The sequence below is a fragment of the Burkholderia gladioli genome (assembly GCF_000959725.1).
GTDB classification, from domain to species: Bacteria; Pseudomonadota; Gammaproteobacteria; order Burkholderiales; family Burkholderiaceae; genus Burkholderia; species Burkholderia gladioli.
The window spans coordinates 453703-509315 of the sequence record NZ_CP009323.1 but is presented as its reverse complement, the minus strand read 5'-3'; the positions used below and the strand labels follow the sequence as shown (position 1 = coordinate 509315).

Genomic DNA, 55613 nt, shown 5'->3' with positions numbered 1-55613 from the left:
GACCGCATCCGCCTCAAGAATCTGTCGTCCTGGCCGCAGCTGATCTACTACGATCGCGGCTTTCCGACCGGCAACGTCTTCATCTGGCCGATCCCGAACAACTCGTTCGAGCTGCACCTCACGCTGATGCAGCAGCTGCAGACCTTCACGAACCCGGCGGAGGCCTTCAACATGCCGCCGATCTACCAGCGCACGATCGAGTACAACCTGACCGTCCTGCTCTATCCGATGTACGGGCTGCCGCCCGACCAGGTAGTGATCGCCACCGCAAAGAAGCTCTTGAACCGGCTGCGCGGCACCAATGCCGAGATCCCGCGCCTGGATATCGGCGGCGGCATTGGCGGCGTGCCGAACATCTACAACCCATACGGCGGCGGTGGCTTCTGATGGCCCGCTCCCGCGTTCCGCTGCTCGTCGGCTCGTACCAGGCACCGAGCCTCATCGCATCCGCGCAGCGGTGCGTGAACCTCTACATGGAGGCCAATCCGAAGGATTCGCCGTTCCCGACCACGCACCACCTCATGCCGGGCCTCACGCTGCTCGCCCAAGTGCCTGAGCAGGGCTGGCGCGGGCAATTCACCTCGTCGAACGGCCGGCTCTTCGGGGTGTGCGGGAACGCCCTCTACAACATCGCTTTCGATGCCAACGGCGTGATCGCCCCGAAGAAGCTGGGCACGATCCTGACCTCGAGCGGCCCCGTCGCGATGAACGACAACAGCGTGACGCTGCTGCTCGTCGACGGCACCGGCAACGGCTACACCGTCGACCTGGCGTCGCTGGCCTTCGCGCAGGTGTCGGATCCCGCGTTCTACGGCGCCAGCCGCGTCGACGTGGTGGACGGGTATTTCATCCTGAACCGGCCTGGCACCGCGCAGTTCTATATCAGCCTGTACCAGCAGGTTTCGTTCGATTCGCTCGACTTCGCCGCGAAGAACGGCTATTCCGACTCGCTGGTGGGCTCGATCGTCGCGAACCGGAATATCTGGCTGTTCGGCGCGCAGACCGCCGAGCTGTGGACCAACACAGGCGCGTCCGATTTCACGTTCTCACGCATGGATGGGGTGTTCATCCAGCACGGGTGCGCCGCGGTCGGCTCGCTCCAGCAGATGGACGGGTCCGTGTTCTTCCTCGCGCGCGATCCGCAGGGCCACGCCATCATCATGCGCACCGTCGCGCTCGAGGCGAAGAAGATTTCGACATTCGCGCTCGATTCCGAGCTGCAGTCCTACCCGACGATCGCCGACGCGACCTCGTATACGTTCCAGGTGTCGGGACACATGTTCTACGTGCTGTCGTTCCCGACGGCAAACAAGACCTGGGCCTACGACCTGTCGAGCGAGCAATGGACGGAATGGATCTACACGGACGCGAACGGCGGCGAGAATCGCCACCGCGTGGCGGCCGCCGCGTTCTGGAACGGGATGCACGTGGGCGGCGACTACGCGAACGGCAAGCTCTATCTGCTCGATCGCGACGCGCTGACCGACAACGGCTCGCCGATCGTGCGGCGGCGCGGCTTCCCGCACTCGGTCGACGTCGGAAACCGGGTGCTCTATCGCGAGCTGATCGCCGACTTCGAGGTGGGGGCCGAGCAGTCGACCTATGCTCAGGGCGACACGGCCGTCTATCTGCGATGGAGCGACACGAAGGGGAAGACGTGGAGCAACCCGATTGCATCCGACCTCGGGCCGCTCGGCGACTACCTGCGCTCGGTGCAGTTCCAGCGGCTCGGGATGGCGCGCGATCGCGTGTTCGAGCTGTTCTGGTCGGCGCCGATCAAAACTGCCCTCAACGGGGCATTCCTCAACGCTCAGCCCGTCAACGAGTGAACCATGGCCGATGACCTTGCCGCGCCGATGCCGCCCTACGGGACGCCTTTCCTCAACGGGGACGGGCGCACGGTCACGGAGGTGTGGTGGCGCTTCCTGCTCAAGCTGCAACGGCGCGGTGGAGGCGGCCAGGGGATCGACCTCACACAGCTGATCCAGCGCGTCGACGACATCGAGGACACCACCGCGGCGGCCGCCCCGTCGCTCACCCTCCTCGCCGCGCTGATCGGGCGGGTGGTGGAGCTGGAGCGTCGTGAGCTGGGATTCGTGCCGGCGCCCGCGCGCGCGCAGCAGGTGCCGAGTGAGGTGGTGGCGCGTCTGCCGCAGGTGGCCGTCGTCGATCACGCGCCCGTCGCGCGCCAGACGCTGGCCGAGCAGCATACCGAGCCGGCCGCCCCGCCGGCGAGCGTGCGGGCGAAGAATGGGCAGCTGAAAGTCGCGTCGTCGCTTCTCGACGGCGCAGCATCGCAGGCGGCGACACTGACGAACGCGCCCCTGGCCGGGAATCCGACGAAGTGGATTCCGATCAACGATAATGGGACGGTTCGTCACGTCCCGGCCTGGTGAAAAATGTCCACGAAATATGTTCAGTTCTGCCAAGCGGTTTTGACGGGCGCGGCCGCGCAGGTGTACGGCCCGATGCCCGGCAACACGACCGGCGCCATCCATGCCGCATCCGCATGGAATCCAGCAGGCGCGGCGGCCCCCGTGGCCGTCGACGTGTTCCTCGTTCCGGCCAGTGGCGCGGCCGGCGATGCGAACCACGTGGCGCGCGTGATGGTCGCGCCTGGCGAGTCCGAAACCCTGATCGACCTCATCAACCAGAAAATCCAGGCGGGGATGTCGATCGAAGCCTCCGGTGCCGGCGTGACGCTGACGGTATCGGGCGTCACCAGCGTCTAACGGAGGCCCTATGGCAACGAAACGCGCATCGCCGGCGCCAACGGTCAGTGCTGATGAGGCGCGCTGGCGCGCGCGTTCGGACGCCGACACGCTGGCCCAGGCGCAGGAAATCATGGCTGATCGCAAGCGGCTGTCGGCCGCCCAGCGCTCGGCGAAGGAACAGGCGACGCGGCTTGATCGTGTCGTGAATTGCGCGCCGAAGGGGCGCGCGCCAGTGAAACGCAAATAGGCGGAGGCCATATGCTGACAGGCAAGGAACGGGTGTATCTCAGTGAGGGCGGCTCGCCCGTCGAGCTCGACGAAATCGCCGATTTCGTGAACAGCGCGGGCGCGCAACCCAGCACCACGGCGCCGGCCGCGCTCGCGTCGGTCGCCGCGGTGGGTACCTCGACCGCTTATGCGCGCGCGGACCACGTTCATGCGATTCCGGGCGTCTCTGCCGGTAGCACGCGCGGGACGGTCCTGATCCAGCCGGCGATCGCCAACCTGACGGCGGCGCCCACGCAAGCCGACTTCAACAATCTGCTGGCCGCGCTTCGCCTGGCCGGCGTGATCTCGTCGTAACCACCAGGAGCACATGATGATGAAAGACCATCCGAAAGACCACGTGGAGCAGAACCGGCGCGAGCAGGATCGCGCTGCGAACCAGCTGGGCGCCGGCTTCGGCTCGGCGCATTCGAAGGGCGGCGGCAAGGGCGCGAAGCTGCCGCCGGTGCCGAGCGACAAGTCGAAGGGCGATTCGAAGAATTGAAATTCCCATGCGATCCGCTTTCACGGGCATGGAGATGTTGCGGGTAGGGCGCGCCTGGTGTAAGCGGATCGGCAATGCCGCTTCGAAAATCGCTTAGAATTGCCAACTAACAGCGCACCGGGCGCTCTCCCGGGGAAGTAAGGCGCATCGGCCTCGCCAGCCATGAACGGGGCTTCCCCATGGCCGGCGTCGATACTTCCATCTATCAGGCTCTTCAGCAGCCGAATCCTGTCCAGGGCACGAGCAATGCCGTGGGCCTGGCCGGGCAGATCACGCAGACCCAGACCGCCCAGCAGCAGCTACAGGCGCGCCAGGGGCTCGCCCAGGCCTATCAGCAGGCCACCGATCCTCAAACCGGACAAGTCGACCGCAGCAAGCTCGCTGCGATCGTCTCGCAGGATCCGCGAACGGCCTGGACCACAGCCGAGACGATGCAGGGCGCCAATGCGGCCGCGCAGGGTGCGCAGACACTCGACCAGAACACGTGGTCGACGGCCGTCCAGAAGGCAAACTACCTGTACGGCCTGGCGTCGTCGCTCGGCCAGCAGACGCCCGACCAAGCGCGGCAGACCTTCCAGTTCGCGAAGGATGCCGGTCTGATCCATCCGATGATGGAGGCGCAAATCAAGGCCGCGATCCCGACCGATCCGTCGCAGATGCCTGCGTTTGCCGCCGACATGCAGCGCCGCTCGATGAGCGGATTGGAGCAGCTGCACGCCTATGGCGTGAACCTCGGATACGTGAACAACGGCCAGGCGAATATCCCGGTCAACATGAACGGCAATTCGCCGACGGCCGGCCAGCCGATCGCTGGCGCCCAGCCGATTCCGAATCAGTTGACGCCTGGCGAGCAGGGCGCGCTGGTGCCTGTCCAGCAGCCCGACGGCCGCACGGTCTACATGCCGGCCGGGGCGGTGCGCGCGGCCTCGGGCGCGCCGACGGCGCAGGGAGGTGCGGGGTACACGGGGCGGCCGCCCCAGCCCATGACGGCCACGAACGCGCCGGCGACGACGATCGGCCAGCAGGCCGGCGCTACGCAGTCGGCGCAGGCATATACGAACGCCGTGACCGCGGGGAACAACTCGCAGACCAATCTCCAGACGCTGGCCGGCGTGCGCCAGGCGATCGAGTCGGGCGCAAACCTCGGCCCGGGCGGCGCGGGTCTCACGCAGATCCAATCCTGGCTGGTCTCGCACGGCATGTCGCAGTCGGACGCCGCGAAGGTGCAGAACAGCGAGGAGGCGTACAAGCTGATGCAGCAGTACGCAAACCAGATGTCGCTCGGCGGCACCGGTACCGATTCGCGCTTGAACGCAGCGATCGCGAGCAACCCGAACCCGGCGTATTCGAAGAACACGAATCTGGCGCTCGTCGACCGGCTGCAGGCGCTCGAGCAGCAGACGCAGGACACGCGGGATGCGTTCCAGGCGTCCGGACTGACGCCCGACAAGTACCAGAGCTGGCTCCCGGGCTTCCAGAAGACGCATGGGATCGCCGTCTACCAGTTCGGCTCGATGACGCCGCAGCAGCAGGGAGCCTACCTCAAGGCGCTGACGCCGCAGCAGCGCACGCAGTTCGCGACCGGCCTGGCCGACTATCAGTCGCGTAGCGGGGGCCAGTGATGCCGAACCTTCCGGACCTGTCTGGCTTCGTCTCGGCGGCAGCCAGCAAATACAACCTCGATCCGTCGTTCGTGAATGCCGTTGTGCAGCAGGAGTCGAGCGGCAATCCGAAGGCGTGGAACAAGTCGGGCGGCGGCCAGGGCGCGGCCGGCGCGATGCAGGTGCGCGGCCCGGCGCTGTCGGACTACAACCAGGCGAACGGCACCAGCTACAAGATGTCCGACCTGCTCGACCCGGCCGTCGGGATCGACGTCGGTTCGTGGTACCTGAACCAGCAGCTCAGCAAGTTCGGCGACCCCGCGCGCGCCTTGTCGGCGTACAAGGATGGCGCGGCCTCGCCGAGCGCGCAGCAGGGCAGCTCGCCCTATGCGCAGCAGGTGCTCTCCCGTATTGGCTCACCTTCGGCCGCGCCGGCCGCAGCAGGCGTCGACACGTCCGGATATGGCGGCAGCGCCGGCGGCGCGTCGCAGAGCGGTGGCCCGGCCGCCCCGGCCGGCGCGCAGGGTGGCGCGGCCGCGCTCCTGGCGCAGTTCGGCTACGGCGCCGACGGCCAGCCGGCCACGCCGGCCGCCGGGCCGCAGAACGCTGCATCCGCGCCCCAAGCTGCCGCCACGCAAGGCTCGACGCCGGGCCAGGGCGGTGCCGCTGACGTGCTCGCGAAATTCGGATATGGCCCGGACGGCAAGCCGTCTGCGCCGGCGGCCACCGCTGCGAGCCAGACGACGCCAACGGTGGCCGCTGCCCCCGCTCCGGCCGCCCCCGCCCAGCCGACCCAGCAGCAGAAGGCGCAGCAGGCAATTCGAGACACGCTTGCTCAAGATCCGTTTTCGGAGGGGATGACCGACGGCGTGCAGAAGTTGATCGCTGGCGGAAATCAATTTCTCGCGCATTCGGCGAAGACGCTCACGGATACGTTTTCTTCCCCTGATAGCGCTCTTTCTCGGGTCGTTAACCAATGGTCCGGTTCGGCAGATCGGTTTGCCGCAAGCTCGTCTGCGCCGAACCCGAACGCACCCGGTTTGGTGGGCGCGGCTGGTGATTTTGTCGGCCAAGCCATTCCGACCATGGCACTTCCCGGGGGCACGGCACTTAAGGCGATCGCAGGCGGCGGTCTAGCGGGTTTGATTCAGCCTGTGGCGAGCAACGCGGCTGACAACTACTGGGCACAAAAGGGCGTTCAGGCGGGTCTCGGTGCTGCCAGCGCGGGTGTTGTCCATGGCGCACTAAACGTTGGCGCTGGACTGCTCAACTGGCGTGCTGCGAAGGCGAATCCCGATTCGCCGTTGCTCGCGCAGATCCGGGGCGCGCTCGGTGGCGATCCCATCGCGGCGCAGCCGCAAGCGCCGGTACCGGGCGTGCAGCCGACGCTCGCGGATCTCACGCAGAACGCCAACCTCGGCGCGATCCAGCGCAACCTCGCCGAAACGAATCCCCAGGCGTTTGCCGAACGCGGCGCCACGAACGCGGCCGCGCGGCAGCAGGCGTTCGATACCGCTGTCGGCACGCCGGCCGATGCGGCCACCGCGGCGGCGGCGGCGCGCACCACCGCTGATGCGCAGTATGCCGGCTCCGGGATCGACCAGCTGACGCCCGATCCCGAGCTCGCCGGCATCCTGCAGCGGCCGTCCATGGCGCCCGTCATGAAGCGCGCGGAACTGCTCGCCAACGAGTCCGGCGCCGGCAATCCGTTCCAGGCGCAGCGCGACGCCCTCCAAGCGCAGCACAACCAGATGTTCAACGACCTGGCCGGCACGCCGGAATCGGTTCAGGCGGCGAAGGATGTCCGCAACAGCGACGTATTCGACCGCTATCAGGCCGCCGGCGCGCAGGAGCTCCCGTTCGATGGTGATCTTGCGATGCTGATGCAGCGCCCCAGCATGCAGCGGGTGCTCAAGCGTGCGCAGAACCTTTCCGATGAGGAAGATGCGGGCCCGATCTTCATCCGCAACGAAGACGGCGAGCCGACGTCGCTGTCGGGCAATGCGGCCCACTACATCAAGCAGGGCCTGGACGATGAGATTCAGCTGGCGCGGGACAACAACCTGGGTGCGTCGGAGCGGCGAGCTATCACCAACACGCAGAGTCAGTTCCTGGGCTGGCTCGACAATCAGTCGCCCGAGTATGCGGGCGCGCGCGCGTCGTATGCGGAGCAGACGCAGCCGATCGAGGCACAAGAATACCTCCAAGGCCTCAACGTCACCGACGCAAACGGCAATGTCACGCTCCCGAAAATCGACAGCGCGGTCAAGAAGACCGAGCAACTGCGTGCGACGCCGGGCCTGAACGCGGCCAAGAATCTCACGGACGCGCAGATGAGCCAGCTGTACGCGCTGCGCGATGGCCTGCGCACCGCCGCGGCCGGCCCGGATATCTCGGCCTTCACGCCCGAGCAGATCCAGTTCGTCCAGCGTGCGCTTGACGACGAGCTCGCGAAGGGCACCAGTGGCGCGACGGCGAACCAGAACGCTGCGCTCCAGTCGTCCCGCGACCAGCTCGAGCAGTGGCTCGGCTCGCGCGCGCCCGACTACCTCGCTTCGAAAGAGACCGCGCAGGCCGGCCAGCAGAAGCTCATGGCCGACCAGTGGTTGCAGCACGACATCACCGACAGCATGGGGCGCCTCAACCTCAATTCGATCGAGCGGAAGGTTAAGCAGATCGAGGCTGCCCGGAAGGGCGAATCCGGGTCGATCGAGGCGGCGCGCTACGTCGACGACGACACGCTCGAGCAGCTGCGCGCGGTGCGCGACTCGCTGCGCGACGAGAAGATCACGGCGCCGAACGCGAAAGGCGGTTCGCCGACGTCGCAGAACACGAAGATCAAGAAGGAAATGGGCATGAACCGCCCCGATCCGGAAGCCGGAGCAGTGTCGGGGGCGCTGTCGCGCGCCACTGGCTGGGGGCTCGGCGGCGCGGCCGGATGGGCCCTTGGAAACCTGGTTGCGCCCGGCGTGGGAACAGCCCTCGGGCCACTCGTCGGTGCGAGCGCTGGCGGCGGCCTGGAACGCGCCTTTGCGCGCCGCGCCTTCGAGCGAGCATCGGATGCCTACGACGCGCGCATCGGGCGACTGACCGACATTTTCCTGAACCCGACGGCCGAGCATATCGCGGCACTGAACAACGGCACGCCGGTATCCAACCTGCAACGAGTGATCGACATGGCGCGCGGTGTCGACAAGAGCTCGGGGCTCCGCTCGGCGCTCAAGGGTGAACTTGTCCCGCGCTCACCCAAGGGGCTCGCCGCGGCCATCGGCGGCCAAGGCGGCAGCGCACTTTTCAACGTCATCAAACGCTGACAGATCGCTGTCCGTAGCAGTGTTCGGTCGATTTAATTAGGAGTTCATATGGTTGCCAAAGCAGTAGGAGTAGCAGGTGTCGCGGGCGCATTGGTGGGGGAGATTTTTCAATGAAGATCGCCATTGAGCCATTCACGCGCGAACTTGCTACCGAGATTATCCCGCTCGGGCAACAAAGCTGGGACGAGTGCTCGGAGATCAAGAAAGACACGTGTGCGTATCACGGGCAGCGTGGTCTCGCGATCGATCCAGACATCGACCAGTACCTGTATTTGGCCGACCACCAATCCCTGATCGCAATGACATTGCGCGATGGTGATCGCGCTCTGCGCGGTTACGCACTGCTGATCCTCTACAGGAGCCTGCACCTGAAAACCGAGTTGTGCGGGAACGTCGATACGTTTTATGTGCAGCCGGACCATCGCCAATCCATGCCTCGCCTCATGTCGAAGATCGAGGAAACGTTGCGTGATCGCGGCGTCAGCATCATCGGCTGGCCGGTGACGCGGACAGGAAAGTTGCACGACATTCTCCAGCGCCGCGGATACATCGCAGATGACGTGGTGATGGAGTTCAAGCTCAAAGATCTTCCTGGAGGTGAGACATGTGCGTAGCTGCTGCAATTGCCGGGGCAGGCGTCGCGGGCGCGGTGGCGACATCCTCCGCGGGATCGGATGCCGCAAGCGCTCAAGAGAACGCAGCGAACAGCGCCAACGCGACCCAGCTGCAGATGTTCAACACGTCGCAGCAGGATCTCGCGCCGTACATGAAGCTGGGCACCGACGAGATGCCGGCCTATCAGCAGGCGCTCACGGGCCTGTCGAGCATTGCGCCGTTCTCGTTCAACGGCAACGACTTGTCGAGCAATCCTGGCTTCCAGTTCGCGAGCACGCAGGGCCTCAAGTCCGTTCAGAACCAGATGGCGGCGCGCGGACTCGGGTATAGCGGCGCCCAGATCAAGGGCGCGGAGAACTACGAGACGGGTCTTGCCAACCAGTATTACCAGAACTACTACGACCAGGCCCTCGGGGCCTATCAGACGAACTACAACGTCGCCTCGGGCAAGGCCTCGGCGCTGTCCGGCGCCGTGCAGATCGGCGGCAACGCGGCCGCGGGCGCCGGCAACAACGCCATCAACACCGGCAATTCGATCGCGGCGAACACGATCGGCGCCGGCAACGCCTCGGCGGCATCGAGCATCGCGACAGGCAACGCGCTGAGCGGCGCCGCCTCGAGCATCGGCTCTAGCGCGCTCCTGAGCCAGCTGCTCGCGGGCCAGGGCAGCGCCGGCATGTACAGCACAACGCCGGCGGTCGCGCAGGGCACGACGAACGGCCTTTCCAACGCATGGGGGCTTGGTTAAGCATGGGCGCACCTCTCATACCTCTCGGCAAGGCTCAGTGGAGCGACGCAAACGGCTTTCCGCTGGTCGGCGGCCAGGTGCTGTTTGCGGTTCCCGGCACGTCCACGCCTAAGAACACCTGGCAGGATGCCGCGCAGACGATCCTCAACCAGAATCCGATCACGCTCGATGACCGGGGCGAGGCCATTATCTTCGGCACGCCGGGTGCCTATCGTCAGATCGTCACGGACCAGTCGGGCAATCTCGTCTATGACGTGCTGACGTATTGCGGCCTGGATGCGACGGCCGTGGCCTTCGGCGACGACACGCTTGCGGACCAGTTCAAGAGCAAGGTCGGGCGTATCTGCGACTCCATCTCGGAGCTGCGCTCGCTGTCGAGCGCCGTCTACTCGCGCGCGTTCGTGACCGGCTATCGCCAGCCGCATGATGGCGGAGGCGGCGATTACCAGGCGGACCCTAGCGACATCACCAGCGAAGACAACGGCGGCACGGTCATCGTGGCCGCCGACGAGATGCGCTGGAAGTTGCAGCTGATCGACACGGTGTCGATCAAGCAATTCGGCGCGACGGGCGACGGCGTGACCGACGACACCGCCGCCATCCAGGCCTGTCTCAATTGCGGGCTCGGGAAGTGGGTGGTTCCAGAGGGCAAGTTCTGCCACACGGGCCTGACGATCCCGCAGATCGTCGGCTTCTGCCTCTACGGCACGGGCCCGAACAGCACGTTCGTTCAGAAGGGCGGTGCGATCGGCTTCCCGTCGATGGCCGAGTATTGCTTCGACTCGCACGGCACTATCCGCGATCTCAATTTCGACGGCACGTCGGGGACCGGAAACACGCTCGATACCACGTTCTGCCAGACGCTCGACGTGCTGAACGTCACCTACAACAACGTGCCGACGGGCTATTGCTCGTTGAAGATGGACGGCAACCCGACGTCGAGCACGTATGCGCACGACGTGCGCGTGCGCAACATCCGGATCTATTCGACCACCGCCGGCAATGCCGGCATCGCGCTCGGTGCGTTCCATTCCGACGCGTCGATCGAAGGCTTCCAGATGAATGGCGGCTTCGTGGTGAACTACTGCCTGATCGCGGTGGATGGCGCACAAACCACCTACGTCTCCGACTCGCACCCCTACAACGCGAAGATCAATATCGTCCTGCTGCAGGGCAACAACACGCATTTCCGGTGGAACGATGTCACGTTCGATAACGCGCTTCAGGACACGTTCTACATGCTGAACTCGGTGAACAACCAGTTCACGCACTGCTTTTTCCAAAGCACGAACCCGGGCCGGCACGCGATCGTCTTCGATGGTTCGTTCAACAACAACCTGACGAACATCAAGTTCGAGGCGCCCTTCGGTGTAGCGGCCGCATGCTTTCAGGAGGTCAATGGTTCGAGCGGCAACAAGATGTCGCTCTTCCAGATTGATGATCCCGCGCACTGGACTGTGATCGCCAACTACACGGGCTTCGGAAGCTGGGTGACCGGCTGCCAGTCGTATGGCCCCTACAACGCGATTTACCCCTACGCGGGCACGGCACGGGTACCGCAGCCCCAAGGTGGCGGCGTCGACTATGGTGCGAACGGCGGCGCGGGTGGATTCACGAACGAGGGATGGTGTGTCGGCATGCCGGGCGTCATTTTGATGGCGACCGTGTTTACCGACAAGACACCCAACCCGGGCGAAACCTTCACGTTCAATATCCGCGTGAATGGTGTGTCGATCGCTGGCGCCGTGATGTCGAACGGGCAGTTCGGCGTGACGTTCGCGCCAGGCCCGCAGTTCAAGGTGAATGTCGGCGACCAAATTGCGTTCCAGTCGATTTTTTCGTCTGGATCCGGTTCGGCATCGCCTCGATACGTAGTAGTCCTGATCGGTTAATTGAGCGAGGAATATTGGAATGAGCACTCCCCCGACAGGCGACACGGGCACTCCGCCCACAGGCGGAAAGCGTCTCTGGGACATGACGGTCAACGTGCAGTCGCTGGTGATGGCGATCCTTGGCGGGGTCATCTCGATCGTGCTGGCCTATTTCGCGGTGATCTCGCGCGTCGACAAGATCGAGGCGCACTCGCAGACACAGGATGATCGGATGACGCGCATCGAGCAGACGCAGATTCAACAGAAGTCGGACACGAACCAGCAGCTGCGCGATATCAGCAGCGACGTGAGCTACATCCGCAATTACCTGCTCAACAACGCGGCCGGTAGCCGCGACGATACCCGGAGGTGGTCGAAGTGAAAATTCGTCTCGTCGAAGATTGGAAAGAGGCGTGGAAGTGGAGCGAGATGCGGCTGCTGGCGATCGGCGCCGCGGTCCTGGCCGCCATGCCGCACCTGTTCTCCCTCCTGTCGGACAACTGGCCGTCGGTGGCGCCTTGGGTGATGACCTACTTCCCGAAGGCGCCGGCCACGATCGTCCCGGTGATCGGTCTGGTGATCACGATGATCGCTCGAGTGCTGGAGGTGAGCCGCCATGATCAGTGACCTGATCGCCGCGGTGCTGGCGCTGTTCCGGCGCTCGGCGGCGCGGCCCGCTTCCCCTGATGCACCGCCCCCGGTGCCGCCCGGCGTGCCGGCGGTTCTGGCCGCCGTGCAGCCGATCCGGCCGGCCCTTCGGCCGGCCCTTCGGCCGGCGTCGCCCGACTTCTGGCCGCCCGCGGTACCCGTGCAAGCATCGCAACCGGAAACGCCCATCCAGCAAGCCGTGCCGGCCGGGCCGGTAGTCGACTGGCTCGCCATTTGCCGCCCGCTGTCGCAGCACTTCGAGAGCTGCTACCTGACCGCGTACCCCGATCCGGCTTCGCCGCTTGGAAAGGCGCTGCAGGCGCGCGGTATCTGGTACCGCGTGCTGGGCGGCATGGCGATCCCGGACGATGCCGAGCTGCGCGCGCTCAGCGGCGCGCCGTGGACGTGCGGCTGGGGCTCGACGGGCGCCGACGTGCGCCAGGGTACGGTCTGGACGCAGGCCACGGCCGACGCGCGCCACGATGAGAACCTGATCGCCTCCGCGGCGCTGGTGGATCGTGCCGTCAAGGTGGCACTGGCGCCGCATGAAAAGGCGGCCTTGACCAGCATCATGAACAACGTCGGGCCGGGCCGGGCGGCGCGGGCGGCCGACGAGGGCCGCGACGGGATCGTGGTTCTGGAGAGCGGCGCGCCGTCGACGCTGCTGCGCATGCTCAACGCCGGCGATCGCCGAGGCGCGGCCGACCAGTTCCTCGCGTGGAATCGCGCCGGCGGCGCCGTGAGCCTCGGCCTGAAGCGCCGGCGTGAAGCCGAGCGCGAACTCTTCCTTACTGGCAAATGGAGTGTCACATGAGCGCAATTCTCCTCTCGCTGTTCGCGAAATTCTGGCCGGCCGTCATCGGCGTGCTGGGCCTGGCCGGCGGCGCGCTGTTCGGATGGATCAAGACGAAGGGCGCGGCCGCGAAGGTGGCCACCGCCGGCCAGCAGGTGGCCCAGGTGAAGGAGCAGGCCGCGCAGCAGCAGGCCGACCAGGCCGTGGCGAATGCGGCGGCCACCCAGGCGTCTGCCGATGCGGTGGTGGCACGCCAGAAGATCGACGATGCCACCGCTTCCCAATCCCCCAAGGAGGTGCAGGATGAACTCAATAACTGGCGTGGTTAGCGTGGCAGTACTGGCGCTCGTCTCGGGCTGCGCATGGGCGCCGAAGAAGGAGGCGCCAGCGGCCGCGCCCAAGCCCGAGGTGCGCGTGATCGACACGAGCTGCCAGTGGGTGAAGGTGCTGCGCCCGGGGTGCTCCGACGTGATCGGCGACGACTTCGCGCGGCAGATCCTCGAGCACAACAAGGCCGGCGTGGAGCACGGCTGCTGGAAGGCGCCCACGAAATCGGCATGCCCGGTCACCACCAACTGAAGGAAGGAAGATGAGCACGATTGCAATGAACGCGGTTTCGTTGACGCCTGACCCGTCGGGGGTGGCGCAAAGCATCGGATCGTCCGTCTCGATCGCCTCGGCCCTGTCGCTGGGCGACGTGCTGACCGGACCGGAGATCCCGGAAGGCGCGACGATCCAGAACCTTACCTTGACGTGCGCCGGCCTGGACGGGGCGAAGCCGAGCCAGATCCAGCTCGAAATCGCATGCGGAGGGAAGGTGCTTGTGCAGGCCGCCCCGTCGCCTGGCTACACGAGCGCGACGGCCGCCGGTTTCGAGCCGACGCAGGCCAGCGGGCAGATGACGGTTACGGTGTCGCGCGCGCCGAAGATTCCGGCAATCGGCTCGGTGACGCTGATGGTGTATTACACGCCGGCGGCTGCCGCGTGACGGTGGCGAGGTTCCGCCTTCGGGCGGATCCGCTACAGGATGCCGTCAAGTCGGCATCGGTGGAACTCGGTGGGATAGAAGCGAGCATAGGCACCTACAACGTATTCCCAACGCTTGCCGTCGAACGTTCCGGGCCGATTCATCCCGAATCGGTGCTTGATTGAAATGTCCTGGATGTCGGTAGGGTGTTGCTTGATCAAGGCGTGGAACTTGTCCGCGTCCCGTTTCTGCTGGCGATAGTTGGACGCATACCAAACCCCTCCCCATATCGGAGCAGTAACGACGATCGCTGCAATTAGATAGACCAGCCCGACACCCGCAATACTCAGCAACCCGTAAATCATGGCGCGCCCCGTATCTCTGTTGGAGTATGCGCGAATTATAGGCAGCGGCTCGGCGTCCCGCTAGATACCGATGTGACCGAACTGCGTCCTCAATTCGTGGTAAACTTAGTAATGCTGTATGCATAACCAGTAGTTTCAAGCTGACCGGCGCGAGACTATTGGTTAAAAATCAAATACTTAATGCATATCCCACATGATCCAGTTCCAGCAGCAGGCCGCCTGAGCGAGCTCCGGTTGCCCGGGAGGCCTGTCACGCCCCGGCATCCGTCCCCATGCTAGTCTTCCGGTGTCGGCCGACCACACGGCCGGCCAACCTGGGAGAAACGACATGAAGACGTCTCGATGGCTGCTCGCGGTGTGGCTCACCGGTTCACTGGCTTCCTCGCTCGCGTTCGCGCAGCAGCCGCCCCATGGCGGCGACCACGGTCCCGGCCCCGGCGACCATGGCGGCCCCGGCGGTCCGGGCCAGCATCATCCGCATCCCGGCCATGGCGGCACGGCCGGCCACCCGCCGATGCGTCCCGCGCCGCGCGACGAACCGCCCGGCGGTTTCATCGAAGGCCATCGCGACTGGCATCGTGGCGATCGCCTGCCGAGCGAGTACCGGGACCGCCAGTACGTGATCGACGACTGGCGCAGCTACAACCTGCCGCCGCCGCGCCGCGGTTACCAGTGGGTCGGGATCGGCGGCGACCATCTGCAGGTACAGATCGGCACCGGCATCGTGCTGAGCATCGGCCCCTGAGCGCCCCCTCGTACCTCGCTGCCGGGAACCCGGCTCGCCAGGAAAAAATGCCCGCGTCGAGCGGGCATTTTTCATGATGTCGCGAGAAAAGCGAGCACGCGCGGTGTCATCGCGCGGGCGGCGGCCCGGTTTTCCGATCCGCCTGGTCGGGCGCTTCGTGGCAGTGCGCCGGCCACCACCAGCGCTCGATGCGCGCCAGCACCGCGCACACCAGCAGCGCGCAGACCGTGCCCAGCGTGACCTCGCCCAGCCGGATCAGCGGAATGTCCCACAGCGGGCCGTTGCCGGGAAACAGCATCACGATGGTGGCGGTCACGCCGCCCAGGCGCGCGGCGCTGCCCACGTCGAGGCACCAGCAGATCACGATGGTGGCGGCGATCGCGACCGCGTAGGCCAGCACGTGCATGCCGGCGTTGGCATGGCCGAGCGCGGCGCCGGCGAAGCCGAGCACGCCGCCCACCATCGCGCCGATGAACTGGTCGCGCGACAGGTTCATGGTGTCCGCGTATTGATGCTGGGTCACGGCGATCGCGGTGACGGCCGCCCACACCGCCTGCTCCGAGTGCAGCGCGAGGCCGATCCCGTAGGCGAGGCAGGCGCCGCACACGGCCTGCAGGGCCATCACCGCGCCCTGGGCCGCGCGCTGGCGCAGCGACATGCCCTTGAACAGCGAGGCCAGCGACTGCTGGATCTGGCGGCGCGTCTCGTCGAGCGTGCGGATCGTGTCCATCGCGTCCCGCCTCGCGCTCAGGCCGTCTTCGCCGGCGTATCGGCGCTGCCGGAGGTGTCGTCCGGGCCCGGATCGTCGAGCCCGGCATCGCGCGTCTCCGGCATCGCCACCGCCACCAGCGCCACCGCCAGCGCGCCGGCCACGGCCAGCCCGAAGAAGCTCATGGTGTTGCCGAAGTGGTCGGCCGCGAAGCCGGCCAGCGTGGTGCTGAGCGTCGCGCCGATCCCGGCGGCCAGCCCGAACAGGCCGATGCAGAGGTTGTAGCGGCCCTTGCCGCCGGCCACGTCGGCCGCGATCAGCGGCAGCATCACGCCGAACACCGCCGCGCTGATGCCGTCGAGCATCTGCACCGGCACCAGCAGGTAGGGGCTGCCCACCCCGGCGAACAGCAGGGCGCGCACCGGCAGGGCGGCGAAGCCGAGCAGCAGGATCGGCCGGCGCCCCCAGCGCTGCGCGGAGCGGCCGACCCAGGGCGAGAGCATCGCCACGATCGCCTGCGGGACGATGATGCAGGCCGCGATCACCAGTTGCACGTTGTCGCCCATGCCGGCCGTCACCTCGCCCGCGGCGAGGTTCAGCATCGCCGCGTTGGACAGGTGGAACAGCACCACGCAGGCCGCGAACACCAGCATGCGGCGGTCGCGCAGCAGGTCGAAGATGGTCTCGCGCTCGCCCTCGACGGCATCGCGCGCGCGCCCCTTGGTGGGCGCCACCACCGTGTGGGTGGGCTGGATCATCGCCAGCGCGACCAGCGCCGGCATGGCCATCGCGGCGGTCAGCCAGAACACCGCGCGCGCCGAGATGTATTCGCCCGTCAATCCCATCAGTCCCGCCGCCACCGCGCTGCCGATCGAGGCCCAGCGCGCGTTGCGGCCGAGCCGGTCGCCGAGGTTGGCGCGCCCCACCAGGGCGAACGAGATGGCCGCCAGGGCCGGCGTCAGCATGCAGCTGGCGAAGCCGTGGAACACCTCGGCCGCCATCACCGGGACGATGGTCGGGCTGCTGGCGAGCAGCACCGCCGACAGGATGATGGCCGCGATCGCCCAGGCGGCCGCGCCCTTCTTGTTCTTCAGCGCGTCGACCGCGGCGCCGCCCGGCACCTGGCTGACCATCGCGCTGATGGTGCCGATCGACAGCACCAGGCCGATCTCGCCCTGGGTCCACTTGTGCGAGGCGAGATAGGACGCGATGAACGGCCCGAAGCCCGTCTGCACGTTCGCGACGAAGAAGTTGAGCCAGTCGAGGGAGCGCAGGCTGCGGATGCTGACCGTGTTGCCGCCCGTCATCGATTGGCACCCGCGCTGCTGGAGGCCGGCGTCGCGGCGGGCGGCGATACGGCGATCACCGGCTTGTCGGCCTGGTAGGGCGGCGAGGCCTTCAGCTGGGCGTCGGACAGGTCGAGCAGGGCGCGCAGCGACTTGTCCTTCGGCGCGAAGCGCAGCGCCGACCAGCTCGCGGCGATGGTGCGCCGATCCGGGTTCACCAGGCTGCCGAGATCCAGCACCACCGCCTGCGGCTGCGCATCGCGGTCGATCAGCACGTCGACCACGCGGCCGATCTCGGTGCCGTTGCCGCGCTGCACGTCGGCATCGACGATCGGCATCAGGCCCGGCGTCTCGTCGGCATGCGAGGAGCCGCTCAGCGACACCGCCTTGGGGCGGTCGGCCGGCGGCAGCTCGCCGGCCGGCACGTCGAGCAGGATCGGCTGGCTGCGCCCTCCCGGCGTGAAGCGGAACAGGCGCCACGGGAAGCTGACCTTGCGGTCGCCGATGCCCATGAAGCCCTGCAGGTTGACGATCATCCGATTCGGCTTGCCGGCCGAGTCGGCGATCATGTCGACCGCGCGGCCGATCACCTTGCCGTCGCGGCGCCGCACCTCGCTGTCGAGCAGCGAATGCACCTGGTTGCGCTCGATGGTGCGCGTCTGGATCAGCGGCGGCGGGGGCGGCGGGGGCGGAGGCGGCGGGGGCGGCGGCGAGGGGCGCTTGACCACGCGCGGGCGCGGCGCCTCGCGGTGCGGCTTGCGCTGCGTGTCGCCGTCGTCGGGGGCCTCGACCTCGGAGGCGGGCTCGGGCGTGGCGATCGGCAGGCCGTCCTCGTCGAGCGTCTCGACGGCCGCGTCGACGATCGGCGCGGGCGCCTGCGGGGCGCGCAACAGGCTGCAGCCGGACAGCGCGAGCGTGGCGAGCAGCGCGGCGAGGATGGGCGCCCGGGCACGGGCGAAGATCGGTAAACGAATGGCTAGACGCGGAATGCCGCCGCTCATCAACTGGGACTCCATGGGCCGGGGCAGGCCGGGTAGACGGCGCTGCGGCGATTGATGGCCGATGCCGTGGCGGCATCGCGCAGGGCCAGAGTTTAACCTGTGCGCGCGGCCGGTTCGCGAAAACGGGGGACTGTAAGCTGCCCGCGGCGTGCGGGGCGGCATGTTCATGCGCCGCCGGCGGCCGCGCCGGGCCCGTGCGCGCGGGGGCGTCAGGCGCAGTCGCGGCTCGCGGCGACCTGTCTCATTTCGGCGGCAGCGTCTTCACGAAGGCGAGCGCGGCGTCGAGCAGGCGCCGTCGCACCGCGTCCTGCGCGCAGCGCTCAGGCGAGACCCAGATCCAGCCTGTCATCGGCCGCCCGCCGTTGCGCATCGGCTCGATCCCGTCGAGCGCGAGCGCCCAGCCCTCCCGGCCCTTGCCCAGGCGCACCAGCATGCCGTCGTGGCGCGCCGCGCAGAGCAGGTTGCCGTCGGACATCCAGGCCCAGCCGCCGAACATCGCGCGGCCGGTGATCCAGGCCTCGTCGCGCAATTCGTCGTTGACGACTTCCTCGAGACCGAGATCGCGTGTCATGCAGGCTCCTGGCGGGGGCGGTGGGATGTCGGGGCGATTGTAGGCGAGCGCGGCGCCTGGCGCATGCCTCGGCCGGCTGCCTAGGCCGCTCGCCTCAACCATCCGCCTCGGGTTCGAGCCCAGCCGCCGCGAACAACTGCTCGCGCAGCCAGCGATGCGCGGCATTCGCCTCGTTGCGCGGATGCCAGGCCGCGCTCAGCCCGAAGCCGGCCACCTCGACCGGCAGCGGCAGCAGGTCGAGCCGGTCGGCGAAGTGCAGCAGGAAACGCTCGGGCAGCGCACAGACATGGTCGGTGGCCTCCAGTACCAGCGGCGCGAGGTGGTAGTGCTGCACCGAGATCGCCACGCGGCGGCCGCGGCCGGTACGCGCCAGCAGATCGTCCATGAAACCGTGGAAGCCGCCGCCGTCGCCCGATACCAGCACGTGGCCGAGCGCGCAGTAGGCATCCAGGTCGGGCGGCGCGAGGCCGCGCGGATGGCCCTTGCGTTGCGCCATCACGTAGCGCTCATGGAACAGGGCGCGCGACTGCATGCCCGCCGGAATCGAAAAGTCCGCCGCGATCAGCAGGTCGGCCGTGCCGCGCTCGAGCCAGTGGGCGAAGCTGTCGACCGGCACCGCGCGGAACGCCAGGCGCAGCTTCGGAGCGCGCTGCGCGACGCGCCGCACCAGGTCCACGCCCGCCATCACGAAGCCGTTGTCGCTGGCGAGAATCTGGAAGGTGCGCGCGTCCTGCGCGGGGTCGAAACCGGCACCATGCGCGAGCGCTGCCTGCAGGCTCTGCAAGGCGGCGCGCAGCGGCTCGCGGATCGCCAGCGCGCGGGCCGTCGGCGTCATGCCGCGGCCGTTGCGGGCCGGCACCAGCAGCGGGTCGCCGGTCAGCTCGCGCAACCGCGCCAGTTGCGCCGACAGCGCGGGCTGGCTCAGGTGCAGCCGCGCCGCCGCGCGCGTGACGTTGGCCTCGGCGAGCAGCACGTCGAGCGAACCGAGCAGGGCCAGGTCCGCGCCGCGCAGCGACGACAAGCTATTTGTCATGTGGATGTCTCCCATATCGATAATCGATTTCAAATATACCAAGCGCGCACGCAGACTGTCGCCCTGACTCGAGGATCGAACCGGGAGGACCCCAGCATGGCAATAGCGGAACCCGAGCGACACGCGCTGCGTGCGCTCGCGAGCGCCAATTTCGCGGTGGGCGCGATGTCGTATGGCGTGGTCGGCGCGCTGCCCGCGCTGGCCGGCGCCTGGCGCATCACGCCGGGGCGGGCGGCGCTGCTGATGAGCGCGTTCTCGATCGCCTTCGCGATCGGCGCGCCCTTGCTGCAGATGCTGGCCGGGCATGCGCGGCGACGCAGCCTGCTGCTGGGCGGGCTCGTCGCGCTGGTGGCGGCGACGCTGGCCGGCGCGGCCGCGCCGGGCTTCGGCTGGCTGCTCGCCACGCGCATCGTGGCCGGCATCGGCGCGGGCGCGGTCAGCCCGCTGGCGAACGCGATCGGCGCCGAGATCACGCCCGTCGAGCGGCGCGGCAAGGCGCTCGCGGTGGTCTTCGTCGGCGTCACGCTATCGAGCGTGATCGCGGCGCCGCTGGCCGCGGCGATCGCGCAGACCTGGGGCTGGCGGATGGTGTTCGTGGTGCTGGCGGTGGCTTCGGCGGCCAGCGGCGGCTGGATCGTCTCGACCGTGCGCGATGCCTCGCGCGGCGAGCGCATGCGCCCGGCGAGGCTCGCGCGGCTCGTCGCGCAGCCGGCCACGGCGGCGGGCCTGGCCGTGATCGTGCTGCAGACGGCGGCGTTCTTCGCGACCTACACGCTGATCCTGCCGCTGGTGACGACGCGCTTCGGCGCCAGCGCGGCGCAGGGCGGGCTGGCCCTGCTGGTGTTCGGCGTGACAGGGATCGTCGGGAACGTGGTCGCGCAGCGCCTGTCGCTGCGCTACTCGGCGGAGGCCCTGCTGAAGCTCGTGATGCGCACCATGGCCCCGGTGTTTGTCGCGATCGCGCTGCTTGGCGCGGTGGCCTGGGGCGAGGGGCCGAGGCAAGGCTTGTTGCTCGCGCTGCTGGTGATATGGGCGCTGATGCAGGACCTGTTCTATCCCTCGCAGTTGCGGCGCGTGGTGTCGCTGGCGCCCGAGGCGCGCGGCATGGTGATCGCGCTCAATTCGTCGGGGATCTTTCTCGGCATTTCGCTCGGGGCGGGGATCGGCGGGCGGGTGGCCGATCATGTCGGGCTGGGGGCGCTGGCGCCCGTATCGGCGGGGCTGACGCTGGCGGCCCTGATCGCGCTGCTGGTGTCCGAGCGCTTCGTGGCACGTGCCGCGAAACGCGATTCGCGGGAGGCGGGGCGGGTGGTTTGCCGGGGTGCTGCCGAGCGTGCCTAGCGGCTTGGGGGAGCGGTGTGAGGCGGCGCGGCCAGTGTGCTGATGCACACTGGCCGCGTGCCCTTGTGCGTCGCCTGATGCGAGGCGCGGTTACTCAGTAGCCGTGCGTGACCAGCGACAGCACCGACAGGTCGGGATGCGAGCCGTCGACGATCAGCGCGCCGACCCGCTTCGCATCGGCCACCGCCTCGCCGGGCGTCGCGAAGCACTCCTCGCCGTTCGGATGGAACGGCACCGTATGACCGGGCAGGGATGGGCTCGCGCCGGGATGGCAGACGTAGGCGACATAGGTGTAGCGGTTGGCGACCGCGCCCGCCGGTTTGACGGTGACGTGGATTTCATATCCCTCGTAGGGGATCGGATCGACTTGGGTCGCGACCTCGAGCGTTGCCGGCATGATGGCCTCCGTGTCGCCGCGGACGATGCGCGGGGAGCGCGTACCGGGCCCGCGATGGGCTGCTTCACGATTTCATTCTAGGCGAGATTCGGGCCGGGCTGCGTAGCGTGCAAGCCGGCGACACATGACGGTATGTGTCACGCAGCCTTGCGTGTACGTCGCAGCAGCTTCGACGCCATCCAGATGATCAGCAGCGCGATCACGAAGCTTGCGACGAACAACACGCCCATCAGCACGTCTTCCTCTGTTTCGATGCCGTTCGCGTCCAACAGTTGGAACAGCGGCGCGAGCAGATCCCAGGCCTGTGCGCTCCCGACCCATCTCGCGAGCGGGTCGATCAGCGACAGCCCGAAGAAAACCGGAATGGCCAGGACAGTCGCCATCACGATGCGAGGAATGGTTGTCATCGGACGTCTATCGTGCCGTGGCAGGGGAGGTTCGTGCCTCGAGGTTGACACATCCAGCCACCCAGCAAAGATGACAAGAGGAAGCGGGTTTCTCCCCCGCTTTATGACATCATTGCCCTCCCGAACCGACGGGCCGCGCGCACTTCATCCTCGCAGGATCCGGCGCGCGTCGCTCACCGCATTCCAGGAACGTCGCCATGAATTTCAGGTCCTTGCAGTGCTTCGTCATCCTGGCCGAGGAACTGAATTTCAGCCGCGCCGCCGAGCGCCTGCATATCGCGCAACCGGCGCTGAGCCAGCAGATACGCTTGCTGGAGGAGCGGCTCGGCACCAAGCTCGTCGATCGCGCCAGGCGGCCTTTGCAGCTCACCGAGGCGGGCCACTATTTCTGCACCGAGGCGCGGCAGATCCTCGGCGCCTGGGAACAGGCGAGCCTCGGCGCGCAGGAAATCGGCATCGGGCAGCGCGGCTGGTTGTCGATCGGCTTCACGCGTTCCTCGATGTACAGCATCCTGCCGCCTGCCCTGAAGGCCTTTCATCAACGGTGCCCGGAAGTCGAGCTGAAGCTGTTCGAGATGCTCACCGAGGAGCAGGCCGACGCGCTGCGCGACATGCGCATCCACATCGGCATCGGCCGCCAGCCGCTCGACATGCCCGGCTGCACCTCCTATTCCCTGCTGCGCGAACACGTGGTGGCGGTGCTGTCGCCCGATCATCCGCTGGCGGCCAGGAAGAAGCTGCGCATCGCCGAGCTCGAGGACACGCCGCTGATCCTGTACCCGAAACACCAGAACGCGCAATTCAAGCGCACCGTGTTGTCCCTGTATCGCGATGCGGGCGTGACGCCCTTCGTCGCGCATCAGGCCTACGAGATCCAGACAGCGATCGCGCTCGTCGCTGCCGGGCTCGGCGTGACCTTCGTCGGCGAGTCGGTGGCGCGCCAGGGACGCACGGACGTGGTGTACCGCCATCTCGTCGGCCCCGGCGCCTCCCGCTGGTCGACGCTCGCCGCCACGTTTCGCACCGCTGACGATTCGGCCCATCTGCGCAGCTTCCTCGCCTGCCTTCCCCCGCCGCTGCAAGGCGAAACACTATAAGCAAAGCCTTATGAAAGCATAAGGAACGCGTCTTGGACGCGGGCCGCCATGCTTCCTATCATCGATTTTCGTGCCCGGCGCCGGTATGCATCGCAGATGCGGCCGGCCCGAGCCGGAAAACGGCGCAGGCCGCGTATCGAGCAGGGCCGCAGAGCCCTCGCGATTCGATGAAAAGAACATGGAGACGGCATGAGCCCATTCGACGAAGCAGCGACCATGCGAAAGGTGTACAGGCGGCTGATGCCCCTGCTTTTCGCGATGATGTTCTTCAACTACCTCGATCGCATCAACATCGGCTTCGCGGCGCTCGACATGAACAAGGCGCTGGGGTTCAGCCCGGCCGTGTTCGGCCTGGCGGGCAGCATGTTCTTCGTCGGCTACATGCTGCTCGAAGTGCCGAGCAACCTGCTGCTGCATCGCGTCGGCGCGCGCCGCTGGATCGCGCGGATCCTGCTAACCTGGGGCGCGGTGGCCGCCGCCACCGCCTTCGTGTTCGACGCCAGGAGCTTCTACGTGCTGCGCGCCCTGCTCGGCATCATGGAATCGGGTTTCCTGCCCGGCATCGCGGTGTACCTGACGAACTGGTTTCCGGTGCGCTACCGGGCGCGCGCGGTGGGCGGCTACATCATCGCCGGCTCGTTTTCGGCGGTGCTCGGCGGCCCGCTCTCGACGGCGTTGATGACCTATGCCAATGGCGTGCTCGGTCTGCAGGGATGGCAGTGGATGTTCATCCTCGAGGGCATCCCGGCCATGCTGCTGGGGCTGCTCACCCTGCGCATCATGACCGAGCGTCCCGCCGATGCCCGCTGGCTTGCCGACGACGAGAAGCGCTGGCTGGAGACGACGCTCGCGGGCGAGCGCGCGGCCCTCGGCGGCGCGGGCCATGTTCCGCTGCTGCGCGTGGCGGGGGACGCTCGTGTATGGAGCCTCGCCGGGTTGTTCGGCTGCGCGCTGGTCGGCATCTACGGGCTCTTTCTGTGGCTGCCGCAGATCATCAAGAGCTTCGGGCAGCTGAGCAATATCGAGGTCGGCTTCCTGTCGGCCGCGCCGCCGCTGCTGGGCGTGCTGGGCACCTTCCTCATCAGCCGCAGCTCGGATCGCAGCGGCGACCGTAGAAAGCATCTCGCCTTCGTCTACGGCATGAGCGCCCTGGCCATCGCGGGTAGCGCCTACGCGCCGAATCCGGTGCTTTCCTATGCGCTGCTGTGTGTCACGGGCTTCTTCATCTACGCGGGCAATCCGCTGTTCTGGAGCCTCGCCTCGTCGTTCCGGACCGGCGCGGCCGGCGCGGCGACCATCGCGCTGATCAATACGATCGCCCAGTTCGGCGGGCTGGTCGGGCCCTGGAGCATCGGCCTGGTGCGCAGCGCGACGGGCAATTTCAAGCTCGCCTTGCTTAGCATCGCGGCCTTCCTCGCGGTGGCGACCCTGATCGCCCTCCTGATGCGGATCAAGCACGCCGGCGGGGACGGCGCGTCGCTGCACGCGGCCGATCGCGCCGCCCACACCTGAACCCAAACGCAATGACACGGAAACCCAGCATGATCATCGATTGTCACGGTCACTACACCACCTCGCCGCCGCAGCACGAAGCATGGCGCGCGAAGCAGATCGCCGCGCTGAAGGATGGCCTTGCGCCGCCCGCGCGCCCCGTCATCTCCGACGACGAGATTCGCGAAAGCATCGAGGGCGGGCAGCTTCGAATCCAGCGCGAACGCGGCACCGATCTCACGATCTTCTCGCCGCGCGCGGCCGGCATGGGCCATCATCTCGCGCCGGCCGAGGCCAACGCCGTGTGGTCGAGCGCCTGCAACGAACTCGTGCATCGCGTCTGCGAACTGTTTCCGCGCAACTTCGTCGGTGTCTGCCAACTGCCGCAGGCGCCCGGAACGGGCCCGGAGAACTGCATCGCCGAGCTGCGCCGCTGCGTGCTCGAGATGGGTTTCGTCGGCTGCAACCTGAATCCCGATCCGTCGGGCGGCCATTGGTCCGGGCTGCCGCTCACGGATCGTTCCTGGTATCCGCTCTACGAAGCGATGGTCGAGCTCGACGTGCCGGCGATGATCCACGTGTCGTCGTCCTGCAATCCGAACTTCCATGCGACCGGCGCGCATTACCTCAACGGCGACACCTCCGCCTTCATGCAATTGCTGGAGGGCGACCTGTTCGCCGATTTCCCGACGCTGAAGTTCATCATCCCGCACGGCGGCGGCGCGGTGCCGTATCACTGGGGACGCTATCGCGGGCTGGCGCAGGACATGAAGCGGCCGCTGCTCGGCGAGCATCTGCTGAACAACGTGTTCTTCGATACCTGCGTCTACCACCAGCCCGGTGCCGAGTTGCTGGCCAAGGTGATTCCGGCGAAGAACATCCTGTTCGCCTCCGAGACGATCGGCGCGGTGCAGGGCATCGATCCCGAAACCGGCCACCATTTCGACGACACGCGTCGTTATATCGACGCGATTGAGTGGCTCGACGACGAGGATCGCCATCGCATCTTCGAGGGCAATGCGCGTGCCGTGTACGGGCGTTTGTCGGCCCAGCTCGAACGACAAGGATCGAACCAGGGAGCGGTGGCATGAATCCGTCCGGATGGCGCGAATACGAATCGGCGGCCCAGGCGAGTGCCGCCACGCTCGAGGCCCTGCGCGGGCTGGCGGTATCGCTGTTGAGCGACAACATGGCCCGTGCCAGCGGCGCGACCGGGCTGCGTCCTTTCCACCGGCCCAGGCCGATGGCCGGCACGGCGGTCACGGTGCGCACGCGCGGCGGCGACAATCTCGCGATCCATCGCGCCTTCGATCATTGCCGTCCCGGCGACGTGCTGGTGATCGACGGCGCCGGCGAGCTCACGCAGGCGCTGATGGGCGACATCATGGCGAGCTTCGCGCAGCGGCTCGGCGTGCAGGGGCTGGTGATCGACGGCGCGATTCGCGATGTGGCGGCGATAGGCCAGCGCGATTTCCCGGTCTACGCGCGAGGCGTGACGCATCGCGGGCCGTACAAGAACGGGCCGGGCGAGATCAACGTGCCGGTGAGCGTCGGCGGGATGGTGGTGCATCCGGGGGATATCGTGGTTGGCGACCAGGATGGCGTGCTGGCCATCGCGCCGGCGGACGTGGCGGCGGTGATCGAGGGGGCGCGCAGGCAGGCGGCCAAGGAGGACGCGGCGCTGAAGTCGATCGCCGAGGGGCGCTTCGATCGCTCGTGGGTGGGGGCCCAGCTTGATCGGATGATGAATGGGTGAGGTGTTGGCGGCCGGCGAGAGGACATGTCCCTCCTGAGCCGCCGATCTGCTACGGACGTTTCGATGCGCCCGACGAGCTTTGACGGTCGAGGCCGGAGCCCATGGCATCTGGCTCCGGACGCGGCGCTACTTCGAATCGGAATCGACTTCTTCCAGCAGCCATTCGATAAATCGCATCAGATGCACCGGTTTGTCCACGTCGATCGGCACGAGCGCATAGTACGTGGCGCCTTTCGAGCGGATATCCCTGAACGGGCAGCACAGGTTGCCGGCGATGATGTCGCTCGCAATGGTCGGAAAAGGACCGATGCCGCATCCCAGTCCGTCCATCACGGCTCGCAAGGTCACGAAGAAGTGATCGAAGCGAAGTGAGCGTGTTGGCCGTAGCGCCGGGACGCCGGCGGCCGCGAGCCAGTTTTCCCAATCGCGTGGCCGTGTTTCCGTGCTCAACCAGGTCTGTCTTGCCAAGGCCTCGACGAGATTCGCCTCGGACGTGGGGAACAGCGAGGGGGCGGCGATCACCGTATTCCACTCGGTGAAGAGCGGCTGTACCTGATATTGGCCGTCCGTCGGTGCCTCGCGCCGGATCGCCAGATCGAAACTGCCTCGGAAGGTGGGCTCCGTCGACAGCGTGGTCGACACCCGCACGTCCACGTCCGGCCAGCGCCGCGTGAATTCCGCAAGGCGCGGCACCAGCCAGCGCATCGCGACCGTCGCCGGCGCGCTCACGCGGATCACCTTGATCTGATGTCCCTTGCCGTATCGCTCCGAGGCGTCCGCGATGTGATCGAACGCGGAGCTGATTTCTCGCGCCAGGGCGAGTGCATGCGCCGAGGCGACCATTTTCTGCCCGTCGCGCATGAAGAGCGGCTGCCCGAGCCATTCCTCGAGGATCGCTATATGGCGGCTCACCGCGCCGTGGGTCAGGTTCAGCTCTCGCGCGGCCGCCGTGTAGCTACCCGCGCGCGCGGCGACCTCGAACACGCGCAGCGCATTGAGAGGGGGAAGATGGCGCGGCATATCGTGAGTTTTTTTGACGGATATTGCTAAATTATTTGCCTTGTGTCAGCAGATTCGACATCTTAGCATGCAATGAACCTAACTCAGGAATGCCTGCCATGAGCCGATCCATTACTGTCAACTCGCGCAACTATCGTCTTCCTTCCGCGCCGACCATCGTCGTATGTGTCGACGGATGCGAGCAGGAATATATCAACCAGGCCATTTTGGCCGGGAGCGCGCCTTTCCTGGCGTCGCTGACGGAATTCGGCACGGTGTTGAGCGGCGACTGCGTCGTGCCGTCGTTCACCAACCCGAACAATCTGTCGATCGTGACCGGTGCCCCGCCATCCGTGCACGGAATCTGCGGCAACTTCTTCTTCGACCGGGAGCGCGGCGAGGAGGTGCTGATGAACGATGCGAAGTACCTGCGCGCACCGACCATCCTGGCGGAGATGGCGCGCGCGGACATGCGTGTCGCTGTCGTCACGGCCAAGGACAAGCTGCGCTCGCTGCTCGGTCATGATTTGCAAGGCATCTGTTTCTCGGCGGAAAAGGCCGACAAGGTGACGCTCGCCGACAACGGCATCGACGACATCCTGTCGCGCACCGGCATGCCGGTGCCCTCCGTCTACAGCGCGGCACTTTCGGAATTCGTGTTTGCCTCGGGGTTGGCACTGCTAAGGAAGGAAACTCCGCATCTGATGTACCTGTCGACCACCGACTACGTGCAGCACAAGCACGCGCCCGGTACGCCGGAGGCCAATGCGTTCTACGCAATGATGGACGGCTATTTCCGCCAATATCACGAGGCGGGCGCCGTGCTTGGCATTACCGCCGATCACGGGATGAATGCCAAGACGGATTCCGTGGGGCGGCCGAACATCGTCTTCCTGCAGGATGTGCTCGATGCGCAGTTTGGCGCGGAGGCTGTGCGCGTGGTGCTGCCCATCACCGATCCGTACGTGGTGCATCACGGCGCGCTCGGCTCGTACGCGACCATCTATCTGCGCGACGAGGCGAAACGCTCCGAAACGATGTCCTTCGTCGCCTCGATACGCGGCGTCGAGCAGGTCCTGACGCGCAGCCAGGCGTGCGAGCGCTTCGAACTGCCGGGGGACCGGGTCGGCGACATCGTGGTGGTCGGCGAACGGCTCACGGCCCTTGGCAGCGCCGCGCAGCGACACGATCTGACGGGCCTGACGGTGCCGTTGCGCTCGCATGGGGGCGTGTCCGAACAGAAGGTGCCGCTGCTGTTCAACCGCAAGCTGGCCGGTGTGGACCCCTCGCGTCGTCTGCGCAATTTCGATGTGATCGACCTCGCGTTGAATCACGCCGGCTGACATTGCCGCGCGGTCCTGCCGAATCCCGCGACACCATAAGAACCCACAATCAGGAGACAACATGCCTAGCGGAAATGGGCGTTCGTCCGATCAGTCGGACCAGGCCGGCGGCGCGCCCGTCAGGCGTGTCGTCACGGTCATCTGCGACAGCCTGCGGCGCGATCTTCTGTCCGAAGCGCGTACGCCGGTGCTGTGGCGGCTGGCGCAGCGTGGCACCTGGTTTTCCAATGCCCGCAGCGTCTTTCCATCGACCACGCGAACCAGCTCCGCGAGCATCGCGACCGGCTGTCATCCCGCGCGCCACGGCCTGGCCGGCAACTGCGTGATCCTGTCGGAAGGCGACGGTCTCGTGTGCTGCAACGTCGGCAACCCGACCTTCCGGGATCGGCTCGAAAAAGCGACCGGCCAGACGTTGCGCGTGCCGGTCCTCGCCGAGTACGTGAAGCCCGTCGGGCACGCGCTCATCATGTCGAACGTGTCCGCCGGCGCCGCTTATTTCCACGACCCGGACGGCCATGGCGAGGTGTTCCATCGGGCAGGATCGTATGGACCCGGGCGCATCCCCCTTGCGGACGACCCGCTACGACACATCCGCAGCGGCGCGGATGGCGATGCCGTGATGACCGGGCATTTCGTCGAGCGGCTGAAAGCGGACCCGTCCCTGGTGGCCGCGACGCTATGGCTTTCCGAACCGGACCACAGCGGGCATCGATCGCCGCTCGGGTCTCCCGAGCATCTCTGCGGCATCGATAGCGCGCAGCGATGCGTGGCGCGTGTCGCCGACGTGGTCGACTCATTGCGCGAAGCCGGGCAGGACATCCTGATGATCGTCGGATCGGATCATGGCATGCAGACCGTGACGGTCGAGGTGCCCGTGATTGCCCTGATGGTCGCCGCGGGGCTCAAGGATGCGCTCGACAGTCGCGAGGTCGTGCTGGCGCCCAATGGGACCGCGTTCACGGTCGGCATCGCCGACGCGTGCGCGCAGCGCGTCGGCGATATCGCTGCATGGCTGCGTGAGCAGCCATGGGTGGGCGCGGTGTACACGGGCGAGGCGCTGGGCAAGCTGGGCCTGGCAAGTTCCAGGGAATGCCGTATCGCCGTCACGATGGCCGCCGACAAGAGCCGAAATCCATTCGGCGTGGCAGGAGGATCGGCTTACATCGAGGACCCCGACGAGGCGGGACGCTATCTCGACCGCGGTCAACACGGTGGACTCGGCGCCCGCGAGCAAAGCCCGTTTCTCTTCATGAGCGGACGCGGATTCGAAGCAGGTGCGATCCGCGCCGAACGCGTCAGCCTCGTCGATTATCTCCCCACCGCGCTCGCGCATCTGCATGTCGATGTCGCCGGGCTGGATGGACGTCCACTGCAACTTCCACGGGATCGGAAAACATGTTGAGCAATCTGGAAATCGTTGGCCGGCTCCTGATGGCGGCATTGCTCGGCGCCGCGATCGGGTTTGAGCGCGAACGCCTGTCGTGGGCCGCGGGGCTGCGGACCCACATGCTGGTGTCGGTTGGTTCGGCGCTGGTGATGATCGTGTCCGCTTTTGGCTTCGAGGACATCCGGACCTTGTCGAATGTGGCGCTCGATCCTTCGCGCGTGGCGGCGCAGGTGGTGTCGGGCATCGGCTTTCTCGGCGCCGGTTCGATCCTGTTGCGCGGCGAAGTGGTGCGGGGACTGACGACGGCGGCCAGCATCTGGTCGGTTGCCGGCGTGGGGCTCGCGGTCGGCGGTGGGCTGTATGTGGGTGCCGTGTCGGCGACCGTCGTCATCCTGTTGATCCTGGCGGGGGTGAAGCCCCTGGAGCGTTTCCTGCGGCGAACCAAGATTCGCCGCGAGGTGGTGCTCGCGACCGACCGGGACACACTCGATCTGCAGGCGATCGACTCGGTGATCCAGTCGAGAGGGGCGCGGCTCAAGCAGATGATCGTGAGGCACAACAGCAGCGTCGAGGCGCGCGACGACGTCACGATCGCGATTTCACGCGTGTCGCCACGCTCATTCGCTGAGATCTGCGAACAGTTGCGCGCGACGCATGGCATCCATGAGGTGCGTGAAGTTCTCGATTGAGGTGGGAGCAAGGCATGTAGCAAGCATCGAGGTGACGGATATCCGTTGATTAGGATATCCAGGCAACGCGTGGCATCAATTCATAAAATCATATATCGGAGACAGGCGTGATTATCTATGGAACAGCAATGCTGGCGGTCTGTTACTTGGCGGGCCTCGCGATCGGCGATCTGCTCGGGCTGCTGATCGGAACCTCGGTCAACGTCGGTGGTGTCGGGATCAGCATGATCCTGCTGATCGCTCTGCGGTGGTATCTGTGCCGCAAGGGGGCGCTGCCGGCCGAAACGGATGCCGGGGTTGGGTTCTGGCGTGCGATGTACATCCCGGTGACCGTCGCCATGGCGGCGAGCCAGGACGTGAGCGCCGCGATCTCGGGCGGCCTCATCGCCTTGCTCGCGGCGCTCGCCGCGATTTTCATCTGCGCGTTCGCGATTGCGATACTCGCCCGCACCGGGCGCGATACGACATCGCTCGATGTACAGATGGCACACCAACTCGATGCGCGAGGGTGATGCGATGATTCAGGTTATCGAGAAGGTCCTGTCACACAATGGTCTGATCACCGGCTTCGCCGTCGTGGGCATCGTCATGTGGCTGGCGTTCATGGCGTCGAGACGGCTGACGTATCAGCGGGTTCACGGCTCGGCAATCGCGGTGTTCGCCGGGCTGGCGCTCGCATGGCTCGGCGGCCATTTGACCGGAGGCGAGAAGGGAATCGCCGACCTTCCGCTGCTTGCCGGCATCGGCCTGCTGGGCGGGGGAATGTTTCGCGACTTCGCGGTGGTATCGACCGCGTTCGAGGTCCAGGTCAGCGAAGCCCGCAAGGCGGGGCTGGTCGGCGCCGCTTCGGTGGTGCTGGGTACCGTGCTGCCATTCGTGGTTGGCGCAGGCGTGGCGTACGGGTTCGGCTATCGCGATCCGGTGAGCGTGACGACCATCGCCGCAGGAGCGATCACCTATATTGTCGGACCCGTGACCGGGGCGGCGATCGGCGCGAGCCCGGCGGTCATGGCGTTGAGCATCGCCACCGGCCTGACCAAGGCCGTCCTGGTGATGGTGGGCACGCCGCTCGCCGCGAACCTCATGAACCTGAAAACGCCTCGTGCCGCGATGATCTACGGCGGCCTCGCCGGAACATTGAGCGGTGTCACGGCGGGGCTCGCCGCGACGGACCGGCGTCTGGTCCCGTATGGCGCGCTCGTGGCGACGTTCCACAGCAGCATCGGTTGTCTTCTCGGCCCCACGCTCCTGTATTTCGCGACCAGAAGCATCATCGGCATCTGAGGCGGGCCGCCACTCCGAGATTTGCACGTTCAACTTCACATCAATGTCGACATTCGAATCCCTGACGGTCGAGCGCCGGGTTTTTCCGCCGCCGGCCGATATCACCGCGAACGCCACGGTTCCCGGCATGGACGCGTACCAGGCGCTGTGCGCCGAGGTCGTGCGCGATTACGAAGGCTTCTGGGCGCGGCTCGCCCGCGAGACGCTGACGTGGCAGAAGCCCTTCACCAAGGTGCTCGACGAATCGGCTGCGCCGTTCTACACCTGGTTCGAGGATGGCGAGCTCAATGCCTCGTACAACTGCCTCGACCGTCATGTGGAGGCGGGCAAAGGCGAGCGCGTCGCGCTCATCTTCGAAGCCGACGACGGCGTGGTCACCAGGCTCACGTACCGGGACCTGCTCGCGCGCGTTTCGCGTTTCGCCAACGCACTGAGGAAACGCGGCGTGAGGAAGGGCGATCGCGTGGTCATCTACATGCCGATGTCGATCGAGGGCGTGGTGGCCATGCAGGCCTGCGCGCGCATCGGCGCGACGCACTCGGTCGTGTTCGGCGGCTTTTCGGCTAAGTCGCTCAACGAGCGCGTGGTGGACGTGGGCGCGGTCGCGCTCATCACCGCGGACGAGCAAATGCGCGGCGGCAAGGCGCTGCCGCTCAAGGACATCGCCGACGAAGCGCTTGCCATGGGCGGTTGCGACGCCGTGCACAGCGTGATCGTCTACCAGCGCACGGGCGGCAGGATCGCCTGGGCCGAAGGCCGCGACCACTGGATGCACGAGCTGTCGAAGCTCGAGAGCGATAGCTGTGCCCCGGAATCCGTGGGCGCGGAGCATCCGCTGTTCGTCCTCTACACATCGGGTTCCACGGGCAAGCCCAAGGGCGTGCAGCACAGCACGGCCGGGTATCTGCTATGGGCCGCGCAGACCCTGAAGTGGACCTTCGACTGGAAGCCGACGGATATTTTCTGGTGCACGGCCGACATCGGCTGGATCACGGGCCATAGCTATATCGCCTACGGGCCGCTCACGATCGGCGCGACCCAGGTCCTGTTCGAAGGCGTGCCCACGTATCCGGACGCGGGCCGCTTCTGGGAGATGATCCGGAAACACCGGGTCACGCTGTTCTACACGGCGCCCACGGCGATCCGCTCGCTGATCAAGGCATCCGACGCCGACGCGAGGGTGCATCCGAAGCGCCATGATCTCTCGTCGCTGCGCGTTCTCGGCACGGTCGGCGAGCCGATCAATCCCGAAGCATGGATGTGGTACCACGAGAACGTGGGCGGGGGACGCTGCCCGATCGTCGATACCTGGTGGCAGACCGAAACGGGTGGCCACATGATCGCGCCGCTGCCGGGCGCCACGCCGCTCGTGCCGGGCTCGTGCACCTTGCCTCTGCCGGGCATCATGGCGGCGATCGTCGACGAAACCGGGCAGGAGGTGCCAAACGGGCAGGGCGGCATTCTCGTCGTGAAGCGTCCGTGGCCTGCGATGATCCGCAATGTATGGGGCCAGCCGGAGCGCTACAAGTCGGCCTACTTTCCCGAGGAGCTCGGTGGCAGGCTGTATCTCGCGGGTGACGGCAGCGTGCGCGACAGGGACACGGGCTACTTCACGATCATGGGCCGCATCGACGACGTGCTGAACGTCTCGGGCCACCGCCTGGGCACGATGGAGATCGAGTCGGCGCTGGTGGCGAACCCGCTGGTGGCCGAAGCCGCCGTGGTTGGCCGCCCCGACCACACGACCGGCGAGGCGGTGGTGGCGTTCGTGGTGCTCAAGACGACGCGCCCGCAAGGCGAGGAGGCCGAGAAGCTGGCCCGCGATCTGCGCGCGTGGGTGGGCAGGGAGATCGGGCCGATCGCGAAGCCGAAGGATATCCGCTTCGGCGAAAACCTGCCGAAGACGCGCTCGGGCAAGATCATGCGTCGCCTGCTGCGCTCGCTCGCCAAGGGCGAGGCGATCACGCAGGACGTTTCCACGCTGGAGAATCCGTCGGTGCTCGAGCAGATCAGCGAGTCATTCTAGGCGGCCGCGGTGCAGCGACGATGCAGCGCCGGCGGCCGGAAGAGCGGAGCTCGGCAGCCCCTCCCGCTTGTCGCGAGAGGCCGCCTTTCCCGAATCGGGCGCGCGCCGCATGGATCGCAAGGGAGCGGCCTGGATGACTATTTTCATCTGTCACCGGATGACCGGTGACTTTCATGAATTCGCCGGAGCGGGGCGGCGCTCGATGGCCCTACATCAGCACGATGTCGTACTGCTCCTGGCTCAGGTTCGATTCCACCTGCAGCGACACCGGCTTGCCGATGAAGTCGATCAGCATCGCCAGATGCTGCGATTCCTCGTCGAGGAACAGGTCGATCACCTGCTGCGAGCCAATCACGCGGAACTCCCGCGGATTGAACTGCCGCGACTCGCGCAGGATCTCGCGCAGCACGTCGTAGCAGACGGTGCGCGGCGTCTTCACCTGCCCCTTGCCCTGGCACACCGGGCAGGGTTCGCACAGCACGTGCGCGAGCGATTCGCGAGTGCGCTTGCGCGTCATCTCCACCAGCCCGAGCTGCGAGAAGCCGTTCACCGTCACGCGCGTGCGATCGCGCGACAGCGCCTTCTTCAGCTCGCCGAGCACGGCGTCGCGATGCTCGGCGTTCTCCATGTCGATGAAGTCGATGATGATGATGCCGCCGAGGTTGCGCAGCCGCAGCTGCCGCGCGATGGTATGCGCGGCCTCGAGATTGGTCTTGAAGATGGTGTCGTCGAAGTTGCGCGCGCCGACATAACCGCCGGTGTTGACGTCGATGGTCGTCATCGCCTCGGTCTGGTCGATCATCAGGTAGCCGCCCGACTTCAGGTCGACGCGCCGCGACAGCGCGCGCTGGATCTCGGCTTCGATGTTGTAGAGATCGAACAGCGGCCGCTCGCCCGTGTAGTGGTGCAGCCTCGCGCTGACCGCCGGCGTGAACTCGCGCGCGAAGCTCGACAGCCGCGCGAAGGTCTCGCGCGAATCGACCTGGATCTTGGAGGTGTCGTCGTTGGCGAAATCGCGCAGCACGCGCTGCGCCAGGTCGAGATCCTGGTAGAGCAGGCTGGTGGGCGGCAGCCGCTGCGCCTGCGCGACGATGGTCGCCCAGGTCTTGCGCAGATAGGTGACGTCGGCGCCCAGTTCCTCGCCGGTGGCGTCCTCGGCGATGGTGCGCACGATGTAGCCGCCTTTCTCCTCGGCCGGGATCACGGCGGTCAGGCGCGCGCGCACCGCCTCGCGCTCGGCCTCGCTCTCGATCTTCTGCGAGATGCCGATATGCGGTTCCTGCGGCAGGTAGACCAGCGTTCGTCCGGCGATGCTGACCTGGGTCGAGAGCCGCGCGCCCTTGGTGCCGATCGGGTCCTTGATCACCTGGACCATCAGCGTCTGGCCCTCGTACACGGTCTTCTCGATCGGCTGGTGTGGCGTGCTGTTGTGCGTGTCGCCCGGCAGGCGCGGCTGCCAGATGTCGGCCACGTGCAGGAAGGCGGCGCGCTCCAGGCCGATGTCGATGAAGGCCGACTGCATGCCCGGCAGCACGCGCACCACCTTGCCGAGATAGATGTTGCCGACGCGGCCGCGCGAGAGCGTGCGCTCGACGTGAAGCTCCTGCACCGCGCCTTGCTGCACGAGCGCGACCCGCGTTTCCTGCGGTGTGATGTTGATCAGGATTTCTTCGTTCATGGTGGGCTCAGAAGGCGACGCGCGCCGCGCGCAGCAGCGCGGCGGTCTCAAAAAGGGGCAGACCCATGATACCGGAATGCGAGCCGTCGATTCGCTCGACGAACTCGGCGGCCCGGCCCTGGATCGCGTAGGCGCCGGCCTTGCCGAACGGCTCGCCGCTGGCCACGTAGCGCGCCAGCGCCTCGGCGCCGACCGCCGCGAACTGCACCACCGAGCGCGACAGCGCCGGCATCAGCGGCTTGCCCTCGGCATCGACCACGGCCAGCGCGGTCAGCACCTCGTGCCGGCGGCCGGCCAGGCGCGCCAGCATCGCCAGCGCCTCGTCGGCCGAGGCGGGCTTGCCGAGGATCTTGCCGTCGATCGTCACCGTGGTGTCGGCCACCAGCACCGGCGCGGCCGGCAGCGCGCTGGTCACCAGCCGCGCGCGCGCCGCGTCGGCCTTGGCCGAGCACACGCGTACCACGTAGTCGTCGGCCGCCTCGCCGGCCAGCTCGGCCTCGAGCGCCTCGGCATCCTCGTCGGGACGCGGCAGCAGCAGCTCGAAGGCCACGCCGAGCTGGCGCAGCAGCTCCTGCCGGCGCGGGCTCTGCGAGGCGAGATAGACGAACGGGTAGGTCGAATCGGGCAGGAGGCGGTCGGACATCGTCATGGTTCTCGTTGGGGCACATGACGGCGCGCGAACGCGGCGCGTCATGCGCGGTGGTAGGGGTGATTCTGCGTGATGCTCCACGCGCGGTAAAGCTGCTCGGCCAGCAGCACGCGCACCATGCCGTGCGGCAGCGTGAGACTGGAGATCCGCAGCAGCAGGTCGGCGCGGGCCTTGAGCTCGGGATCGAGCCCGTCGGCGCCGCCGATCACGAAGGCCACGTCGCGGCCGTCCTGCTGCCAGCCCGGCAGCGCCTGGGCGAGCTGCATCGAGGTCCAGTCGCGGCCGCGCTCGTCGAGCGCGACCAGCCGCGCGCCCTTGGGCAGCGCGGCCTCGATCCTGACGCGTTCGGCGGCCATCACGCTCTCGGCGCCGCGGCCGCCCGAGCGCAGCTCGGGCTTGAGCTCGCGCAGCTCGATGCGCAGCTCGGGCGGCATGCGCCTGGCGTATTCGTCGAACCCGTCGGCTACCCAGCCGGGCATCTTGTGGCCGACCGCGACGATGTGCAGCTTCATGGCTTCAAGCCTGCTTCGGAGGCGAGGACCGACATCGGCGGCACGGCTTCAGCGACGGCGCGCGGCGGTCTTGCGGGCCGGGCGGGCGGCCGGCGCGGCCTCTTCGCCGTCCTCCTCCTCGTCGGCTTCCGAGGCGCGCGCGGGGCCGCTGCCGCCGAGCTTCAGGCGCACCGGCTTGTCGCCCCAGATCTCTTCCAGGTTGTAGTACTGGCGCAGGGCCGGCTGGAGGATGTGGACCACGGCGTCGCCGCAGTCGACCAGCACCCATTCGCCGGTGTCTTCGCCTTCGGAGCTGACCACGTCGCCGCCGGCTTCCTTGACCTTCTCGCGCACGCTGGAGGCGAGCGCCTTGGTCTGGCGGTTCGAGGTGCCGCTGGCGACGATCACGCGATCGAACAGTTCGGTCAGGTGGCTGGTGTTGAACACCTTGATGTCTTGCGCCTTGACGTCTTCGAGGGCGTCGACGATCACGCGCTGCAGTTTGCGGATATCCATATCAGGGATGGTAGAGACGATGTTGAAGAATATAGGCCCAGACGGCGGCGGGCACGTGTTCGGCCTGAGCGTCGGGGACTTGGGCGCGTCGCGCGATGCATTCGCGCAGATGCGCGCGGATATCGGTGGCGGCGATATCGAAGGCGAGCGTGGTATCGACCAGCACGCGCCCGGCCGGGCTCGCTTGCAGCTCGGCCGCCTCGGCGCGGCGCGCGGCGATTTCGGCGGCCACCACGGGCGGCGCCGCCGACAGCTCGAAGCCGGGCCGCGTGGCCACGCACAGATGAGCCAGCTCGAACAGGCGCCGCCAGTCGCGCCAGGTATCGAGCCGCACCAGTTGGTCGGCGCCGATCACCAGCGACAGCGAGGCCTCGGGGCCGACCCGCTCGCGCCAGCGCAGCAGCGTCTCGGCGGTATAGGTCGGGCCTTCGTGCTCGATCTCGTCGGTGGCCACCGTCACCTGCGTGCCGGGCAGCGCCAGCGAGGCGGCCGCGGCGCGCGTCATCGCCAGCCGGTGCCCGGCGGCCGACACGTCGCGCTTCTGGTAAGGCTGGCCGGCCGGCATCAGCACCAGCTCGGTCAGCCCCAGCACCTCGGCGAAACGACGCGCGAGCGCGAGATGCCCGTCGTGGATCGGGTCGAAGGTGCCGCCGAGGATGCCGATCCGGCGCGGCAGCGGAGTCGGTCGAGCTTGGGTATCCAGAACGGGTCCTTTTCGGTCAGGGCTTTCCATGGGAACGGGCGAGCGGCTCACAGCCAGTCGCGCGGCACCAGGAAATCGCTGTACAGGCGCGCCTCCGGCGTGCCTGGCTCGGGCTGCCAGTCGTAGCGCCAGCTCGCCAGCGGCGGCATCGACATCAGGATCGACTCGGTGCGCCCGCCGCTTTGCAGGCCGAACAGGGTGCCGCGGTCGAATACCAGGTTGAATTCGACGTAGCGGCCGCGCCGGTAGGCCTGGAACTCGCGCTCGCGCTCGCCATAGGGCGTGTCGCGGCGGCGTTCGACGATCGGCAGGTAGGCGGCGAGGAAGGCGTCGCCCACGCCCTGCATCAGCGCGAACGAGCGCTCGAAGCCGGGCTCCGACAGGTCGTCGAAGAAGATCCCGCCGATGCCGCGCGTCTCGTTGCGGTGCTTGAGGAAGAAATACTCGTCGCACCAGCTCTTGAAGCGCGGGTAGTACTCGCCGCCGAACGGCGCCAGCGCATCGCGGCAGGCCGCGTGGAAGTCGCGCGCGTCCTCCTCGTAGCCGTATACGGGCGTGAGGTCCATGCCGCCGCCGAACCAGAAGATCGGCGCCTCGCCGGCCTTGGTGGCCACGAACATGCGCACGTTCATGTGCACGGTCGGGCAATGCGGGTTGCGCGGATGCAGCACCAGCGACACGCCGAGCGCCTCGAAACCGCGCCCGGCCAGTTGCGGGCGCGCCGCGCTCGCCGAGGGCGGCAACGCGTCGCCGGAGACGTCCGAGAAGCCGATTCCCGCGCGCTCGAAGAACGCGCCGTTCTCGAGGATGCGTGTGCAACCGCCGCCGCGCAGGCGCTCCTCGGGCCCGCGCCGCCACGCGTGCGTGGCCAGCGGCGTGCCGTCGAAGGCGCCGAGCGCGTCGGCGATGCGGGACTGCAGCGTTTCCAGATAGGCGCGTACGCGCTGCGTGTCGAAAGTCGAATCGGTGCTCATGGCTTCGGAAAGGGGGCGCGGACGATGCGGCGCGGATATCGATTGCCGGATTGTAGACCTTCCGCCGGCAGCGGCCAGGCGCGCGCGGCGCGCCATGAAAAACGCCGCCCGGCACGGATGCCGGGCGGCGCGCTCGGGCCTCAGCCCTGCTTGCGGTTCAGCGCGCGATGGCCGATGTCGCGGCGGTACTGCATGCCTTCGAAGTTGATCTGGTTGATCGCGTCGTAGGCGGCCTGCTGCGCGCCGCGCACGGAGTCCGACAGGCCCACCACGCACAGCACGCGGCCGCCCGAGGTGACCAGCTTGTCGCCGTCGAAGCTGGTGCCCGCGTGGAAGGTGACCGAATGGCCGTTTTCCTCGGGGATGTCGTTGATGCGATCGCCCTTGCGCGGCGCGTCGGGGTAGCCGTGCGCGGCCAGCACCACGCCCAGCGCGGTGCGACGGTCCCATTCGAGCTCGACCGTGTCGAGCGTGCCGGCGATCGCTTGCTCGACCACCTTCGAGAAATCGCTCTTCAGACGCGCCATGATCGGCTGGGTTTCCGGGTCGCCCATCCGGCAGTTGAATTCCAGCGTGCGCGGATTGCCGTCCTTGTCGATCATCAGGCCGGCGTAGAGGAAGCCGGTGAAGCGGATGCCGTCGTTCTCCATGCCGCGCACGGTCGGCATGATGATCTCGCGCATCACGCGCGCGTGCATCTGCGGCGTGACGATCGGCGCGGGCGAGTAGGCGCCCATGCCGCCCGTGTTGGGGCCGCGGTCGCCGTCGAGCAGGCGCTTGTGGTCCTGGCTGGAGGCCAGCGCCAGCGCATGCTTGCCGTCCACCATCACGATGAAGCTGGCTTCCTCGCCGTCGAGGAATTCCTCGATCACCACGCGCGCGCCGGCGTCGCCGAGCTTGTTGCCCGACAGCATCATGTCGACCGCCTCGTGCGCCTCGTCCAGCGACATCGCCACCACCACGCCCTTGCCGGCGGCCAGGCCGTCGGCCTTGACCACGATCGGGGCGCCCTTGGCGTCGATGTAGGCATGCGCGGCGGCCGCCTCGGTGAAGGTCTCGTATTCGGCGGTGGGGATCCCGTGACGCTTCATGAATGCCTTGGCGAAGTCCTTCGAGCTCTCGAGCTGCGCCGCTTCCTTGGTCGGGCCGAACACTTTCAGGCCGCGCTGGCGGAAGTGGTTGACGATGCCGGCCGCCAGCGGCGCTTCCGGGCCGACCAGGGTGAAGGCGACCTGCTCGTTCTCGGCGAAATCGGCGAGATCGTCGAGCGAGCTCAGCTCGATGTTCTTCAGGCGCGCATCCTGCGCGGTGCCGCCGTTGCCGGGCGCAACGTAGACGGTCTGAACGCGCGGCGACTGGGCGAGCTTCCAGGCGAGCGCATGTTCGCGGCCGCCGGAACCGACGACGAGTAGTTTCATGGGATTCCCCGCAGACTAGAAAATAGGGCGGCCGGCGCGCGTCGAGCGGGCCGGCCGCGGAACCTGGCGGTGGCCGCCTTTCACGCGAAAGACGGACCGGTGCGCGTTCATTCGTCGACGATGAGCGCGTTGGTGTAGACCTCTTGCACGTCGTCGAGGTCCTCGAGCACGTCGAGCAGCTTCTGCATCTTGACGGCGTCGTCGCCGCTGAACTCGACCTCGTTCTGCGGCTTCATGGTCACCTCGGCCAGCTCGGCCTTGAAACCGGCCGCTTCCAGCGCGTCCTTCACCTTCGAGAATTCCTGCCAGTCGCACAGCACCTCGATGCTGCCGTCCTCGTTGGTGTTGACGTCGTCGGCGCCGGCCTCGAGCGCGGCTTCCATCAGCGCGTCCTCCGAGGTGCCGGGGGCGAACAGGAACTGGCCGACGTGATCGAACATGAAGGCCACCGAGCCGTCGGTGCCCATGTTGCCGCCGTACTTCGAGAACGCGTGGCGGACTTCCGCGACGGTGCGCACGCGGTTGTCGGTCATGGTGTCGACGATGATCGCCGCGCCGCCGATGCCGTAGCCCTCGTAGCGGATTTCCTCGTAGTTCGCGCCGTCCGCGCCGCCCACGCCACGATCGATCGCGCGCTTGACGTTGTCCTTCGGCATGTTGGCGTCGGCCGCCTTGTCGACCGCCAGGCGCAGGCGCGGGTTCGAGTTCGCGTCGCCGCCGCCCAGGCGGGCCGCCACCTGGATTTCCTTGATCAGGCGCGTCCAGACCTTGCCGCGCTTGGCGTCGGCCGCTGCCTTCTTATGCTTGATGTTGGCCCATTTGGAATGACCAGCCATACCAGTTCTCCGTCACCCGCGCCGTGCGGCGGGCATGTCTTAAGCGATGTGTTGCGGGGCGCCCGATGGCGCCGCCGCGAGATGTCCCGGCTTCGCGTCCCGCCCGCGCGCATCGGGGGCGGCGGGATCGGCGCGGCCCTGGCCGGGCCACGGACGCGAAGCGGGCGATTTTACCATGCGGCGAAGCGCGCGCCGGGCGCCGCGCACGGGGTGGGCCGCGGCGGCTTCGGCGCCCCGGATGCGGGGCGGGGGCGGCGCGAGGAGGATGGCGAGGCGGCGCGCTCGGCCGGCGGGCTTGTCCCGCCGTGAGGCGGGACAGTGGGCAAGGGCGATGCGCCTAGTTCTTGGTGCCGAACAGGCGGTCGCCGGCGTCGCCCAGGCCCGGGATGATGTAGGCGTGCTCGTTCAGGTGCGAATCGAGCGAGGCGACATAGACCTTCACGTCCGGATGCGCCTGGCGGAACACCTCGATGCCCTCGGGCGCGGCCACCAGGGCCAGGAACGAGATCCGCTCGCCGGGCACGTTGCGGCGCTTGAGCACGTCCACCGCGTGCACCGCCGAGTAGCCGGTGGCGATCATCGGGTCGCACAGGATGAAGTTGCGGTCCTCCAGGTCGGGCAGGCGCACCAGGTATTCCACCGGGCGGTGGTCGTCGGCGCGGAACACGCCGATATGGCCGACGCGCGCCGAGGGCACCAGGTCGAGCAGGCCGTCGGACATGCCGATGCCGGCGCGCAGCACCGGCACGATCGCCAGCTTCTTGCCGGCGATCACCGGCGCGTCGATCTCGACCAGCGGGGTTTCGACCCGTTTGGTGGTGATCGGCAGGTTGCGGGTGATCTCGTAGCCCATCAGCATCGTGATCTCGCGCAGCAGCTCGCGGAAGGTGCGCGTGGACGTGTCCTTGTCGCGCATGTGCGTGAGCTTGTGCTGGATCAGCGGGTGATCGAGGATGAAGAGGTTCGGAAAGCGGCTGTCCTGGGTCATGACGGGCGGCGTGCGGCAGAAAGAGGGATCGTCTGGTTCGGGGAGCGCGGCGCGGATGGCGCCGGCTCGGTGGCGCAAGTTTACCGAAGATGGCGGCCGCGATCCGGATATTATCGACCTCTCTCGCGCGGCGAGCCCGCCGGTGGTCCGGCAAGGCCGCCCGCGCCCGGCTCGCGCCGGCATGCGGGGCGGCCGGCGCGGCGGCCCCGGGCCGGCGGCGACGCGCTCCGGAGCGGCCGCGGCCGCCCACTGACTGCAAGGACAGGCTCGAATGGATCTCGGCATCGCAGGACGGACCGCGCTGGTATGCGCGGCCAGCAAGGGACTCGGACGCGGCTGCGCTCAGGCGCTGGCCGCCGAGGGCGTGAAGCTCGTGATCGTGGCGCGTACCCAGGAGACGCTCGACGCTACCGCCGAGGCGATTCGCCAGGCGACCGGTGCCGAGGTCACCGCGGTGGCCTGCGACATCACCACCGCGGCCGGGCGCGAGGCGGCGCTGGCCGCCTGCCCGCAGCCCGACATCTTGGTCACCAATGCCGGCGGGCCGCCGCCGGGCGACTTCCGCGATTTCTCGCGCGACGACTGGATCCGCGCCGTCGACGCCAACATGCTCACGCCGATCGAGCTGATCCGCGCCACCGTGGACGGCATGATCGCGCGCCGCTTCGGGCGCATCGTCAACATCACCAGCTCGGCCGTGAAGGCGCCGATCGACGTGCTGGCGCTGTCCAACGGCGCGCGCTCGGGGCTCACCGGCTTCGTGGCGGGGCTCTCGCGCAAGGTGGTCGAGCACAACGTGACGATCAACAACCTGCTGCCGGGCCTGTTCGACACCGATCGCATCAAGACCACCCTGGCGGCCTCGGCCAAGGCGGCCGGCGCCAGCGTGGACGAGGTCCGCGCGCGCCGCACCCAGGAGATCCCGGCGCGCAGGCTCGGCCAGCCCGACGAGTTCGGCGCGGCCTGCGCCTTCCTGTGCAGCGCGCATGCCGGCTATATCACCGGTCAGAACTGGCTGATCGACGGCGGTTCCTACCCCGGCACGTTCTGAACCTTGGCGGCCGGCGGCGTGCCGCCGGCCCTGTTTCCACCCACGAGGATTCACCCGCATGGAAGCACCCCGGATCGCGCTGATCGCGCACGATGCGAAGAAGGACGAAATCGTCGCGCTGACGGGCGCCTATCGCGACACGCTCGCGCAATGCACGCTGGTGGCCACCGGCACCACCGGCAGCCGGATCGCCAGCGCCCACGGGCTGGAGGTGGAGCGCAAGCTGTCGGGGCCGCTGGGCGGCGACCAGCAGATCGGCGCCGAGCTGGCCTCGGGCCGCGTCCACATGGTCATCTTCCTGCGCGACCCGATGACGGCGCAGCCCCACGACCCCGATATCAACGCCCTGGTGCGCGTGTGCGACGTGCACGACGTGCCGGTGGCCACCAACGTGGCCACCGCGCGGGTGTTGCTCGACACGCTCACGCGCACGCTGGCGAAGGGCTGAGCGCGGGCCGGGGCGCGGCCGATTCGGCGGCGGCCGCCCCGGTCGCGCCGGCACGAACCGGAGCGGTTCCCGCCGAGCCTCAGTTGGCCTGCTGTATCAGCAGGGTGGCCTGGCCGCTGTTGTCGGAGCAAACGTCATCGGACGTGTAGGCCCACAGGTTGGCGTTGCCGCTGCCGCCCACATCGACGACGATCGGCTGCTGCCTGACGGACACGCCCCAGCGAGCGTTCCCCCAGCCGCCCTGGACAATCACGCCATCGATCAGGCAGCCGGGGGTGACGTTGCCGCCGGAGCAGCTCATGCTGTCGCTCGAGAGCGACATGACGTAGCGTCCCGGCGCCAGTTGGAAGGTCGCCGGTGCGCCGTACGGCGAATTCGGGTTGAGCGCGCCCTGGATGCAGTTCTGCCTGGCGTCGATCGTGATCGAGGTGGCCGCGTTGGCGGAAACCGACGCGAGGGCGAGGAGGAAGGTGGAAATGATGGGCATGCGCATGGCTCGGATCCTTTGTTATGGGTTGAAGATGCAGCACCTTGACAAGTCGGCGCGGCTTGGCCGACCAGATCGTTAACGACGTGAACGCGTCGAACTTGACGTATTCGTGTGGATAATTCGGCGCGGGGCCGCCGCCCTCGCCGCGCCTGCCCGGCCCACCGCCTGCAAGGAATCCGCCAACGCGCGAGAATCATGCGTCCCGTCGCCAGACGGCCGGATTCCCTGAACATCCAAACCCAGGAGTAGCACGCATGCCGAAAGCAATCCGTTACGACCAGCCGGGCGGCCCGGAGGTGATGAAGTGGGTCGAGGTCGAGGTCGGCGAGCCGAAGGCCGGCGAGGTGCGCGTCAAGCATCACGCGGTCGGGCTCAACTACATCGACGTCTATTTCCGCAACGGCCTCTATCCGCAGCCGCTGCCGGGCGGGCTGGGGCAGGAGGGCGCGGGCGAGGTGGTGGCGGTCGGCGAGGGCGTGAGCGCCTTCAAGCCAGGCGATCGCGTGGCCTACACCGGCGTGCCGCCGGGCTCCTATGCCGAGGAACGGGTGCTGCCGGCCGACAAGCTGGTCAAGCTGCCCGATGCGATCGGCTACGAGGACGCCGCCTCGCTGATGCTGCAGGGCCTGACCGCGCACTACCTGCTGCGCCGCACCTACCCGGTCAAGCCGGGCGACACCATCGTGATCCACGCGGCCGCGGGCGGTGTCGGGCTGCTGGTCTGCCAGTGGGCCAAGGCGCTCGGCGCGACCGTGATCGGCACCGTCGGCTCGGAGGAGAAGGCGGAGCTGGCGCGCGCCTTCGGCTGCGACCACCCGGTGGTCTACACGCGCGAGAACCTGGCCGAGCGCGTCAAGGCGATCACCAACGGCGCGGGCGTGCCGGTGGTCTACGACTCGATCGGCAAGGACACCTATCTGCAGTCGCTCGACAGCCTCGCGCCGCTGGGCCTGTTCGTCAGCTTCGGCAATGCCTCGGGCCCGCTGCCGGCGATCGACTCGAAGGAGTTCTCCTCGCGCGGCTCGCTGTTCTTCACGCGGCCCACGCTGTTTACCTACATCGCCAAGCGCGCCGACCTCGAACAGGGCGCGGCCGAATTGTTCGAGGCGGTCGGCTCGGGCAAGGTCAGGACCAACGTGCGCCAGCGCTACCCGCTGGCGCGCGTGGCCGATGCGCATCGCGATCTCGAGGCGCGCCGCACCACGGGCTCGACCATCCTGCTGCCCTGAGCCTCGCCCGGCTTCCCTCGTCGTTCCCGCACGCGCGCCGCCCGGCGCGCGCGTTTCGCGGTGGCAGGCCCCTGCCGCCGTGCTTCTGATCTACCCGCCCGCGCTGTTTCCGCCGCCTTTCCCGCTCCGTCCCCACCTCGCGTTTACGCGTTTTTTACACACCCGCTCCGAGCTTTGACCCGCCCTTTACGCGCATTCCCATAAGGTTGCATCCGTTCGAACAGGAACACGGAGAACACAACAATGGATGCGCTGTACGTAGGCGGTCTCGCACTGTTTTCGGTGCTGATCGTCGCGCTCGTCGCGGGGTGCGACAAGCTCTCGCAATATGGTCGCGGGGGGCGTCAATGAACTGGATGCTGTGGCTCGCGGGGCTGTCGACCGCGCTGTTGTTCGCTTATCTGGTCTACGCGCTGCTGCGCGCGGAGGATATCGAATGAATGCGAACAACCTCTTGCAGGCGGGGATCTTCCTCGTCGTGCTGCTGGCGCTGGCGGTGCCCGTCGCCGGCTACCTGACGCGCGTGATGGATGGCTCCTCGCGCGTGCTGCGCGTGTTCGGCCCGCTCGAACGCGCCTTGTTCCGGATCGCCGGGGTCGATGCCGGCGCCGAGATGTCGTGGAAGCAGTACGCGCTGGCGGCGATCGCCTTCAACGTGCTGGGCGTGTTCTTCCTCTACCTGCTGCTGCGCATCCAGCAATGGCTGCCCGGCAACCCGCAGCAGTTCGCGCCGATGACGGTGGACGGCGCCTTCAATACCGCGGTCAGCTTCGTCACCAACACCAACTGGCAGGACTACTCGCCCGAGCAGACGGTCAGCTACCTGACCCAGATGCTGGGCCTGACGGTGCAGAACTTCCTGTCGGCGGCCACCGGGATCGTGGTGGTGGTCGCGCTGATCCGCGGCTTCGCGCGTCATACCGCGAAGACCATCGGCAACTTCTGGGTCGACCTCACGCGCGTGACGCTCTACGTGCTGGTGCCGATGTCGATGGTGGTGGCGGGCGTGCTGATGAGCCAGGGCGTGATCCAGAACTTCCGCGCCTATACCGACGTGCCGACCCTGCAGGCCAGCAGCTACCAGGCGCCCAAGCTCGACGCGCAGGGCAACCCGGTCAAGGACGACAAGGGCAATCCGGTGACGGTGGCCACGCCGCTCAAGACGCAGACCATCGCGATGGGCCCGGTCGCCTCGCAGGAGGCGATCAAGATGCTCGGCACCAACGGCGGCGGCTTCTTCAACGGCAATTCGGCGCACCCGTTCGAGAACCCGACGCCGTTCTCGAACTTCGTGCAGATCCTCTCGATCCTGATCCTGCCTGCCGCGCTCTGCCTGGTGTTCGGCCGCATGATCGGCGACCGCCGGCAAGGCGTGGCGGTGCTCGCGGCGATGACGGTGGCCTTCGCGGTGGCGGTGGGCATCGAGGCCGGGTCCGAGCAGCGCGGCAACCCGAGCTTCAGCGCGCTGCACGTCGACCAGTCCTCCGGCGCGCTGCAGGCCGGCGGCAACATGGAAGGCAAGGAAACCCGCTTCGGCATCGCCCAGACCAGCCTGTTCGTGGTGGCGACCACGGCCGCCTCGTGCGGCGCGGTGGACGGCGCGCACGATTCGCTGACGCCGGTCGGCGGCCTGGTGCCGATGCTGCTGATCCAGCTCGGCGAGGTGATCTTCGGCGGGGTCGGCTCGGGCCTGTACGGGATGCTGGTGTTCGCGCTGCTGGCGGTGTTCGTGGCGGGCCTGATGATCGGCCGCACGCCCGAGTACGTCGGCAAGAAGATCGAGTCCTACGAGATGAAGATGGTGTCGATCGTGGTGCTGCTCACGCCGCTGCTGGTGCTGGTGGGCACCTCGATCGCGGTGCTCGCCGACGCGGGCCGCGCGGGGATCGCCAACCCTGGCCCGCACGGCTTCTCGGAGATCCTCTACGCGTTCAGCTCGGCGGCCAACAACAACGGCAGCGCGTTCGCCGGGCTCACGGTGAGCACGCCGTTCTACAACTGGCTGACGGCGATCGCGATGTGGTTCGGCCGCTTCGGCACGATCGTGCCGGTGCTGGCGATCGCCGGCTCGCTGGCGGCCAAGAAGCGCATCGCCGCCACCAGCGGCACGCTGCCCACGCACGGCCCGCTGTTCGTGGTGCTGCTGCTCGGCTCGGTGCTGCTGGTGGGCGCGCTCACCTACGTGCCGGCGCTCGCGCTCGGCCCGGGCGTCGAGCATCTGATGCTGTTCTCGGGCAGCCACTGAGGACGCGCCCGGGCGGGGCGGCGGCCGCGTGCCGCCGCTCGCCTGCCTGGGCGAACCCACGCGACACAGGCAACAGGAACACGGGAAACAAGGTATCCGCGCATCGTTCGCGATGCCATCGAGGATCACGATGAATCAACATTCCGCTACACGATCGATGTTCGACCCGGCGCTGCTGCGCCCGGCGATCGTCGAGTCGTTCAAGAAACTCACGCCGCGCACGCAGTTCCGCAATCCGGTGATGTTCTGCGTCTACGTCGGCAGCGTGCTGACCACGATCCTCTGGATCGCGGCCCTGCTCGGCCAGGCCGAGGCGCCGGCCGGCTTCATCCTGGCGGTCACGCTGTGGCTCTGGTTCACGGTGCTGTTCGCGAACTTCGCCGAGGCGCTGGCCGAGGGCCGCTCGAAGGCCCAGGCGGCCTCGCTGCGCAGCGCCAAGAAGGATGTGATGGCCAAGAAGCTCAACGAGCCGCATCCGAAGTCGCCGATCCGCATCACCACCGCCAGCGACCTGCGCCGCGGCGACGTGGTGCTGGTCGAGGCCGGCGACACCATTCCCGCCGACGGCGAGGTGGTCGACGGCGTGGCCTCGGTCGACGAATCGGCGATCACCGGCGAATCGGCGCCGGTGATCCGCGAATCGGGCGGCGACTTCTCCTCGGTGACGGGCGGCACGCGCGTGCTGTCCGACTGGATCGTGGTGAAGGTCACGGCCAACCCGGGCGAGGCCTTCCTCGACCGCATGATCGCCATGGTGGAAGGCGCCAAGCGCCAGAAGACGCCCAACGAGATCGCGCTGACCATCCTGCTGGTGGCGCTGACCATCGTGATGCTGCTGGCCACCGCCACGCTGCTGCCGTTCTCGATCTTCTCGGTCGACGCGATGAAGGCCGGCCACGTGGTGACCATCACCGCCCTGGTGGCGCTGCTGGTGTGCCTGATCCCGACCACCATCGGCGGGCTGCTGTCCGCGATCGGCGTGGCCGGCATGAGCCGCATGATGCAGGCCAACGTGATCGCCACCTCGGGCCGCGCGGTCGAGGCGGCCGGCGACGTCGACGTGCTGCTGCTCGACAAGACCGGCACCATCACGCTCGGCAACCGCCAGGCGTCCGAGTTCCTGCCGGCTTCGGGCGTGACCGAAGAGGCGCTGGCCGATGCCGCGCAGCTCTCCTCGCTGGCCGACGAGACCCCGGAAGGGCGCAGCATCGTGGTGCTGGCCAAGACCCGCTTCAACCTGCGCCAGCGCGACATGGCCGCCCTGCAGGCTACCTTCATCGGTTTCTCGGCGCAGACCCGCATGAGCGGCGTCGACCTGCCGGATCGCGAGATCCGCAAGGGCGCGGCCGATGCGATTCGCCAGTATGTGGAGATGCACGGCGGGCGTTTCCCCGAGGACGTGCGGCGCGCCGTCGACGAGGTGGCCCGCAAGGGCAGCACGCCGCTGGTGGTGGCCGAGCGCCAGGGCGGCGGCGCGCGCGTGCTGGGCGTGATCGAGCTGAAGGACATCGTCAAGGGCAGCATCAAGGAGCGCTTCGCCGAACTGCGCAAGATGGGCATCAAGACCGTGATGGTGACCGGCGACAACCGCCTGACCGCGGCGGCGATCGCGGCCGAGGCCGGGGTCGACGACTTCCTCGCCGAGGCCACCCCCGAGACCAAGCTCGCGACCATCCGCGAGCACCAGTCGGCGGGCCGGCTGGTGGCGATGACGGGCGACGGCACCAACGACGCGCCGGCGCTGGCCCAGGCCGACGTGGCGGTGGCCATGAACACCGGCACCCAGGCGGCCAAGGAAGCCGGCAACATGGTCGACCTCGACTCGAACCCGACCAAGCTGATCGAGATCGTCGAGATCGGCAAGCAGATGCTGATGACGCGCGGCTCGCTGACCACCTTCTCGATCGCCAACGACGTCGCGAAGTATTTCGCGATCATCCCGGCGGCTTTCGCGACCACCTATCCGCAGCTCAATGCGCTGAATGTGATGCATCTGGCCACCCCGACCTCGGCCATCATGTCGGCGGTGATCTTCAATGCGCTGATCATCGTCGCGCTGATTCCGCTGGCGCTCAAGGGCGTGCGCTACCGCGCGCTCGGCGCGGCCACCCTGCTGCGCCGCAACCTGCTGGTCTACGGGCTCGGCGGGATCCTGGTGCCGTTCGTCGGCATCAAGCTGATCGACATCGTGCTCGCCGCCCTCGGCTGGGTATAAGGAAGCTTCGCCATGAAATCCATGTTTCGTCCGCTCGTCGTCCTGTTCGCGGTGCTGACCGCCGTCACGGGGCTCGTCTATCCGGCGGTGATGACCGCCTTCGGCTCGGTGGCCTTCCCGTCGCAGGCGGGCGGCAGCCTGATCGAGCAAAACGGCAGGACGGTCGGCTCCGCGCTGATCGGCCAGCCCTTCGATGCGCCGCGATACTTCTGGGGCCGCCTGTCGGCCACCAGCCCGATGCCGTACAACGCCCAGGGGTCGAGCGCCTCGAACCTCGGCCCGACCAACCCGGCGCTGGCCGACCAGGTCAAGGGCCGGCTCGACGCGCTCAAGGCGGCGGGCACCGACATGTCGCAGCCGGTGCCGGTCGACCTGGTGACCGCCTCGGGCAGCGGCCTGGACCCGGAGATCAGCCCGGCCGCCGCGGCCTACCAGGTCGAGCGCGTCGCTCGCGCGCGCGGCCTGTCGGCCGACGCGGTGCGCCAACTGGTCGACGCCAACACCAAGGGCCGCCAGTTCGGCCTGCTCGGCGAGCCGCGCGTGAACGTGCTGGCGTTGAACCTGGCCCTCGACTCGACGAAGTCCGCGCACTGACCTGACCGGCACGGACTTCATTTGCGGCGCGGCACTCCCGCGCCGCCTTTTCTTTTTCCGGGATTTGGCACGACAATGAAGCGCCTCCCGACAACCGGCGCGCGCCAATCCGCATGAACCGTCCCGATCCCGACCAGCTTCTCGACAAGATCCAGCGCGAGGAGGAGAGGCAGCAGCGCGGCCGGCTGAAGATCTTCTTCGGCGCCTCGGCCGGCGTCGGCAAGACCTACGCGATGCTGCAGGCCGCCCGCGCGCGCGCCGACGAGGGCGTGGACGTGCTGGTGGGCATCGTCGAGACGCATGGGCGGCGCGAGACCGCGGCGCTGGTCGAGGGGCTCGAGCTGCTGCCGCCGCTGGCGGTCTCGCATCGCGGCCGCGAGCTGGCCGAGTTCGACCTCGACGCGGCGCTGGCGCGTCGTCCGCAATTGGTGCTGGTCGACGAGCTGGCCCATTCGAACCTGCCGGGCTCGCGCCACCTGAAGCGCTGGCAGGACGTGCACGAGCTGCTCGACGCCGGCATCGACGTCTACACCACGGTCAACGTCCAGCACCTGGAGAGCCTCAACGACGTGGTCGGCGCGATCACTGGCATCCGCGTCTGGGAGACCGTGCCCGATCGCGTGTTCGACGCGGCCGACGAGGTCACCCTGGTCGACCTGCCGGCCGAGGAACTGCTGGAGCGCATGCGCGACGGCAAGGTCTACATGGCGCAGCAGGCCGAGCGGGCGGTGCGCAACTTCTTCCGCAAGGGCAACCTGATCGCGCTGCGCGAGCTGGCGCTGCGCCGCACCGCCGATCGCGTCGACGCGCAGATGCGCGAGTACCGCGCCGATCGCTCGATCGCCCGCATCTGGCAGGCGCGCGAGCGGCTGCTGGTGTGCGTCGGGGCGGGCCCCGAGGCGCCCACCCTGGTGCGCGCGGCGGCGCGCCTGGCGGCCGGGCTGAAGGCCGACTGGATCGCCGTCTATGTCGAGACGCCGCGCTCGCAGCGGCTCGACGATGCGCGCCGGCGCCGCCCGCTCGATGCGCTCAAGCTGGCGGCCGAGCTCGGCGCCGAGACCGTGACGCTGGCCGGCGCCGACCCGGTGGCCGCGCTGATCGGTTATGCGCAGGTGCGCAACGTCTCGAAGCTGGTGGCCGGCGGCTCGCCGCGCACCGGCCTGCTGCGGCGCCTGGCGCGACCGTTCGGCGAGCGGCTGGCCGAGCGTGCCGGCGATCTCGACCTGATGCTGCTGCGCACCTCGGCGCAGGACGACCCGCGCCACGGCGAGTCCGACGCGGGCGTGCGCGCCTGGCGCGAGGCCTTCTCGCGGCTGGCCGGCGAACGCTCGCCGCCGCGCCACTACGTGACGGCCGCGCTGATCTGCGCGGCCCTGACCGGTGTGGCCGCCATCGCGCAGGCGCGCCTGGACCTGACCAACCTGGTGATGCTCTACCTGCTCGGCGTGGTGTTCAGCGCGGTCAGGCTCGGGCGCGGACCGGGCGTGATGCAGTCCTTCCTGTCGGTGGCGGCCTTCGATTTCTTCTTCGTGCCGCCGCGCATGTCGCTGTCGGTCAGCGATACACAGTACCTGCTGACCTTCTTCGGCATGCTGCTGACATCGCTGGTGATCAGCCACCTGACCTCCAGCCTGACGCGCTCGGCCGGCGTGGCCGAGCGGCGCGAGCGGCGCACCGGCGCGATGTATGCGATGGCGCGCGAGCTGGCCGCCGCGCTCGCCGCCGAGCAGATCGTCGAGATCGGCAGCCGCCACGTGGCCGAGGTGTTCCGTGCGCGCGTGGCGATGCTGCTGCCCGACGGCGCCGACCAGGTACGCCAGAAGATCGAGAATCCCGACGAGGCGGTGACGCTGACCGGCGCCTCGCTCGATACCGATGTCGGGCAGTGGGTCTATGACCAGCAGAAGCCGGCCGGGCGCGGCACCGACACGCTGCCCGCGGCACTGGCGCGCTACCTGCCGCTGAAGGCGCCGATGCGCACGCGCGGCGTGCTGGCGGTGGTCACGCAGGACAGCCGCGAGCTCGACGCGCCCGAGCAGCAGCGCATGCTCGATGCCTTCGCCGCGCAGATCGCGCTGGCGCTCGAGCGTGTGCATTACGTCGAGATCGCGCGCGACGCGCTGGTCAGCATGGAATCGGAACGGCTGCGCAATTCGCTCCTGTCGGCGATCTCGCACGACCTGCGCACGCCGCTGACCACCATCGTCGGTTTCTCGTCGATGCTGGCCGGCATGCATGCCGATGCGGCCAGGGCGAAGGCGGGCGCGACGGCAGCGGCGGATCCGGCGGCCTTGCCGGCGGCGGCCGGCGCCCACGAGGCTGCCGCCGGCGACCAGCCCACCGACCGCGAGCACGAGCTGGTCGAGGCGATCCACGACGAGGCGCTGCGCATGACCGGCATCGTCACCAACCTGCTCGACATGGCGCGGCTGCAGGCCGGCAGCCTGCAGCTCAAGCGCCAGTGGTCGCTGCTGGAGGAGACGGTGGGCGCCGCGCTGGCGGCCTGCAAGCGCGTGCTCGCGCGCCACCCGGTGCAGGTGCGGCTGCCGGCCGACCTGCCGCTGCTGCAGACCGATGCGGTGCTGATGGAGCGGCTGTTCGCCAACCTGTTCGAGAACGCCGCCAAGTACACGCCGCCCGGCACGGGCCTGACGATCGGCGCCGAGGCGATCGAGGAGGACGGCAAGCCCTTCGTGCGCGTGAGCGTCGACGACCATGGCCCGGGCCTGCGCGCCGGCATGGAGGCGCGCATCTTCGACAAGTTCACGCGCGGCGAGAAGGAATCGGCCACGCCCGGCATCGGGCTGGGCCTGGCGATCTGCCGGGCGATCGTCGACGCGCACGGCGGTAGAATCGGCGCGCGCAACCGGCTCGCGCCGGACGGCTCGGTGGCCGGCGCGAGCTTTTGGTTCACGCTGCCGGTCGACGCGCCGCCGCCCGTGCCCGATGTCGACGAGGCGGACGCGATCGACGAGGCCGAGGACGTCGACGCGATCGACGCGCCCCGGCGCGACGACCAGGCCGCCGGCTCGCGCCATGTGCCCGGTGCCGCCGATGCCGGGGCGCCGCTTTCGCCATCCCCCAAGAATGCCGACCATGAGTGAACCGACGCTGACCGTCGTCCTGATCGAAGACGAAAAACAGATCCGCCGCTTCGTGCGCACCGCGCTCGAGGCCGAGGGCATCGCGGTGTTCGACGCGGAAACCGGCAAGCAGGGGCTGATCGAGACCGCCACCCGCAAGCCCGACCTGGTGATCGTCGATCTCGGCCTGCCCGATACCGACGGGCTGGACGTGATCCGCGAGCTGCGCGGCTGGTCCGAGCTGCCGGTGATCGTGCTGTCGGCGCGCACGCGCGAGGACGAGAAGGTGGCCGCGCTCGACGCCGGCGCCGACGACTACCTGACCAAGCCGTTCGGCGTGTCCGAGCTGCTGGCGCGGATCCGCGCCCACCTGCGCCGGCGCAACCTGGGCGGGGCCAACGACACGCCGAGCGTGAGCTTCGGCGCGGTCAAGGTCGACCTGGCGCTGCGCATCGTCACGCGCGGCGGCGAGCCGGTGCATCTCACGCCGCTCGAATACCGGCTGCTGGCCACCCTGGTGCGCCATGCCGGCCGCGTGCTGACCCACCGCCAGTTGCTGCGCGATGTGTGGGGGCCTTCGCATGTCGAGAGCCATCATTACCTGCGCATCTACATGGCGCATTTGCGCCAGAAGCTCGAGGCCGATCCGGCGCAGCCGGAGCACATCGTGACGGAAACCGGGGTGGGCTACCGGCTGGTCGGCGCGGCCTGAGCGTAGGCGATCGCAATAGGGCAGGGAGCAGGGCGCCAGGCGCTGTTGCCCCGATTTTCCATCGACATCCCCTGTCGCCGGCAGGGGTGTCGCTGCCATTTCGTAAGCACTTTGTTATAATCCGCAACTGCCCGGGACGCCCCGGCGCGTCAATTGAATCCACGGGGACGGCCCCGTCCTTCCCAGTGGAGTTATCCCCATGTCCTGGATCCTGCTTTTCATCGCCGGTCTTCTCGAAATCGCCTGGGCAGCCGGCATGAAGTCGTCCGAAGGTTTCACGCGGCTCTGGCCGTCGGTCTTCACCATCGTCACCGCGATCGGCAGCTTCGTGCTGCTCGCCGTGGCCATGCGCCAGTTGCCGCTCGGCACCGCCTACGCGGTGTGGACCGGCATCGGCGTGGTCGGTGCCTTCATCTTCGGGGTGCTGCTGATGGGCGAGGCCGTCACCTTCGCGCGCGTGGCGAGCGCCTCGCTGATCGTGATCGGGCTGATCGGCCTGAAGCTGTCCTCGGCCGCCTGAGTTCCTGCCCGCGCCGGCGCCGTTGCGCGCCGGGCACGGCCTCGGGAGGTTCCCGAGCGGCGCGTGCTGCGCCGCGTCTATAATGCAGGAACATTCTCTCGGAAATACGCCGCCGGCCGCCCGTCCGGGCGCCGGCGGCGCTTCCGTTCAGCCGGCCGCCGCGCCGGCAGGCGCGTACCACGCGCAAGGAGACCGCACATGGTCGAGGCCATTTCGCTCGGCGCGGGGCTCGCCTGGGCGAGCGGACTGCGCCTCTATCTGACGGTACTGATCGCCGGCGTGCTGGCGCGTACCGGCCTCGTGCACCTGCCCGACACGCTGACGGTGCTGATGTCTCCCTGGGTGATCGGCGCCGCCGCCGTGCTGGCGATCGCCGAATTCCTCGCCGACAAGATCCCCGCCTTCGATTCGCTCTGGGACGCGATCCATACCTTCATCCGGATTCCGGCCGGCGCCGTGCTGGCCGCCGGCGCGCTCGGTCATGCCGATCCCGCCATGCTGGCGGTGGCAGGCCTGGCCGGCGGCACCCTGGCCGGCTCGGCCCATGTCGCGAAGGCCGGCACGCGCGCGCTGATCAACCTCTCGCCCGAGCCGATCTCGAACTGGATCGCCTCGGCCACCGAGGATGGCCTGGTATTCGCGGGCCTCGCGCTGGCCTTCTTCGTGCCGCTGCTGTTCCTGCTGCTGATGGTCGGCTTCGTCGCCTTCGCGGCCTGGGCACTGCCCCGGCTCTGGCGCGGCGTGTCGGGCGGGTTCCGCGGCATGGCGCACCAGATGGTGTCGCGTTTCAATTCACTCGGGGGCAA

General features: G+C 68.0%; 60 protein-coding genes (2 of these 60 only partly in view). 41 read left to right on the top strand and 19 right to left on the bottom strand.

The genetic code is table 11. From position 1 onward, the window contains the following. From BM43_RS41380 to BM43_RS19125, 18 genes are all read left to right on the top strand, one after another. Positions 1 to 387, top strand: partial view of a hypothetical protein gene (locus tag BM43_RS41380; RefSeq protein WP_036049764.1) — the 3' portion only. It extends 345 nt beyond the left edge of the window; only the last 387 of its 732 coding nucleotides appear in the window; its start codon lies off the left edge, out of view; the stop codon is at positions 385 to 387. Beyond that, a complete protein-coding gene (locus BM43_RS19200; protein ID WP_036049766.1) occupies positions 387 to 1829 on the top strand; it encodes a packaged DNA stabilization protein in 1443 nt (480 codons plus the stop codon). Before BM43_RS41380 ends, BM43_RS19200 begins: the two co-directional genes overlap by 1 nt. A gap of 3 nt (positions 1830 to 1832) precedes the next feature. Next, entirely contained in the window at positions 1833 to 2396 is a 564-nt protein-coding gene (locus BM43_RS19195) for a hypothetical protein (protein ID WP_036049769.1), read from the top strand. A 3-nt stretch (positions 2397 to 2399) separates the two neighbouring features. Next, a complete protein-coding gene (locus tag BM43_RS19190) occupies positions 2400 to 2732 on the top strand; it encodes a hypothetical protein (RefSeq protein WP_111946354.1) in 333 nt (110 codons plus the stop codon). 10 nt (positions 2733 to 2742) lie between these two features. After that, positions 2743 to 2961 carry a hypothetical protein gene (locus BM43_RS19185; RefSeq protein WP_036049774.1) on the top strand — a complete coding sequence of 73 codons (219 nt, stop codon included), beginning with the start codon at positions 2743 to 2745 and terminating at the stop codon, positions 2959 to 2961. An 11-nt stretch (positions 2962 to 2972) separates the two neighbouring features. Continuing rightward, positions 2973 to 3296: a hypothetical protein gene (locus BM43_RS37610; protein WP_052409245.1), complete on the top strand. Its 324-nt coding sequence runs from the start codon at positions 2973 to 2975 to the stop codon at positions 3294 to 3296. Positions 3297 to 3309: 13 nt separating this feature from the next. Next, entirely contained in the window at positions 3310 to 3483 is a 174-nt protein-coding gene (locus tag BM43_RS41375; RefSeq protein ID WP_155296533.1) for a hypothetical protein, read from the top strand. A gap of 179 nt (positions 3484 to 3662) precedes the next feature. Continuing rightward, positions 3663 to 5105, top strand: a complete 1443-nt coding sequence (locus tag BM43_RS19175) for a hypothetical protein (protein ID WP_036049776.1) — start codon at positions 3663 to 3665, stop codon at positions 5103 to 5105. Continuing rightward, positions 5105 to 8398 (top strand): transglycosylase SLT domain-containing protein, encoded by a 3294-nt coding sequence (locus BM43_RS37605; RefSeq protein ID WP_052409246.1) that lies wholly within the window; start codon positions 5105 to 5107, stop codon positions 8396 to 8398. Before BM43_RS19175 ends, BM43_RS37605 begins: the two co-directional genes overlap by 1 nt. A 110-nt stretch (positions 8399 to 8508) precedes the next feature. After that, a complete protein-coding gene (locus BM43_RS19165) occupies positions 8509 to 9012 on the top strand; it encodes a hypothetical protein (RefSeq protein ID WP_036049778.1) in 504 nt (167 codons plus the stop codon). Positions 9013 to 9128: 116 nt separating this feature from the next. Continuing rightward, positions 9129 to 9761 carry a hypothetical protein gene (locus BM43_RS19160; RefSeq protein WP_036049780.1) on the top strand — a complete coding sequence of 211 codons (633 nt, stop codon included), beginning with the start codon at positions 9129 to 9131 and terminating at the stop codon, positions 9759 to 9761. 2 nt (positions 9762 to 9763) lie between these two features. Continuing rightward, complete coding sequence (locus BM43_RS37600) at positions 9764 to 11653, top strand: glycosyl hydrolase family 28-related protein (RefSeq protein WP_052409247.1); 1890 nt, start codon at positions 9764 to 9766, stop codon at positions 11651 to 11653. Between the two features lie 19 nt (positions 11654 to 11672). Then, positions 11673 to 12014, top strand: coding sequence for a hypothetical protein (locus BM43_RS19150; protein WP_127841028.1), 342 nt, complete (start codon positions 11673 to 11675; stop codon positions 12012 to 12014). Continuing rightward, positions 12002 to 12259: a DUF7940 domain-containing protein gene (locus BM43_RS19145; RefSeq protein ID WP_227742925.1), complete on the top strand. Its 258-nt coding sequence runs from the start codon at positions 12002 to 12004 to the stop codon at positions 12257 to 12259. The genes BM43_RS19150 and BM43_RS19145 overlap by 13 nt, the downstream gene beginning before the upstream one ends. Beyond that, complete coding sequence (locus BM43_RS37595; RefSeq protein ID WP_080742192.1) at positions 12249 to 13094, top strand: lysozyme; 846 nt, start codon at positions 12249 to 12251, stop codon at positions 13092 to 13094. The genes BM43_RS19145 and BM43_RS37595 overlap by 11 nt, the downstream gene beginning before the upstream one ends. After that, the gene (locus tag BM43_RS19135) at positions 13091 to 13402 is read left to right on the top strand and encodes a hypothetical protein (protein WP_036049786.1); all 312 of its coding nucleotides are present in this window, start codon (positions 13091 to 13093) and stop codon (positions 13400 to 13402) included. Before BM43_RS37595 ends, BM43_RS19135 begins: the two co-directional genes overlap by 4 nt. Further along, positions 13377 to 13652 carry a hypothetical protein gene (locus BM43_RS19130; RefSeq protein WP_042286059.1) on the top strand — a complete coding sequence of 92 codons (276 nt, stop codon included), beginning with the start codon at positions 13377 to 13379 and terminating at the stop codon, positions 13650 to 13652. Before BM43_RS19135 ends, BM43_RS19130 begins: the two co-directional genes overlap by 26 nt. 10 nt (positions 13653 to 13662) lie before the next feature. Then, positions 13663 to 14061, top strand: coding sequence for a hypothetical protein (locus BM43_RS19125; RefSeq protein WP_127841029.1), 399 nt, complete (start codon positions 13663 to 13665; stop codon positions 14059 to 14061). Positions 14062 to 14093: 32 nt separating this feature from the next. Here the strand turns inward: BM43_RS19125 and BM43_RS19120 are convergent, their stop codons facing one another. After that, positions 14094 to 14405: a hypothetical protein gene (locus tag BM43_RS19120; protein ID WP_036049792.1), complete on the bottom strand. Its 312-nt coding sequence runs from the start codon at positions 14403 to 14405 to the stop codon at positions 14094 to 14096. Positions 14406 to 14733: 328 nt separating this feature from the next. On the opposite strand from BM43_RS19120, the gene BM43_RS19115 reads away from it, so the two are divergent. Continuing rightward, on the top strand, positions 14734 to 15150 hold the full coding sequence (locus tag BM43_RS19115) for an RcnB family protein (protein WP_013698930.1): 417 nt from the start codon (positions 14734 to 14736) through the stop codon (positions 15148 to 15150). A gap of 106 nt (positions 15151 to 15256) precedes the next feature. Here BM43_RS19115 and BM43_RS19110 read toward each other — a convergent pair whose 3' ends face one another. The 5 genes from BM43_RS19110 to BM43_RS19090 all read right to left on the bottom strand — a co-directional run bounded on the left by BM43_RS19110 (position 15257) and on the right by BM43_RS19090 (position 19750). Beyond that, the gene (locus BM43_RS19110) at positions 15257 to 15880 is read right to left on the bottom strand and encodes an FUSC family protein (RefSeq protein WP_013698929.1); all 624 of its coding nucleotides are present in this window, start codon (positions 15878 to 15880) and stop codon (positions 15257 to 15259) included. Positions 15881 to 15897: 17 nt separating this feature from the next. Beyond that, on the bottom strand, positions 15898 to 17166 hold the full coding sequence (locus BM43_RS19105; protein WP_036049795.1) for an MFS transporter: 1269 nt from the start codon (positions 17164 to 17166) through the stop codon (positions 15898 to 15900). Beyond that, positions 17163 to 18146 carry a PRC-barrel domain-containing protein gene (locus BM43_RS19100; protein ID WP_042286061.1) on the bottom strand — a complete coding sequence of 328 codons (984 nt, stop codon included), beginning with the start codon at positions 18144 to 18146 and terminating at the stop codon, positions 17163 to 17165. Before BM43_RS19100 ends, BM43_RS19105 begins: the two co-directional genes overlap by 4 nt. A gap of 241 nt (positions 18147 to 18387) precedes the next feature. Further along, complete coding sequence (locus BM43_RS19095; RefSeq protein WP_036049800.1) at positions 18388 to 18717, bottom strand: cold-shock protein; 330 nt, start codon at positions 18715 to 18717, stop codon at positions 18388 to 18390. Positions 18718 to 18811: 94 nt separating this feature from the next. Beyond that, complete coding sequence (locus tag BM43_RS19090; protein WP_036049802.1) at positions 18812 to 19750, bottom strand: LysR family transcriptional regulator; 939 nt, start codon at positions 19748 to 19750, stop codon at positions 18812 to 18814. A 96-nt stretch (positions 19751 to 19846) separates the two neighbouring features. Here BM43_RS19090 and BM43_RS19085 point away from each other — a divergent pair, with 96 nt between their 5' ends. After that, complete coding sequence (locus tag BM43_RS19085) at positions 19847 to 21091, top strand: MFS transporter (protein ID WP_036049805.1); 1245 nt, start codon at positions 19847 to 19849, stop codon at positions 21089 to 21091. Between the two features lie 94 nt (positions 21092 to 21185). On the opposite strand, the gene BM43_RS19080 is transcribed toward BM43_RS19085, so the two are convergent. Then, positions 21186 to 21488: a hypothetical protein gene (locus BM43_RS19080; protein ID WP_036035513.1), complete on the bottom strand. Its 303-nt coding sequence runs from the start codon at positions 21486 to 21488 to the stop codon at positions 21186 to 21188. Positions 21489 to 21625: 137 nt separating this feature from the next. Next, complete coding sequence (locus tag BM43_RS19075; protein ID WP_036049807.1) at positions 21626 to 21895, bottom strand: hypothetical protein; 270 nt, start codon at positions 21893 to 21895, stop codon at positions 21626 to 21628. A gap of 197 nt (positions 21896 to 22092) precedes the next feature. On the opposite strand from BM43_RS19075, the gene BM43_RS19070 reads away from it, so the two are divergent. The 4 genes from BM43_RS19070 (at position 22093) to BM43_RS19055 (ending at position 26239) form a co-directional block, all read left to right on the top strand. Further along, complete coding sequence (locus tag BM43_RS19070; protein WP_025096505.1) at positions 22093 to 22992, top strand: LysR family transcriptional regulator; 900 nt, start codon at positions 22093 to 22095, stop codon at positions 22990 to 22992. 189 nt (positions 22993 to 23181) lie between these two features. Beyond that, positions 23182 to 24504 (top strand): MFS transporter, encoded by a 1323-nt coding sequence (locus tag BM43_RS19065; RefSeq protein ID WP_036049808.1) that lies wholly within the window; start codon positions 23182 to 23184, stop codon positions 24502 to 24504. Positions 24505 to 24533: 29 nt separating this feature from the next. Next, positions 24534 to 25574, top strand: a complete 1041-nt coding sequence (locus BM43_RS19060; protein ID WP_036049809.1) for an amidohydrolase family protein — start codon at positions 24534 to 24536, stop codon at positions 25572 to 25574. Further along, positions 25571 to 26239, top strand: coding sequence for an RraA family protein (locus BM43_RS19055; RefSeq protein WP_036049810.1), 669 nt, complete (start codon positions 25571 to 25573; stop codon positions 26237 to 26239). The genes BM43_RS19060 and BM43_RS19055 overlap by 4 nt, the downstream gene beginning before the upstream one ends. 126 nt (positions 26240 to 26365) lie before the next feature. Here BM43_RS19055 and BM43_RS19050 read toward each other — a convergent pair whose 3' ends face one another. Beyond that, positions 26366 to 27259: a LysR substrate-binding domain-containing protein gene (locus tag BM43_RS19050; RefSeq protein WP_036049812.1), complete on the bottom strand. Its 894-nt coding sequence runs from the start codon at positions 27257 to 27259 to the stop codon at positions 26366 to 26368. Positions 27260 to 27357: 98 nt separating this feature from the next. On the opposite strand from BM43_RS19050, the gene phnA reads away from it, so the two are divergent. The 6 genes from phnA to acs all read left to right on the top strand — a co-directional run bounded on the left by phnA (position 27358) and on the right by acs (position 33967). After that, on the top strand, positions 27358 to 28581 hold the full coding sequence (phnA, locus tag BM43_RS19045) for a phosphonoacetate hydrolase (protein ID WP_036049814.1): 1224 nt from the start codon (positions 27358 to 27360) through the stop codon (positions 28579 to 28581). Positions 28582 to 28642: 61 nt separating this feature from the next. Next, positions 28643 to 29983: an alkaline phosphatase family protein gene (locus BM43_RS19040; RefSeq protein WP_042286063.1), complete on the top strand. Its 1341-nt coding sequence runs from the start codon at positions 28643 to 28645 to the stop codon at positions 29981 to 29983. Continuing rightward, positions 29977 to 30657, top strand: a complete 681-nt coding sequence (locus tag BM43_RS19035; protein ID WP_036049815.1) for an MgtC/SapB family protein — start codon at positions 29977 to 29979, stop codon at positions 30655 to 30657. Before BM43_RS19040 ends, BM43_RS19035 begins: the two co-directional genes overlap by 7 nt. A 107-nt stretch (positions 30658 to 30764) precedes the next feature. Next, positions 30765 to 31169 (top strand): malonate transporter subunit MadL, encoded by a 405-nt coding sequence (gene madL / locus BM43_RS19030; protein WP_036049816.1) that lies wholly within the window; start codon positions 30765 to 30767, stop codon positions 31167 to 31169. A 4-nt stretch (positions 31170 to 31173) separates the two neighbouring features. Continuing rightward, positions 31174 to 31941: a malonate transporter subunit MadM gene (madM, locus tag BM43_RS19025; protein ID WP_036053078.1), complete on the top strand. Its 768-nt coding sequence runs from the start codon at positions 31174 to 31176 to the stop codon at positions 31939 to 31941. Positions 31942 to 31984: 43 nt separating this feature from the next. Next, a complete protein-coding gene (gene acs / locus BM43_RS19020) occupies positions 31985 to 33967 on the top strand; it encodes an acetate--CoA ligase (protein ID WP_036049818.1) in 1983 nt (660 codons plus the stop codon). A 208-nt stretch (positions 33968 to 34175) separates the two neighbouring features. On the opposite strand, the gene rng is transcribed toward acs, so the two are convergent. The 9 genes from rng to upp all read right to left on the bottom strand — a co-directional run bounded on the left by rng (position 34176) and on the right by upp (position 42220). Further along, positions 34176 to 35645: a ribonuclease G gene (gene rng, locus BM43_RS19015; protein WP_036035495.1), complete on the bottom strand. Its 1470-nt coding sequence runs from the start codon at positions 35643 to 35645 to the stop codon at positions 34176 to 34178. A gap of 7 nt (positions 35646 to 35652) precedes the next feature. After that, positions 35653 to 36294 carry a Maf family protein gene (locus tag BM43_RS19010; RefSeq protein WP_036035491.1) on the bottom strand — a complete coding sequence of 214 codons (642 nt, stop codon included), beginning with the start codon at positions 36292 to 36294 and terminating at the stop codon, positions 35653 to 35655. A 41-nt stretch (positions 36295 to 36335) separates the two neighbouring features. Beyond that, positions 36336 to 36806, bottom strand: coding sequence for a 23S rRNA (pseudouridine(1915)-N(3))-methyltransferase RlmH (gene rlmH / locus BM43_RS19005; RefSeq protein ID WP_025096497.1), 471 nt, complete (start codon positions 36804 to 36806; stop codon positions 36336 to 36338). A gap of 48 nt (positions 36807 to 36854) precedes the next feature. After that, positions 36855 to 37301, bottom strand: coding sequence for a ribosome silencing factor (gene rsfS / locus BM43_RS19000; RefSeq protein WP_013698913.1), 447 nt, complete (start codon positions 37299 to 37301; stop codon positions 36855 to 36857). Between the two features lies 1 nt (position 37302). After that, positions 37303 to 38034, bottom strand: a complete 732-nt coding sequence (locus BM43_RS18995; RefSeq protein ID WP_036049821.1) for a nicotinate-nucleotide adenylyltransferase — start codon at positions 38032 to 38034, stop codon at positions 37303 to 37305. 17 nt (positions 38035 to 38051) lie between these two features. Next, positions 38052 to 38978 (bottom strand): oxygen-dependent coproporphyrinogen oxidase, encoded by a 927-nt coding sequence (gene hemF / locus BM43_RS18990; protein WP_036049823.1) that lies wholly within the window; start codon positions 38976 to 38978, stop codon positions 38052 to 38054. Positions 38979 to 39118: 140 nt separating this feature from the next. Next, positions 39119 to 40396 (bottom strand): phosphoribosylamine--glycine ligase, encoded by a 1278-nt coding sequence (purD, locus tag BM43_RS18985; RefSeq protein WP_017920323.1) that lies wholly within the window; start codon positions 40394 to 40396, stop codon positions 39119 to 39121. A gap of 107 nt (positions 40397 to 40503) precedes the next feature. Beyond that, complete coding sequence (locus BM43_RS18980) at positions 40504 to 41232, bottom strand: YebC/PmpR family DNA-binding transcriptional regulator (protein ID WP_013698909.1); 729 nt, start codon at positions 41230 to 41232, stop codon at positions 40504 to 40506. A 337-nt stretch (positions 41233 to 41569) separates the two neighbouring features. After that, positions 41570 to 42220 (bottom strand): uracil phosphoribosyltransferase, encoded by a 651-nt coding sequence (gene upp, locus BM43_RS18970; RefSeq protein ID WP_013698908.1) that lies wholly within the window; start codon positions 42218 to 42220, stop codon positions 41570 to 41572. Positions 42221 to 42491: 271 nt separating this feature from the next. Between upp and BM43_RS18965 the strand changes: the two genes are divergently transcribed. Further along, entirely contained in the window at positions 42492 to 43271 is a 780-nt protein-coding gene (locus BM43_RS18965) for an SDR family oxidoreductase (RefSeq protein WP_036049828.1), read from the top strand. Positions 43272 to 43329: 58 nt separating this feature from the next. Then, entirely contained in the window at positions 43330 to 43719 is a 390-nt protein-coding gene (locus BM43_RS18960; protein ID WP_013698906.1) for a methylglyoxal synthase, read from the top strand. Positions 43720 to 43798: 79 nt separating this feature from the next. Here BM43_RS18960 and BM43_RS18955 read toward each other — a convergent pair whose 3' ends face one another. Beyond that, on the bottom strand, positions 43799 to 44212 hold the full coding sequence (locus BM43_RS18955) for a hypothetical protein (RefSeq protein WP_036049829.1): 414 nt from the start codon (positions 44210 to 44212) through the stop codon (positions 43799 to 43801). 251 nt (positions 44213 to 44463) lie between these two features. Between BM43_RS18955 and BM43_RS18950 the strand changes: the two genes are divergently transcribed. The 9 genes from BM43_RS18950 to BM43_RS18905 all read left to right on the top strand — a co-directional run. Next, positions 44464 to 45438, top strand: coding sequence for a quinone oxidoreductase family protein (locus BM43_RS18950; RefSeq protein ID WP_013698904.1), 975 nt, complete (start codon positions 44464 to 44466; stop codon positions 45436 to 45438). Positions 45439 to 45785: 347 nt separating this feature from the next. Next, positions 45786 to 45878, top strand: coding sequence for a K(+)-transporting ATPase subunit F (gene kdpF, locus BM43_RS18940; RefSeq protein ID WP_025096489.1), 93 nt, complete (start codon positions 45786 to 45788; stop codon positions 45876 to 45878). Beyond that, positions 45875 to 47683 (top strand): potassium-transporting ATPase subunit KdpA, encoded by a 1809-nt coding sequence (gene kdpA, locus BM43_RS18935; protein WP_036049832.1) that lies wholly within the window; start codon positions 45875 to 45877, stop codon positions 47681 to 47683. The genes kdpF and kdpA overlap by 4 nt, the downstream gene beginning before the upstream one ends. Positions 47684 to 47813: 130 nt before the next feature. Further along, positions 47814 to 49898, top strand: coding sequence for a potassium-transporting ATPase subunit KdpB (kdpB, locus tag BM43_RS18930; protein WP_036049834.1), 2085 nt, complete (start codon positions 47814 to 47816; stop codon positions 49896 to 49898). Between the two features lie 12 nt (positions 49899 to 49910). Next, positions 49911 to 50492, top strand: coding sequence for a potassium-transporting ATPase subunit KdpC (gene kdpC / locus BM43_RS18925; RefSeq protein ID WP_036035469.1), 582 nt, complete (start codon positions 49911 to 49913; stop codon positions 50490 to 50492). Between the two features lie 113 nt (positions 50493 to 50605). Further along, a complete protein-coding gene (locus tag BM43_RS18920; protein WP_036049836.1) occupies positions 50606 to 53596 on the top strand; it encodes a sensor histidine kinase in 2991 nt (996 codons plus the stop codon). Beyond that, positions 53589 to 54287, top strand: coding sequence for a two-component system response regulator KdpE (gene kdpE, locus BM43_RS18915; protein ID WP_013698898.1), 699 nt, complete (start codon positions 53589 to 53591; stop codon positions 54285 to 54287). The genes BM43_RS18920 and kdpE overlap by 8 nt, the downstream gene beginning before the upstream one ends. Before the next feature lie 199 nt (positions 54288 to 54486). Next, on the top strand, positions 54487 to 54807 hold the full coding sequence (sugE, locus tag BM43_RS18910) for a quaternary ammonium compound efflux SMR transporter SugE (RefSeq protein WP_013698897.1): 321 nt from the start codon (positions 54487 to 54489) through the stop codon (positions 54805 to 54807). A 198-nt stretch (positions 54808 to 55005) separates the two neighbouring features. Continuing rightward, positions 55006 to 55613: the 5' portion of a DUF4126 domain-containing protein gene (locus BM43_RS18905; RefSeq protein ID WP_013698896.1), read on the top strand. Its footprint extends 10 nt past the window's final position; 608 of the gene's 618 nt are visible here — the first part of the coding sequence; its start codon is at positions 55006 to 55008; its stop codon lies beyond the right edge, outside the window.

Coding starts and splice junctions, on each gene's coding strand:
- sugE (WP_013698897.1), top strand. CDS start 54,487: ATGTCCTGGATCCTGCTTTTCATCGCCGGTCTTCTCGAAATCGCCTGG.
- upp (WP_013698908.1), bottom strand. CDS start 42,220: ATGACCCAGGACAGCCGCTTTCCGAACCTCTTCATCCTCGATCACCCG.
- BM43_RS18955 (WP_036049829.1), bottom strand. CDS start 44,212: ATGCGCATGCCCATCATTTCCACCTTCCTCCTCGCCCTCGCGTCGGTT.
- BM43_RS18980 (WP_013698909.1), bottom strand. CDS start 41,232: ATGGCTGGTCATTCCAAATGGGCCAACATCAAGCATAAGAAGGCAGCG.
- BM43_RS19060 (WP_036049809.1), top strand. CDS start 24,534: ATGATCATCGATTGTCACGGTCACTACACCACCTCGCCGCCGCAGCAC.
- BM43_RS19050 (WP_036049812.1), bottom strand. CDS start 27,259: ATGCCGCGCCATCTTCCCCCTCTCAATGCGCTGCGCGTGTTCGAGGTC.
- BM43_RS19135 (WP_036049786.1), top strand. CDS start 13,091: ATGAGCGCAATTCTCCTCTCGCTGTTCGCGAAATTCTGGCCGGCCGTC.
- purD (WP_017920323.1), bottom strand. CDS start 40,396: ATGAAACTACTCGTCGTCGGTTCCGGCGGCCGCGAACATGCGCTCGCC.
- BM43_RS19200 (WP_036049766.1), top strand. CDS start 387: ATGGCCCGCTCCCGCGTTCCGCTGCTCGTCGGCTCGTACCAGGCACCG.
- BM43_RS37595 (WP_080742192.1), top strand. CDS start 12,249: ATGATCAGTGACCTGATCGCCGCGGTGCTGGCGCTGTTCCGGCGCTCG.
- BM43_RS41375 (WP_155296533.1), top strand. CDS start 3,310: ATGATGATGAAAGACCATCCGAAAGACCACGTGGAGCAGAACCGGCGC.
- BM43_RS18950 (WP_013698904.1), top strand. CDS start 44,464: ATGCCGAAAGCAATCCGTTACGACCAGCCGGGCGGCCCGGAGGTGATG.
- BM43_RS19120 (WP_036049792.1), bottom strand. CDS start 14,405: ATGATTTACGGGTTGCTGAGTATTGCGGGTGTCGGGCTGGTCTATCTA.
- kdpA (WP_036049832.1), top strand. CDS start 45,875: ATGAATGCGAACAACCTCTTGCAGGCGGGGATCTTCCTCGTCGTGCTG.
- madM (WP_036053078.1), top strand. CDS start 31,174: ATGATTCAGGTTATCGAGAAGGTCCTGTCACACAATGGTCTGATCACC.
- BM43_RS19065 (WP_036049808.1), top strand. CDS start 23,182: ATGAGCCCATTCGACGAAGCAGCGACCATGCGAAAGGTGTACAGGCGG.
- BM43_RS19010 (WP_036035491.1), bottom strand. CDS start 36,294: ATGACGATGTCCGACCGCCTCCTGCCCGATTCGACCTACCCGTTCGTC.
- BM43_RS19185 (WP_036049774.1), top strand. CDS start 2,743: ATGGCAACGAAACGCGCATCGCCGGCGCCAACGGTCAGTGCTGATGAG.
- BM43_RS19125 (WP_127841029.1), top strand. CDS start 13,663: ATGAGCACGATTGCAATGAACGCGGTTTCGTTGACGCCTGACCCGTCG.
- BM43_RS19160 (WP_036049780.1), top strand. CDS start 9,129: ATGTTCAACACGTCGCAGCAGGATCTCGCGCCGTACATGAAGCTGGGC.
- BM43_RS19195 (WP_036049769.1), top strand. CDS start 1,833: ATGGCCGATGACCTTGCCGCGCCGATGCCGCCCTACGGGACGCCTTTC.
- acs (WP_036049818.1), top strand. CDS start 31,985: ATGTCGACATTCGAATCCCTGACGGTCGAGCGCCGGGTTTTTCCGCCG.
- BM43_RS18920 (WP_036049836.1), top strand. CDS start 50,606: ATGAACCGTCCCGATCCCGACCAGCTTCTCGACAAGATCCAGCGCGAG.
- BM43_RS19070 (WP_025096505.1), top strand. CDS start 22,093: ATGAATTTCAGGTCCTTGCAGTGCTTCGTCATCCTGGCCGAGGAACTG.
- BM43_RS19095 (WP_036049800.1), bottom strand. CDS start 18,717: ATGACACGCGATCTCGGTCTCGAGGAAGTCGTCAACGACGAATTGCGC.
- BM43_RS19080 (WP_036035513.1), bottom strand. CDS start 21,488: ATGCCGGCAACGCTCGAGGTCGCGACCCAAGTCGATCCGATCCCCTAC.
- BM43_RS19055 (WP_036049810.1), top strand. CDS start 25,571: ATGAATCCGTCCGGATGGCGCGAATACGAATCGGCGGCCCAGGCGAGT.
- BM43_RS19150 (WP_127841028.1), top strand. CDS start 11,673: ATGAGCACTCCCCCGACAGGCGACACGGGCACTCCGCCCACAGGCGGA.
- rng (WP_036035495.1), bottom strand. CDS start 35,645: ATGAACGAAGAAATCCTGATCAACATCACACCGCAGGAAACGCGGGTC.
- hemF (WP_036049823.1), bottom strand. CDS start 38,978: ATGAGCACCGATTCGACTTTCGACACGCAGCGCGTACGCGCCTATCTG.
- BM43_RS19190 (WP_111946354.1), top strand. CDS start 2,400: ATGTCCACGAAATATGTTCAGTTCTGCCAAGCGGTTTTGACGGGCGCG.
- BM43_RS19105 (WP_036049795.1), bottom strand. CDS start 17,166: ATGACGGGCGGCAACACGGTCAGCATCCGCAGCCTGCGCTCCCTCGAC.
- BM43_RS19165 (WP_036049778.1), top strand. CDS start 8,509: ATGAAGATCGCCATTGAGCCATTCACGCGCGAACTTGCTACCGAGATT.
- BM43_RS37610 (WP_052409245.1), top strand. CDS start 2,973: ATGCTGACAGGCAAGGAACGGGTGTATCTCAGTGAGGGCGGCTCGCCC.
- BM43_RS19040 (WP_042286063.1), top strand. CDS start 28,643: ATGCCTAGCGGAAATGGGCGTTCGTCCGATCAGTCGGACCAGGCCGGC.
- kdpE (WP_013698898.1), top strand. CDS start 53,589: ATGAGTGAACCGACGCTGACCGTCGTCCTGATCGAAGACGAAAAACAG.
- kdpC (WP_036035469.1), top strand. CDS start 49,911: ATGAAATCCATGTTTCGTCCGCTCGTCGTCCTGTTCGCGGTGCTGACC.
- BM43_RS18960 (WP_013698906.1), top strand. CDS start 43,330: ATGGAAGCACCCCGGATCGCGCTGATCGCGCACGATGCGAAGAAGGAC.
- kdpB (WP_036049834.1), top strand. CDS start 47,814: ATGAATCAACATTCCGCTACACGATCGATGTTCGACCCGGCGCTGCTG.
- BM43_RS19075 (WP_036049807.1), bottom strand. CDS start 21,895: ATGACAACCATTCCTCGCATCGTGATGGCGACTGTCCTGGCCATTCCG.
- phnA (WP_036049814.1), top strand. CDS start 27,358: ATGAGCCGATCCATTACTGTCAACTCGCGCAACTATCGTCTTCCTTCC.
- BM43_RS19090 (WP_036049802.1), bottom strand. CDS start 19,750: ATGACAAATAGCTTGTCGTCGCTGCGCGGCGCGGACCTGGCCCTGCTC.
- kdpF (WP_025096489.1), top strand. CDS start 45,786: ATGAACTGGATGCTGTGGCTCGCGGGGCTGTCGACCGCGCTGTTGTTC.
- BM43_RS19130 (WP_042286059.1), top strand. CDS start 13,377: ATGAACTCAATAACTGGCGTGGTTAGCGTGGCAGTACTGGCGCTCGTC.
- BM43_RS19085 (WP_036049805.1), top strand. CDS start 19,847: ATGGCAATAGCGGAACCCGAGCGACACGCGCTGCGTGCGCTCGCGAGC.
- rsfS (WP_013698913.1), bottom strand. CDS start 37,301: ATGGATATCCGCAAACTGCAGCGCGTGATCGTCGACGCCCTCGAAGAC.
- BM43_RS19175 (WP_036049776.1), top strand. CDS start 3,663: ATGGCCGGCGTCGATACTTCCATCTATCAGGCTCTTCAGCAGCCGAAT.
- BM43_RS19110 (WP_013698929.1), bottom strand. CDS start 15,880: ATGGACACGATCCGCACGCTCGACGAGACGCGCCGCCAGATCCAGCAG.
- BM43_RS19100 (WP_042286061.1), bottom strand. CDS start 18,146: ATGAGCGGCGGCATTCCGCGTCTAGCCATTCGTTTACCGATCTTCGCC.
- BM43_RS19115 (WP_013698930.1), top strand. CDS start 14,734: ATGAAGACGTCTCGATGGCTGCTCGCGGTGTGGCTCACCGGTTCACTG.
- BM43_RS18995 (WP_036049821.1), bottom strand. CDS start 38,034: ATGGAAAGCCCTGACCGAAAAGGACCCGTTCTGGATACCCAAGCTCGA.
- BM43_RS19035 (WP_036049815.1), top strand. CDS start 29,977: ATGTTGAGCAATCTGGAAATCGTTGGCCGGCTCCTGATGGCGGCATTG.
- rlmH (WP_025096497.1), bottom strand. CDS start 36,806: ATGAAGCTGCACATCGTCGCGGTCGGCCACAAGATGCCCGGCTGGGTA.
- BM43_RS37605 (WP_052409246.1), top strand. CDS start 5,105: ATGCCGAACCTTCCGGACCTGTCTGGCTTCGTCTCGGCGGCAGCCAGC.
- BM43_RS37600 (WP_052409247.1), top strand. CDS start 9,764: ATGGGCGCACCTCTCATACCTCTCGGCAAGGCTCAGTGGAGCGACGCA.
- BM43_RS18965 (WP_036049828.1), top strand. CDS start 42,492: ATGGATCTCGGCATCGCAGGACGGACCGCGCTGGTATGCGCGGCCAGC.